This is a genomic window from Cupriavidus cauae, from assembly GCF_026210475.1.
Classification (GTDB): Bacteria; Pseudomonadota; Gammaproteobacteria; order Burkholderiales; family Burkholderiaceae; genus Cupriavidus; species Cupriavidus cauae.
The window spans coordinates 1643678-1701054 of record NZ_CP080293.1 but is presented as its reverse complement, the minus strand read 5'-3'; the positions used below and the strand labels follow the sequence as shown (position 1 = coordinate 1701054).

The 57377-nt window shown below is 68.5% G+C and carries 46 protein-coding genes, 1 tRNA gene and 1 pseudogene (2 of these 48 running past the window's edge); 28 read left to right on the top strand and 20 right to left on the bottom strand.

Annotated features, from left to right (window positions below):
• Positions 1 to 346, top strand: partial view of a cyanophycin synthetase gene (cphA, locus tag KZ686_RS07605; protein WP_265633364.1) — the 3' portion only. 2228 nt of this gene lie to the left of the window's left edge; only the last 346 of its 2574 coding nucleotides appear in the window; the start codon falls outside the window, past its left edge; it ends in the stop codon at positions 344 to 346.
• A 73-nt stretch (positions 347 to 419) separates the two neighbouring features.
• On the opposite strand, the gene KZ686_RS07600 is transcribed toward cphA, so the two are convergent.
• Both KZ686_RS07600 and KZ686_RS07595 read right to left on the bottom strand, forming a co-directional pair.
• The gene (locus tag KZ686_RS07600; protein ID WP_149317858.1) at positions 420 to 1079 is read right to left on the bottom strand and encodes an amino acid ABC transporter permease; all 660 of its coding nucleotides are present in this window, start codon (positions 1077 to 1079) and stop codon (positions 420 to 422) included.
• 129 nt (positions 1080 to 1208) lie between these two features.
• A complete protein-coding gene (locus tag KZ686_RS07595; RefSeq protein WP_223819806.1) occupies positions 1209 to 1952 on the bottom strand; it encodes a transporter substrate-binding domain-containing protein in 744 nt (247 codons plus the stop codon).
• A gap of 320 nt (positions 1953 to 2272) precedes the next feature.
• Here KZ686_RS07595 and KZ686_RS07590 point away from each other — a divergent pair, with 320 nt between their 5' ends.
• The gene (locus KZ686_RS07590) at positions 2273 to 3778 is read left to right on the top strand and encodes a hemolysin family protein (protein ID WP_265633363.1); all 1506 of its coding nucleotides are present in this window, start codon (positions 2273 to 2275) and stop codon (positions 3776 to 3778) included.
• A gap of 148 nt (positions 3779 to 3926) precedes the next feature.
• Here the strand turns inward: KZ686_RS07590 and KZ686_RS07585 are convergent.
• A pseudogene (locus KZ686_RS07585) lies at positions 3927 to 4349 on the bottom strand (phosphatase PAP2 family protein); the annotation flags it as partial.
• A 432-nt stretch (positions 4350 to 4781) separates the two neighbouring features.
• On the opposite strand from KZ686_RS07585, the gene KZ686_RS07580 reads away from it, so the two are divergent.
• The 3 genes from KZ686_RS07580 (at position 4782) to KZ686_RS07570 (ending at position 8649) form a co-directional block, all read left to right on the top strand.
• Complete coding sequence (locus KZ686_RS07580; protein WP_190286413.1) at positions 4782 to 4928, top strand: hypothetical protein; 147 nt, start codon at positions 4782 to 4784, stop codon at positions 4926 to 4928.
• Between the two features lie 182 nt (positions 4929 to 5110).
• Complete coding sequence (locus tag KZ686_RS07575; protein ID WP_190286414.1) at positions 5111 to 7285, top strand: S8 family peptidase; 2175 nt, start codon at positions 5111 to 5113, stop codon at positions 7283 to 7285.
• A complete protein-coding gene (locus tag KZ686_RS07570; protein WP_265633362.1) occupies positions 7282 to 8649 on the top strand; it encodes an MBL fold metallo-hydrolase in 1368 nt (455 codons plus the stop codon). The genes KZ686_RS07575 and KZ686_RS07570 overlap by 4 nt, the downstream gene beginning before the upstream one ends.
• Positions 8650 to 8691: 42 nt before the next feature.
• On the opposite strand, the gene KZ686_RS07565 is transcribed toward KZ686_RS07570, so the two are convergent.
• Positions 8692 to 9645 carry a LysR family transcriptional regulator gene (locus tag KZ686_RS07565; protein WP_149317853.1) on the bottom strand — a complete coding sequence of 318 codons (954 nt, stop codon included), beginning with the start codon at positions 9643 to 9645 and terminating at the stop codon, positions 8692 to 8694.
• 125 nt (positions 9646 to 9770) lie between these two features.
• Between KZ686_RS07565 and KZ686_RS07560 the strand changes: the two genes are divergently transcribed.
• The 3 genes from KZ686_RS07560 to KZ686_RS07550 all read left to right on the top strand — a co-directional run bounded on the left by KZ686_RS07560 (position 9771) and on the right by KZ686_RS07550 (position 12726).
• Positions 9771 to 11033 (top strand): D-amino acid dehydrogenase, encoded by a 1263-nt coding sequence (locus KZ686_RS07560; RefSeq protein ID WP_265633361.1) that lies wholly within the window; start codon positions 9771 to 9773, stop codon positions 11031 to 11033.
• Between the two features lie 127 nt (positions 11034 to 11160).
• Positions 11161 to 12114, top strand: a complete 954-nt coding sequence (locus KZ686_RS07555; RefSeq protein WP_150084201.1) for a glutamate/aspartate ABC transporter substrate-binding protein — start codon at positions 11161 to 11163, stop codon at positions 12112 to 12114.
• A 303-nt stretch (positions 12115 to 12417) separates the two neighbouring features.
• On the top strand, positions 12418 to 12726 hold the full coding sequence (locus KZ686_RS07550; protein WP_265633360.1) for an RpnC/YadD family protein: 309 nt from the start codon (positions 12418 to 12420) through the stop codon (positions 12724 to 12726).
• 115 nt (positions 12727 to 12841) lie between these two features.
• Here the strand turns inward: KZ686_RS07550 and KZ686_RS07545 are convergent.
• The 4 genes from KZ686_RS07545 to KZ686_RS07530 all read right to left on the bottom strand — a co-directional run bounded on the left by KZ686_RS07545 (position 12842) and on the right by KZ686_RS07530 (position 17308).
• Positions 12842 to 12931, bottom strand: a tRNA-Ser gene (locus tag KZ686_RS07545).
• Between the two features lie 109 nt (positions 12932 to 13040).
• A complete protein-coding gene (gene serS / locus KZ686_RS07540; RefSeq protein WP_149317849.1) occupies positions 13041 to 14354 on the bottom strand; it encodes a serine--tRNA ligase in 1314 nt (437 codons plus the stop codon).
• Positions 14355 to 14489: 135 nt separating this feature from the next.
• On the bottom strand, positions 14490 to 15854 hold the full coding sequence (locus KZ686_RS07535) for a replication-associated recombination protein A (RefSeq protein WP_149318018.1): 1365 nt from the start codon (positions 15852 to 15854) through the stop codon (positions 14490 to 14492).
• A 221-nt stretch (positions 15855 to 16075) separates the two neighbouring features.
• Positions 16076 to 17308 carry an ABC transporter ATP-binding protein gene (locus KZ686_RS07530; RefSeq protein WP_265633359.1) on the bottom strand — a complete coding sequence of 411 codons (1233 nt, stop codon included), beginning with the start codon at positions 17306 to 17308 and terminating at the stop codon, positions 16076 to 16078.
• A gap of 95 nt (positions 17309 to 17403) precedes the next feature.
• Between KZ686_RS07530 and KZ686_RS07525 the strand changes: the two genes are divergently transcribed.
• Entirely contained in the window at positions 17404 to 19092 is a 1689-nt protein-coding gene (locus tag KZ686_RS07525; protein ID WP_265633358.1) for an ABC transporter permease, read from the top strand.
• A gap of 180 nt (positions 19093 to 19272) precedes the next feature.
• Complete coding sequence (locus KZ686_RS07520; RefSeq protein WP_226108299.1) at positions 19273 to 20019, top strand: hypothetical protein; 747 nt, start codon at positions 19273 to 19275, stop codon at positions 20017 to 20019.
• A gap of 33 nt (positions 20020 to 20052) precedes the next feature.
• On the opposite strand, the gene KZ686_RS07515 is transcribed toward KZ686_RS07520, so the two are convergent.
• From KZ686_RS07515 to KZ686_RS07500, 4 genes are all read right to left on the bottom strand, one after another.
• Entirely contained in the window at positions 20053 to 21108 is a 1056-nt protein-coding gene (locus tag KZ686_RS07515; protein ID WP_149317846.1) for a Fe(3+) ABC transporter substrate-binding protein, read from the bottom strand.
• A 179-nt stretch (positions 21109 to 21287) separates the two neighbouring features.
• Entirely contained in the window at positions 21288 to 21695 is a 408-nt protein-coding gene (locus tag KZ686_RS07510) for a hypothetical protein (RefSeq protein ID WP_150084205.1), read from the bottom strand.
• A complete protein-coding gene (gene lolA / locus KZ686_RS07505; protein ID WP_150084206.1) occupies positions 21692 to 22348 on the bottom strand; it encodes an outer membrane lipoprotein chaperone LolA in 657 nt (218 codons plus the stop codon). The genes KZ686_RS07510 and lolA overlap by 4 nt, the downstream gene beginning before the upstream one ends.
• 225 nt (positions 22349 to 22573) lie before the next feature.
• Entirely contained in the window at positions 22574 to 24901 is a 2328-nt protein-coding gene (locus KZ686_RS07500; protein WP_149317843.1) for a DNA translocase FtsK, read from the bottom strand.
• Positions 24902 to 25085: 184 nt separating this feature from the next.
• On the opposite strand from KZ686_RS07500, the gene trxB reads away from it, so the two are divergent.
• Both trxB and KZ686_RS07490 read left to right on the top strand, forming a co-directional pair.
• Complete coding sequence (gene trxB, locus KZ686_RS07495) at positions 25086 to 26033, top strand: thioredoxin-disulfide reductase (protein WP_149317842.1); 948 nt, start codon at positions 25086 to 25088, stop codon at positions 26031 to 26033.
• A 108-nt stretch (positions 26034 to 26141) separates the two neighbouring features.
• Positions 26142 to 26840 carry a Smr/MutS family protein gene (locus KZ686_RS07490; RefSeq protein WP_407648522.1) on the top strand — a complete coding sequence of 233 codons (699 nt, stop codon included), beginning with the start codon at positions 26142 to 26144 and terminating at the stop codon, positions 26838 to 26840.
• Positions 26841 to 26995: 155 nt separating this feature from the next.
• On the opposite strand, the gene glnK is transcribed toward KZ686_RS07490, so the two are convergent.
• Entirely contained in the window at positions 26996 to 27334 is a 339-nt protein-coding gene (gene glnK / locus KZ686_RS07485; RefSeq protein ID WP_006578394.1) for a P-II family nitrogen regulator, read from the bottom strand.
• An 81-nt stretch (positions 27335 to 27415) separates the two neighbouring features.
• Positions 27416 to 29566 (bottom strand): NAD(+) synthase, encoded by a 2151-nt coding sequence (locus KZ686_RS07480; RefSeq protein ID WP_265633356.1) that lies wholly within the window; start codon positions 29564 to 29566, stop codon positions 27416 to 27418.
• Positions 29567 to 29752: 186 nt separating this feature from the next.
• Between KZ686_RS07480 and KZ686_RS07475 the strand changes: the two genes are divergently transcribed.
• On the top strand, positions 29753 to 30988 hold the full coding sequence (locus KZ686_RS07475; protein ID WP_265633355.1) for a GNAT family N-acetyltransferase: 1236 nt from the start codon (positions 29753 to 29755) through the stop codon (positions 30986 to 30988).
• A 186-nt stretch (positions 30989 to 31174) separates the two neighbouring features.
• On the opposite strand, the gene alaS is transcribed toward KZ686_RS07475, so the two are convergent.
• A complete protein-coding gene (gene alaS / locus KZ686_RS07470; protein ID WP_265633354.1) occupies positions 31175 to 33799 on the bottom strand; it encodes an alanine--tRNA ligase in 2625 nt (874 codons plus the stop codon).
• A gap of 422 nt (positions 33800 to 34221) precedes the next feature.
• Between alaS and KZ686_RS07465 the strand changes: the two genes are divergently transcribed.
• The 4 genes from KZ686_RS07465 (at position 34222) to KZ686_RS07450 (ending at position 40403) form a co-directional block, all read left to right on the top strand.
• Positions 34222 to 35442, top strand: a complete 1221-nt coding sequence (locus KZ686_RS07465) for a CaiB/BaiF CoA transferase family protein (RefSeq protein ID WP_149317839.1) — start codon at positions 34222 to 34224, stop codon at positions 35440 to 35442.
• A 217-nt stretch (positions 35443 to 35659) separates the two neighbouring features.
• Complete coding sequence (locus KZ686_RS07460) at positions 35660 to 36118, top strand: DUF2214 family protein (RefSeq protein ID WP_149317838.1); 459 nt, start codon at positions 35660 to 35662, stop codon at positions 36116 to 36118.
• 136 nt (positions 36119 to 36254) lie between these two features.
• Positions 36255 to 37283, top strand: a complete 1029-nt coding sequence (locus KZ686_RS07455; RefSeq protein ID WP_149317837.1) for a Bug family tripartite tricarboxylate transporter substrate binding protein — start codon at positions 36255 to 36257, stop codon at positions 37281 to 37283.
• A gap of 225 nt (positions 37284 to 37508) precedes the next feature.
• Positions 37509 to 40403, top strand: a complete 2895-nt coding sequence (locus KZ686_RS07450; protein WP_265633352.1) for a hypothetical protein — start codon at positions 37509 to 37511, stop codon at positions 40401 to 40403.
• A gap of 8 nt (positions 40404 to 40411) precedes the next feature.
• Here KZ686_RS07450 and KZ686_RS07445 read toward each other — a convergent pair whose 3' ends face one another.
• The gene (locus KZ686_RS07445) at positions 40412 to 42142 is read right to left on the bottom strand and encodes a potassium/proton antiporter (RefSeq protein WP_265633351.1); all 1731 of its coding nucleotides are present in this window, start codon (positions 42140 to 42142) and stop codon (positions 40412 to 40414) included.
• A 529-nt stretch (positions 42143 to 42671) separates the two neighbouring features.
• Between KZ686_RS07445 and KZ686_RS07440 the strand changes: the two genes are divergently transcribed.
• Positions 42672 to 43133 carry a tripartite tricarboxylate transporter TctB family protein gene (locus KZ686_RS07440; protein ID WP_006578403.1) on the top strand — a complete coding sequence of 154 codons (462 nt, stop codon included), beginning with the start codon at positions 42672 to 42674 and terminating at the stop codon, positions 43131 to 43133.
• A gap of 10 nt (positions 43134 to 43143) precedes the next feature.
• Entirely contained in the window at positions 43144 to 44646 is a 1503-nt protein-coding gene (locus KZ686_RS07435) for a tripartite tricarboxylate transporter permease (RefSeq protein ID WP_149317834.1), read from the top strand.
• A gap of 75 nt (positions 44647 to 44721) precedes the next feature.
• On the opposite strand, the gene KZ686_RS07430 is transcribed toward KZ686_RS07435, so the two are convergent.
• A complete protein-coding gene (locus tag KZ686_RS07430) occupies positions 44722 to 45612 on the bottom strand; it encodes a LysR substrate-binding domain-containing protein (RefSeq protein ID WP_149317833.1) in 891 nt (296 codons plus the stop codon).
• A gap of 189 nt (positions 45613 to 45801) precedes the next feature.
• Here KZ686_RS07430 and KZ686_RS07425 point away from each other — a divergent pair, with 189 nt between their 5' ends.
• From KZ686_RS07425 to KZ686_RS07385, 9 genes are all read left to right on the top strand, one after another.
• Positions 45802 to 46779: a Bug family tripartite tricarboxylate transporter substrate binding protein gene (locus tag KZ686_RS07425; protein ID WP_149317832.1), complete on the top strand. Its 978-nt coding sequence runs from the start codon at positions 45802 to 45804 to the stop codon at positions 46777 to 46779.
• A gap of 39 nt (positions 46780 to 46818) precedes the next feature.
• Positions 46819 to 48444: a gamma-glutamyltransferase gene (gene ggt / locus KZ686_RS07420; protein WP_265633350.1), complete on the top strand. Its 1626-nt coding sequence runs from the start codon at positions 46819 to 46821 to the stop codon at positions 48442 to 48444.
• Positions 48445 to 48606: 162 nt separating this feature from the next.
• Positions 48607 to 48861 (top strand): AbrB/MazE/SpoVT family DNA-binding domain-containing protein, encoded by a 255-nt coding sequence (locus KZ686_RS07415; protein ID WP_150084211.1) that lies wholly within the window; start codon positions 48607 to 48609, stop codon positions 48859 to 48861.
• 2 nt (positions 48862 to 48863) lie between these two features.
• Positions 48864 to 49226 (top strand): type II toxin-antitoxin system PemK/MazF family toxin, encoded by a 363-nt coding sequence (locus KZ686_RS07410; RefSeq protein WP_150084212.1) that lies wholly within the window; start codon positions 48864 to 48866, stop codon positions 49224 to 49226.
• A 103-nt stretch (positions 49227 to 49329) separates the two neighbouring features.
• On the top strand, positions 49330 to 50199 hold the full coding sequence (locus KZ686_RS07405; protein ID WP_150084213.1) for a PhzF family phenazine biosynthesis protein: 870 nt from the start codon (positions 49330 to 49332) through the stop codon (positions 50197 to 50199).
• Between the two features lie 125 nt (positions 50200 to 50324).
• Positions 50325 to 50942 carry a pyridoxamine 5'-phosphate oxidase family protein gene (locus KZ686_RS07400; protein WP_149317827.1) on the top strand — a complete coding sequence of 206 codons (618 nt, stop codon included), beginning with the start codon at positions 50325 to 50327 and terminating at the stop codon, positions 50940 to 50942.
• Positions 50943 to 51271: 329 nt separating this feature from the next.
• Positions 51272 to 53017, top strand: coding sequence for an AMP-binding protein (locus tag KZ686_RS07395; protein WP_265633349.1), 1746 nt, complete (start codon positions 51272 to 51274; stop codon positions 53015 to 53017).
• Positions 53014 to 53982: a Bug family tripartite tricarboxylate transporter substrate binding protein gene (locus tag KZ686_RS07390; RefSeq protein WP_150084215.1), complete on the top strand. Its 969-nt coding sequence runs from the start codon at positions 53014 to 53016 to the stop codon at positions 53980 to 53982. Before KZ686_RS07395 ends, KZ686_RS07390 begins: the two co-directional genes overlap by 4 nt.
• Positions 53983 to 53989: 7 nt before the next feature.
• Complete coding sequence (locus KZ686_RS07385) at positions 53990 to 54592, top strand: 2-hydroxychromene-2-carboxylate isomerase (RefSeq protein ID WP_226108318.1); 603 nt, start codon at positions 53990 to 53992, stop codon at positions 54590 to 54592.
• A gap of 118 nt (positions 54593 to 54710) precedes the next feature.
• On the opposite strand, the gene KZ686_RS07380 is transcribed toward KZ686_RS07385, so the two are convergent.
• The 3 genes in view from KZ686_RS07380 to KZ686_RS07370 are tightly spaced (each overlapping or abutting the next) and all read right to left on the bottom strand, a layout consistent with a single transcriptional unit that may run on beyond the window.
• Positions 54711 to 55367, bottom strand: a complete 657-nt coding sequence (locus tag KZ686_RS07380; RefSeq protein ID WP_265633348.1) for a TetR/AcrR family transcriptional regulator — start codon at positions 55365 to 55367, stop codon at positions 54711 to 54713.
• Positions 55364 to 56770, bottom strand: coding sequence for a flavin-containing monooxygenase (locus tag KZ686_RS07375; RefSeq protein WP_265633347.1), 1407 nt, complete (start codon positions 56768 to 56770; stop codon positions 55364 to 55366). The genes KZ686_RS07380 and KZ686_RS07375 overlap by 4 nt, the downstream gene beginning before the upstream one ends.
• Positions 56767 to 57377 carry the 3' portion of an NAD-dependent epimerase/dehydratase family protein gene (locus KZ686_RS07370; RefSeq protein ID WP_226108321.1) on the bottom strand. 445 nt of this gene lie beyond the right edge of the window, so the window shows 611 of its 1056 coding nt (coding positions 446–1056); its start codon lies beyond the right edge, outside the window; it ends in the stop codon at positions 56767 to 56769. The genes KZ686_RS07375 and KZ686_RS07370 overlap by 4 nt, the downstream gene beginning before the upstream one ends.

Sequence of the window (57377 nt, the reverse complement as noted above, 5' to 3'; positions counted from 1 at the left end):
GACGATGCCGGCGCGCCGCCGCATGGTGGTGATCAGCGGCGCCGGCGACCGCCGCGACGAGGACATCCGCCGCCAGACGCAGATCCTCGGCGGCGTATTCGACGACGTGGTGCTGTACCAGGACCAGTGCCAGCGCGGACGCGCCGACGGCGAGGTGCTGGCGCTGCTGCGCGAGGGGCTGGAAGGCGCCACGCGCGCCAGCGCGGTCGAAGAGATCCGCGGCGAATTCCTCGCCATCGACACCGCGCTGGGCCGCCTGCAGCCGGGCGACCTGTGCCTGATCCTGGTCGATCAGGTCGAGGAAGCGCTGGACCACATCGCGAAGCGGATCGCGGAAGCCGCTTGAGGGGTTGACGCTCTCCCCCAAGCGGGAGAGGGCTGGGGAGAGGGCAATTGCGCCCCGTCTCCCCTACCCCGCCTCAATGCCGCCCCGGCAACGACAACCTGCGCTCCAGCAGCCGCTGCACGAACGACAGCAGCGTGCTCAAGACCCAGTAGATCGCCGCCGCGGCCAGGTAGAGCGGCAGCGGCTGGTAGGTCGCGGCAATCAATTCCTGCGTGGTGCGCAGCAGTTCGGTGACCGTGATCACCGACACCAGCGAGGTGTCCTTGATCAGGCTGATCAGGCTGTTCGACAGGCTCGGCACCGCGATGCGCAGCGCCTGCGGACCGACCACGTAGCGCAGCGTCTGCGCCGGCGTCAGCCCGAGGCTATAGGCCGCCAGCCATTGCCCGCGCGAGATGCCCAGGATCGCGCCGCGCATGCTCTCCGACAGATAGGCGCCGACGTTCAGGCTCAGCGTCAGCACCCCCGCCGGGGTCGGTTCGAGCGCGATGCCGATGCCCGGCAGGCCGTAATACACCACGAAGATCTGCACCAGCAGCGGCGTGCCACGCATCACGCTGACATAGACGCGCGCGATCGCCCGCAGCACGCGGTTGTGGCCGATCCCCATCAGCGCGACCACCAGCCCGATCACCAGCCCGAAGGCCATCGACGACAGCGCGAACTTGATGGTCAGCACCATGCCTTGCAGCAGCACGGGCAGCGAATCGATTACCAGTTGGAGGGATGGCATGGCAGGCGGGATCAGGGGCGCAAGTGGCCGCGCAAGAGAGCGCGCAAAGTCGGAATCATAAAGTGGTGCCCCAAAAAACAAAACGGCAGTGCGATTGCACTGCCGTCTGCCTTTCGGCGATCCGTCGGCTTACTTGACCGGCTTGGTCACGTCCGCGCCGAACCACTTGACCGACAGCCTGGTCAGCGTGCCGTCCTTGCGCAGATCGTCGAGCGCGCGGTCGATGGCCTGCGCGAACTTGGGGTTGTCCTTGCGGTACGGGATCGCGACCTCGGTATCGCCGCCCTGCACCACCGCGCCGGCGCGCAGCGGCAGATTCGACGTCTTGATCAGGTAGTTGACCATCAGCCGGTCGTTCAGCGCGGCATCGACACGCTGCGCGGCCAGGTCGCGCAGATATTCGGGCGCGCCGGGATACGTCTTGACGTCGATGCCCGCCACCGACTTGGCCAGCTCGTTGTAGTTGCTGCCGAGGCTGACGCCCAGCCGCTTGCCCTTCAGATCCTCCAGCGACTTGAATTCGCGCTTGTCGTCCTTGCGCTGGATCAGCTGCGCGGCCGAGTAGACGTAGGGCTTGGAGAAATCCAGCACCTGCTTGCGCTGCGGCGTCACGTTGACCTGATTGACGATCACGTCGAACTTGCCCGCCTGCAGGCCGGCGATGATGCCGCTCCATTCGGTGGTGACGAACTCCGGCTTGACGCCCAGCTTGCCGGCCACCGCGCGCGCGACGTCGACGTCGAAGCCCTCGAGCTGGTTGTTGGCGCCGCGATAGCCGAACGGGGGATAGGTGCCCTCCAGGCCGATCTTCAGGACGCCGGCCTGCTTGACGTTGTCGAGCAGATCGGCGGCATGGGCGCCGGCCATCGCCATGGCGAGCAGCGGCGCCGCGATCAGTGGGCGAATCCAGCCAGCGGGAAACCAGGTCATCGAGTTCTCCAAACGAAGTTGATGGACGGCATGATAGTGCATGCGCCTGACGGCGCTTCGGCAGCGTTTCGGTAGCGCTTCGGCACGCCATGCGTACCGGCACAGAGTAAGTCAACCGCTATCGAATCAAAAATAACAATTTATTATGGCTATATAACGACCGATCCAGGCGGCGTTCCGTTCTCATTGACAGCCCGCATCGGCCTGCACCATCATCGAAGCGCCCCTCCGGCCTCAAGCCACCGGCCCCCGCCGCCATCGCCATGTTCGTCCTGATCCTGCTGCTGCTGATCCTGATCAGCGCCTTCTTCTCGATCTCCGAGATCGCCCTGACCGCCGCGCGCCGCACCAAGCTGCAGACGCTGTCCGAGCGTGGCGACCGGCGCGCGACCAAGGTGATGCTGCTCAAGGAGGAGCCGGGCAACTTCTTCACCATCGTCCAGATCGGCGTCAATACCGTCGCCATCCTGGCCGGCGTACTGGGCGAGAAGCATCTGTCGGACTTCGCCTTCGCGCTGCTGTCGCCCTATTTCACCGACACGGTCGCGCAGCGCATGGCCAATATCGGCTCCTTCCTGCTGGTCACGCTGCTGTTCATCCAGTTCGCCGACCTGATTCCGAAGCGGATCGCGATGAGCTTCCCCGAAACGTGCGCGCTGGCGGTGATCGGTCCGATGCTGTGGCTGCTGAAGGTGCTCAAGCCGCTGGTCTGGCTGTTCAACGCCGCCGCCGACGCCGCGCTGAAGCTGCTCGGCCTGCCGACCAAGGCCGTGGAGCAGATCACGTCCGAAGACATCGCGGCGATGGTCGATGCCGGCGCCGAGGCCGGCGTGCTGCTCAAGCACGAGATCCATCTGATCGAGAACGTGTTCGAGCTCGACTCCAAGAGCGTGACGGCGATCATGACGCCGCGGGACGAGGTGGTGTACCTCGCGCTGGACGAAAGCCCCGACAGCCTGCGGCGCAAGCTGGTCAAGTATCCGCACGCGCAATATCCGGTCTGCGACCACGACCTGGACGACGTGCAGGGCTTCGTCGAATCGCAGGACATCCTGCGCTCGATGCTGGCCGACGAGGCCGATTCCGCGATCGCCAACCTGGCGCGGCACTACGACAAGAACGTGCTGGTGATTCCCGACACGCTGACGCTGTCCGAGGCGATGACGCGCTTTCGCGAGATGCACCAGAGCTTCGCGGTGGTGATGAACGAATACGGGCTGGTGGTCGGCATCGTCACGCTCGACGATATCGTCGGCGCGCTGATGGGCGACATCCTCTATTCGTCGGAGGACGAGCAGATCGTGCGGCGCGACGAGGACTCGTGGCTCGTCGATGGCGTGACGCCGCTGGTCGACCTGAAGAAGGCGCTCGATCTCGACACGCTGCCGGCAGAGGACTATGTCGACACCGCGGCCGGACTGGTGATCTACACGCTGAAGCGCATCCCGAAGAAGTCGGAGTTCATCGAGACCGCGGGCTACCGCTTCGAGGTGCTCGACATCGACCACCACAAGATCGACCAGCTGCTGGTGTCGCGGCTGCCGGCGGGGCGCGGCGGTGGCACTGGCACTGGCACTGGCACTGGCACTGGCACTGGCACTGGTACTGGCACCAGCAGCGCCGCTGGTCCTAAGCCGGCGCAGGCATCGCCGCAGCCCGTGGCGCCGGCGGTCGCGCCGCCGGCCGGTCCGGCGGCCGATCCAGCCGCGCCGGACTCCGCTCCATCTCCGGCCTCGGCCCCGGCGCCGGCACAACGGGCACGGCCTTAGCGGCGTCTCGATAGCGCTCCACGTTGTGGGGCAGATGATAGACCGCGACCCAGGCGCCCGCTGCCAGCGCGGCCGCCGCGGCGACGCCGGCCAGCGGCGCCGGCGACAGCCTGGCCGGCACATGCAGCGTCAGATAGGCGGTCGCCAGCATCACGATCCACGCCATGCCGAGCGCGTAACCGGCCACCACGTCCGACAGCCAATGCATGCCCAGATAGAGCCGCGACAGGCCGATGGCGACCACCACGGTCGCCGTCACCGCCAGCACCGGAATGCGCACGCGCCAGGGCTGCCGCACGCAGAGCAGGAAGGCCAGGAAGCCGTAGGTGACCATGCTGCTGGTCGCGTGGCCGCTCGGAAATGAAAACGACTCGACGCCGCCGTAGATGCTGGCCGGCCGGCCGCGCGCCAGGGCGTACTTGAGCACCAGCACGCAGGCACGCGCGCCGATCAGCGCGATCGTCCAATAGATCGCGGCGGCCCACGCGCGGCGCCACGCCAGCCAGCCGAACACCGCGATGCCGATCGCCACCGCGATGCGCGCGCCGCCGAATTCCGTGATGGCGGTCATCGCGACGTCGAGCCAGTCCTGCCGGCCCTGCTGCAGCCACGCGAACACCGCCTGGTCGACCCGCACCAGCGGCGTTTCCGCGGCCACCGCCACCGCAAGCCAGATCAGCAGGCCGCCGCTGCCAAGCAGCACCGCGGCCGCGAGCACGACCAGCAGGATCTCGGCGACCTCGCGCTCCAGCAGCTTCAGCACCCGCGGCCAGCGCTCGCCCGCACGCGCGTGCAGCGCATCGCGCGCGACGTGCCGCAGCGAATCGAGCAGCCGTACCACCGGATGGATCAGCACCAGCGCGATGCGGACCAGGCAGAGCCCCAGCACGGCCAGCACGACGAACAGCAGCAGGCCGCCGATCAGCAGGCCGGGCGTGGGCTGCTCGAAGCGCAGCCAGGCAGGCCAGGCCGCGATCAGCTCGTCCATCGTGGCCTCTGGCTCGTGCTCGATCTCGTGCTCGATCTGGTGCTCAATCTCGTCATCCGTTTCGTCGCCATTGGTGGCATGGGCAGGTTCCGTGTTTTCGTAATTCTCGCGGCAATGACCGTGTCATCCGGGCCGGGTACAACACCGCGTCAATCCGCATGATAGAACGCGCGCCGTGCGGATCGCGCCCGCGCCGCCGGGTCGCGCCCACGCCGCCGGGTCGCTCGCGCCCGCGCCGCCATCAGGCAGCGATCGCACTGAACTCACGCTTGAAAAATTTGCAGTGGCCGCGCCGGCACGAAGCCGTTAGGCTATGCAGCGAGCGCGACGAGGAGACAACCCCGATGCCCCGCGACGATACCCCACCCCTGCAGCATCTGCATCCCAAGCTGCGCCAGGTCAGCAACGGCAGCGAGCCGGTCAACCAGCTGCGCGCGCAATATTCGCAATGCGTGGTGACCCGCAAGTCCGCGCTGCCCGAACCGGCCGAGCGACGGCTGGCGATCGAGCAGCAGGAACGCGACCGCTTTGCCGCCGGCCTCAGCGACTACAGTTGCCTGACCGTGCATCGCGGCCGCGTGACGCGTCCCAAGCAGCAGGCCATGCCGGTGGCCGACGACGTCTTCATCAACGTGATCGTCGAGACCGAGCCGCGCGAGCCCGGCGCGCCCGACGATACCGAGCACGTGCTGCGCGCGATCGACCGCATGCTGGCGGAGGCCGGCCATCGTCGCCGGCCCGGGCAGCAGCCCGCCACGCCGCTGCTGCATCGGCGCAATTTCATCGCGGCCACCGTGCCGATCTCCACGTTGCGCGGTCTGGCCGCGCTCGAGGGCGTGCGCTACGTGCACCGCAGCGAAACGCTGTCGCTGCGGCTGCCGCGCCCTGATCGCGGCCCGGCCGCAGCGGCGGCGATCGCACCGACGCCGCGGCGCGTCGCGGTCGATGGCCAGGCGCAGAGCGGCGCCGGCGTGCTGATCGGCATCATCGATGTGGGCGGCTTCGATTTCTCGCATCCGGATTTTCTCGATGCCGACGGCAATACGCGCTTCCTGTCTATCTGGGATCAGGGCGGCGATTTCCGCCCGCCGCCGCAGGCCTTCGGCTATGGCGCCGAGCTGACGCGCGAGCGCCTGAACGCGGCGCTGCAGGCGGCGCGCAAGGGCGGACCGCCCGCCACCGAGCTGGAGCGCCAGTCGCAGCAGGAGCCCGGCTCGCATGCGACCCATGTGGCCAGCATCGCGGCGGGCAACCAGGGCCTGTGTCCCGGTGCGCTGATCGCCGGCGTGCTGATCAGCGTCGAGCCGCCCGGCGACGACTATGCCGCGCGGCGCTGGACCTTCAGCGATGCCTCGCGCATCGTCCATGCGGTCGAATATCTGCTGGCCGTTGCGGAGCGCGAGGGCCTGCCGCTGTCGATCAATATCAGCCTGGGGACCAACGGCGGCTCGCACGACGGCGCCAATGGCACCTGCCGCTGGCTCGACGCGTTCCTCGCCACGCCGGGCCGCGCGATCTCGATCGCGGCCGGCAATGCGGGACAGGAGCGTCCCACCGACGAGGACCGCTTCGGCTGGATCATGGGCCGCATCCATACCAGCGGCAAGATCGCGGCCAAGGGCCTGACGGTCGAACTCGAATGGATCGTGGTCGGCGACGGCATCGCGGACCTGTCCGAGAACGAGCTGGAGATCTGGTACGGCGCGCAGGACCGCTTCACGGTCTCGGTGCAGCCGCCGGGCTCCACCGAGTGGTACGAGGTCGCGCCGCGGCAGTACATCGAGAATCGCAGGCTGCCTGATGGCACCGTGCTGTCGGTCTACAACGAGCTCTACCATCCGTCCAACGGCGACAACTACATCGGCGTCTATCTGTCGCCCTTCCTCGATGCGCGCGCCTATACGCCGATCACGGCCGGCGTGTGGAAGGTGCGGCTGCACGGCGACGAGATCCGCGACGGCAGCTTTCACGCATGGATCGAACGCGACGATCCGATGGAGCTGCAGCGCCGGCGCGAGCTGGCGGCCTACCGCTTTCCGTCGTTCTTCGCCGAGGCGACCAACGTCGATTCGCATTCGATCAATTCGCTCGCCTGCGCGCATTGGGTGATCGGCGTGGCGAACGCCGACGCGGAGCAGGCACGGGTCCATATCTCCAGCAGCCAGGGGCCGACGCGCGACGGGCGCAACAAGCCCGATGTCTGCGCGCCGGGCACCGGCATCGTTGCCGCCAACGGCTTCGTCGAGGGCGGCGGCTGGGTCGCGATGACCGGCACCAGCATGGCCAGTCCCTATGTGTGCGGCGTCATCGGGCTGATGCTGGCCGCCAAGCCGACGCTGACGGCGGCGCAGTGCCAGGGGATTCTGCGGCGCACCGCGCGGCCGTTGCCCTCGCACGACTACGCCTGGCGCAACGACGCGGGCTACGGCCTGATCGACCCGGTCGCCGCGATCGAGGAGGCGCGCGCCTTCGACGAGCGCCGCGAGCGGCGTGACCCACCAGCGCGGAGGCGCGCATGAAGATCCGCCTGTTCCAGTCCTATCAGGGCGACTGCCTGCTCATCGAGGCGGCGTCGGGCCATCGGATGCTGTGCGATGGCGGCACCGGCGCGGCGATGCGCGATTTCGTCGCGCCGTCGCTGGAGCGGCTCGCGCGCGACGACGCCATGCTCGATCTGGTCTACGTCTCCCATATCGACGACGACCACCTGGGCGGCATTCTCGCGATGCTCGAGGCCGCGCTCGAATGGAAGGTCTACGACTACCACGCCGAGCGCGGCGATCCGCCGGCCAAGCCGGCGTCGCGCCGCGTGCCGCGCATCGGCGCGCTGTGGCACAACGCCTTCCACGACCAGATCGGCGCCAACGCGGGACCGATCCACTCGCTGCTCGCGGGCAGCGCGCGGGCGTTGCGGGCCAGCCACGTCGAGCCGCTCGAGGTGCTCGGGCGCGAGTACGCCCGCATTGCCAACTCGGTGCCGCAGGCGCTGCGGGTGTCCCGGCTGGTCAAGGCCGACCTGCTCGATATTCCGTTGAATCCGCCATTGGGCGAGGTGGTAACGCCGGCGTCGGCGTCGGCGTCAGCGTCAGCGTCAGCGTCGGCGTCGGCGTCGGCCGGCAAGCTGATCATCGCGCGGCCGGATGCCGCCGCGCAGTCGCTCGGTTCGCTGCGCATCCGCGTGCTCGGCCCCACCGCCGCGGAACTGAAGCGGCTGCGCGAAGGCTGGAACCACTGGCTGCGCGATCCCGCCAATCGGCTGCGTGCCCAGGCCATCCGCGACCGCTATGCCAGCGGGCTGCTGGCGATGGCTGGCGGCCGGGCCGACGATCCGTTCGACCTGCGCGAGTGGGAGGGCACGCCGTCATACCAGGGCGTCACCACGCCGAATATCGCGTCGCTGATCCTGCTGGTCGAAGAGGAAGACCGTCGCGTGCTGCTGACCGGCGACGCGCATCCCGACATGATCCTGGCCGGGCTGAAGCAGGCCGAACTGCTGCGCGATGGCGCGCTGCACGTCGACGTGCTGAAGGTCCAGCATCACGGCTCCGAGCACAATATGTCGCCGGCGTTCTGCCGCACGGTGTCGGCCGACCATTACCTGTTCTGCGGCAACGGCGCGCATACCAACCCGGAGCTGACCGTGCTCGACGCCCTGCTGGCCGCGCGCGTCGGCTCCGCCGAGCAGCGGGCACGCGCGCCGGAGGCCGAATCGCGGCCCTTCACGTTCTGGTTCAATACCACCGCCGCCGCGCAGACCCAGCAAAGCCATATCGCCCACATGGAGCGGGTCCAGCGTTGGGCCGACGCCGCGCTGCGCAAGCACGGTCCGCGGCTGCGGGTGCGCTTCGTCGAAGGCGCCTACGCCAGCCTGACGCTGCGCTGAGCGGCAGCATCGGCGCGGCCATGTCGGTGCGCGATCCGGCGGCTATTTGAGAGCGTGCTCGAAGGCGACCGCCGGCGCGGACAGGCGCCGGTCCAGTTGCCCCGCCAGTTCCAGCGCGGCCTCGGCAAAACGCTCGCGCAGCTGCTCGGCCAGGCTGGGAATGCCGCGATGGCTGGCGCGCAGCATCTGGATCTCGAAGGCCATCGCCGGCTGGATCTCGTGCAGCGAGACCGCCTGCGGATCGCTGCCGAGGGCGGTGTACTGGTCCAGCAGCGCCACGCCCAGCCCGCTCTCGACCAACTTGCGCGCCAGCGAATAGGTCTGGACTTCCAGCGTCGAGCGCGGCTCCAGCGCATTGCGCGCCAGCAGCTGGCGCACCATCAGGCCAAGCGAGCTGTGATCGTCGTAGCCGATGAAGGCGCGGTCCATCAGCCTGGCCATCGGCAACGGCGTGCGCCGCGTCGCCCCGGACAGCGGCTGGCCGCGCGGCACCGCCAGCAGCATGCGGCCTTCGGCGACGGTCTGCGCGGCGATCGCCTCGTGCGGCGGCGGCGCGAAGGCGAAGCCGATATCGATCTGGTTGCGCAGCAGGCCCTGCACGATCTCGTCGGTATGGTGGGTCAGCACCTGCACCTGGGTGTCGGGATGACGGGCGCAGAAGCGCTGCAGCGCCGGCACCAGCAGCGGATCGGCCAGGCTGGGCGTCGCCGCCACGCGCAGCCGGCCGGCGCCCTTGTGGCGCAGGCTCTCGGAGACCCGCCGCACGCGGTCGATCTCGCCATATAGCCGCTCGACATCGCCGTACAGCGCGGTGGCCTCGGGCGTCGGCCGCAGCCGGCCCTTGGCGCGGTCGAACAGGCGGAAGCCGAGCGAGGCCTCCGCATGCTGCAGCACGCGCGTGACCACCGGCTGCGAGACATGCAGCAGCCGCGCCGCCTCGCTGACGGTGCCGGTCAGCATCACGGCGCGGAAGATCTCGATCTGTCGCAGGCGCATGGGAATTCCGGGGGGCCGGGCAGGGTATAGCCGAAAGACATATTCTGGCACGTCTTCGCATTGGGCAGCCGGGCCGGCCTGCTCTACCCTTGCGGGATCGCAAACCGGTAGGGACGGATACGGCAATGAAGGTGGTGATCACCGGCGCCGGCGTGGTCGGCATGGCCACCGCCTGGCAACTGGCCAACGACGGCCATGAGGTCACGGTGCTGGAGCGGCGCGACGGCCCGGGGCTGGAGACCAGCTTCGCCAACGGCGGCCAGCTCAGCTACAGCTATGTCGCGCCGCTGGCCGGTCCGGGCGTGCTGTCCAAGGTGCCCGGCTGGCTGCTGCGCCGCGACGCGCCGCTGCGCTGGCGGCCGCGGCTGGACCTCGCCCAATGGCGCTGGCTGGCGGCCTTCGTCGGCGCCTGCAATGCCTCGCGCAGCGATGCCACCACGCGCAAGCTGCTGCGGCTGGCCTTCCATTCGCGCGACCGCATGCGGGCCTTGCTGGACGAGCACCAGATCGACTTCGATTTTGCGCGGCGCGGCAAGCTGATCGTCCATCGCGACGCCGCCAGCTTCGATGCCGCGCGCCGGCTGCTGGACTTCCAGGCCGGTCTCGGCAGCGAGCAGCACGCGCTGGACCGCGACGCCTGCGTCGCGCTGGAGCCGGCGCTGGCCGGCATCCGCGACCAGATCGCCGGCGCCATCCATACGCCCAGCGAGGAGGTGGCCGATTGCCACCGCTTCTGCGTCGGGCTGGCCAATCTGCTGCGCCAGCATCCCAATGTGTCGCTGCGCTTCGGCACCGCGGTGCGCGCGATCGAACGCCAGGGCGACGCGGCCCGCGGCGTACATACCGACAACGGCTTCGAGGCCGCCGACGCAGTGGTTCTGGCGGGCGGCATCGGCAGCGCGACGCTGCTGCGGCCGCTCGGACTGCGCGCGCCGCTGTGGCCGCTGAAGGGGTACAGCATCACGGTCCCCGTCGGCACCGGCGCGCAGGCGCCGCATATCAGCGTCACCGACTTCGCGCGCAAGATCGTCTATGCCCGCATCGGCAATACGCTGCGCGTGGCCGGCATGGCCGACCTGACGCGGCCCGATACACGGATCGACGAACGCCGCGCCGCGACGCTGCTGGACGAGACCCGCTCGGTGTTCGGCGGCATCGCCGGCGACCGGTGCCTGTCCGACCTGCAGCCATGGGCCGGGCTGCGCCCTGCCACGCCGAGCGGCCTGCCGCTGATCGGACAGTCGCGGCTGCGCAACCTGTGGCTCAATATCGGCCACGGCGGATTGGGGTTTACGCTGGCGATGGGCAGCGCGGGCCTGCTGGCGGATACGATGGCGGGGCGGCCGCCCAAGGTCGATCCCGCGGACTACAGCGCAACGCTGGCGTAGCGCCCGGCTGCGGCGCGTACGAACACAAGAGCGGAACGAGGAGCCGCCGCTTGCACGGCCCTTGCTAGCAGCACAATCGATGTCGCGTTTCAACAAGAGCCGTTCCACAACCAAGGAGAGCCTGACCATGAAACTGCCTACCGCCACCCGCATCGCGCCACGACCGGCGCGCCGTTCGCTGCGACCCGCGCTGGCCGCGCTGCTGACCGCCGCGCTCGCTTGCGGTGCGTTCGGCACCATCGGCGCCGCCCATGCCCAGCAGAACGACACGCTGGCCAAGATCAAGCAGAACGGCGTGATCACCCTGGGCCATCGCGAATCGTCGATCCCGTTCTCCTATACCAATGGCCGCGAGGTCATGGGGTATTCGCACGAGATCATGATGGCGATCGTCGACAAGGTGAAGACGCAGCTGAACATGCCGAACCTGCAGGTGCGGATGATCCCGATCACCTCGCAGAACCGCATCTCGCTGATGCAGAACGGCACCATCGATCTCGAATGCGGCTCGACCACCAACAACCTCGAGCGCCAGAAGCAGGTGGGCTTCACCAACAGCCTGTTCGTCTACGGCATCCGCATGCTGGTGCGCAAGGACGCCGGCGTGAAGGACTTCGACGACCTGAAGGGCCGCAACGTGGTGACCACCGCCGGCACCACCGGTGAACGCCTGCTGGTCAAGATGAACGGCGAGAAGGCGATGAACATGAACCTGACCGGCGCCAAGGACCACGGCCAGGCCTTCCTGATGCTCGAGTCCGGCCGCGCGGTCGCGTTCGTGATGGACGAGCCGCTGCTGTACGGCGAACTGACCAAGGCCAAGAATCCGGGCGAATGGACCGTCGCCGGCACGCCGCTGCAGACGGAAAACTACGCCTGCATGCTGCGCAAGGACGACCCGCAGTTCAAGGCGCTCGCCGACGGCGTGATCGCCGACCTGATGAAGTCGGGCAAGGCCGAGCAGCTGTACAAGAAGTGGTTCCAGTCGCCGATCCCGCCGCGCGGCATCAACATGAACTACCCGCTGTCGGCCGAGATGAAGGACCTGTTCGCGAACCCGAACGACAAGGCGTTCCAGTAAGCGTCTCGGTCCCTGGCTGAAAGAAGTCCGCATCGGCGCGCACTGTCGATGCGGACTTTTCTCATTGTGGGCACGCCGCCATCCGAGACGTAAAGTGCGTGCATTTTTCAGAAGCTTCGATGTGGCGCGATCGGCAAGCTACGCAGGTCTCAACCCCAGCATTGCCGATCATGGTTCCGACTTACGACTCTTGCTACAAGCTGCTGTTTTCCGCCCCTCAATTGGTGCGCGAACTGATTACGGGATTCATTCCGGTCGACTGGCTGCACAGCCTTGACTACGACACGCTGGAGCGAAGGTGTCTTGTTGCTGCCCGAATTGGTCAACCTGATGGAGGTCAATATGAGCCTGGTGCAATCGTTGCATAACTACCGGCAAGCCGGCGTGCTCGAAGGCAAGCTGGAGGGCAAGCAGGAAGGCAAGCAAGAAGGTGAAGCGCCCGTGCTGCGGAAAGTCCTGGTCCAGCGCTTCGGGCCGCTCCCGCCGGATATTGCGTCCCGAATCGCCGTCGCCAGCCCGGTGCAACTGGAAGCATGGGTCGACCGTCTCGGCGCCGCGCAGTGCCTCGATGACGTCTTTGAGGATCCGAACGGCGAATCGAGAGACGTCTGACGAGTGAGATGCCTCGTCAGGCGGCGTGGGCTCGGGCTGAGCGCTCGGGCAAAGCAAATCGCATCGCCCAAAAACAAAAACCCCCGAAGGCAGACCTTCGGGGGTTTTGCACTACTGGCGGAGAGGGTGGGATTCGAACCCACGGTACCGTTGCCGGTACGCCTGATTTCGAGTCAGGTACATTCGACCACTCTGCCACCTCTCCTGAACTGGTCGCGTTGCGGCGAAACCGAGATTATAGAGAAGTCAAAAACAGACTGCAAGAGGGTCGGCGCCTTTTTGCGCATGACTTCCTGCTCGCGGCTTCGCCGGCTTCAGGCCTCCGGTTCCAGCCGCGTCAGGCCGCCCAGATACGGCTGCAGCGCGGTCGGCACCGTGACCGAACCGTCCGCGTTCTGGTAGTTCTCCAGAATTGCCACCAGCGTGCGGCCGACGGCCAGGCCCGAGCCGTTCAGCGTGTGCACGAGCTCGGGCTTGCCCTGGCCGGCGCGGTAGCGTGCCTGCATGCGGCGCGCCTGGAAGTCGCCCATGTTCGAGCAGGAGCTGATCTCGCGATAGGTGTTCTGCGCGGGGATCCACACTTCCAGGTCGTAGGTCTTGGTGCTGCCGAAGCCCATGTCGCCGGTGCACAGCACGATGGTGCGGAACGGCAGGTCCAGCTTCTTCAGGATCGCCTCGGCATGGCCGGTCAGCTGCTCGAGCGCGTCGAACGAATCCTCCGGGCGCACGATATGGACCAGCTCGACCTTGTCGAACTGGTGCTGGCGGATCATGCCGCGCGTGTCCTTACCGTAGGAGCCCGCCTCCGAGCGGAAGCACGGCGTATGGGCGACGAAGCGCAGCGGCAGCTCGTCGGCCGACGCGATGGCGTCGCGCATCAGATTGGTCAGCGGCACCTCGGCGGTCGGAATCAGGTAGTAGTTCTCGATCCGCTCGCCGCCGTCCGCGCCCTCGCCGCCCACCTGGCGCGGCACCTTGAACAGGTCGTCCTCGAACTTGGGCAGCTGGCCGGTGCCGCGCATCGACGCCGCATTGACGATATACGGCACGTACATCTCGGTGTAGCCGTGCTCGAGCGTATGGGTGTCGATCATCAGCTGGACCAGCGCGCGATGCATGCGCGCGATGCCGCCGCGCAGTACCGCGAAGCGCGAGCCGGTGATCTTGGCCGCGCTCTCGAAATCGAGGCCGAGCCGCTCGCCCACGTCGACGTGGTCGCGCACCGCGAAGTCGAAGCTGCGCGGCGTGCCGACGCGGCGCACTTCGACGTTGTCGTTTTCGTCCTTGCCGACCGGCACGCTGTCGTGCGGCAGATTCGGCAGCGACAGCATCAGCTGCTGCAGCTGGGCCTGGATGTCGTCCAGGCGCGCCGCCGATTCCTTCAGCGTGTCGCCGATACCGCCGACCTCGGCCATCAGCGCCGATGCGTCCTCGCCCTTGCCCTTGGCCATGCCGATCTGCTTGGACAGCGTGTTGCGGCGGGCCTGCAGTTCCTCGGTGCGGGTCTGCAGTTGCTTGCGCTCGCTTTCGAGCGCCTGGAAGGCGCCCAGGTCGAGTTGGAATCCGCGCGTGGCGAGGCGTTGCGCCACGGCGTCGAGGTCTTTGCGGAGCAGCTGGATGTCGAGCATGTTTGCGGGAAAAGCGTGCGGTCGGAGCGATCGGGATGCGGCAGGCATGCCGCCGAACCGCACATTTTACTGCACCGCGACAGGAGCCGGCCGCAGTACCGGCCTGCGGCTCGCGGCCCGCGGGCCACGACCGCGCTAGCCGTCTGCCTCGTCCGCCTTGCCGCCCTTGCCCGCCACCTGGCTCTTCTGGCGCCGGTGCCAGGCGTCGTCGAGCTCGCGCAGATGGCGCAGCTTGTCCGAGATCTTGCCCTCCAGGCCGCGCGGCGTGGGCTGGTACCAGCCCTGCGCCTTCAGGTCGTCGGGGAAATAGTGCTCGCCGGCGGCATAGGCCTCTGGCTCGTCGTGCGCGTAGCGGTAGGCATGCCCGTAGCCCAGCTCCTTCATCAGCTTGGTCGGCGCATTGCGCAGATGGACCGGCACCGCGCGCGACTTGTCCTTGGCGACGAAGGCGCGCGCGGCGTTGTAGGCGTTGTAGCCGGCGTTCGACTTGGGCGCGACCGCCAGATAGATCAGCGCCTGCGCCAGCGCCAGTTCACCCTCGGGCGATCCCAGGCGCTCGTAGGTCTCGGCCGCGTCCAGCGTCATGCGTGCCGCGCGCGGATCGGCCAGGCCGATGTCCTCCCACGCCATCCGCACGATGCGGCGGGCCAGGTAGCGCGGATCGGCGCCGCCGTCGAGCATGCGGCAGAACCAGTACAGCGCGGCGTCGGGATCGGAGCCCCGCACCGACTTGTGCAGCGCGCTGATCTGGTCGTAGAACGCATCGCCGCCCTTGTCGAAGCGGCGCAGGTTCTCCGACAGCGCGCTGCCGAGCAGCGCCTTGTCGATCGTCTGTGCGCCGGCGGTACGCGCGGCCCGCGCGACGATCTCGATATTGTTCAGCAGCTTGCGGCCATCGCCGTCGGCGGACGACACGATCAGCTGCAGCGCCTCGTCGTCCCACGCCACGCCGCCCAGCGCCTCGCTGGCGCGCAGTGCGAGCTGGCGCAGCTCCGCGTCGTCCAGGCTCTTGAGCACATAGACCGCGGCCCGCGACAGCAACGCGCCATTGACCTCGAACGACGGGTTCTCCGTCGTCGCGCCGATGAAGGTGAACAGGCCGCTTTCCACATGCGGCAGGAAGGCATCCTGCTGGCTCTTGTTGAAGCGGTGGACCTCGTCGACGAACACCAGCGTGCGGCGCCCGTGCGCGCGGTATTGCTCGGCGCGCTCGACCGCCTCGCGGATGTCCTTGACGCCCGACAGCACCGCCGACAGCGCGATGAACTCGGCATCGAAGGCATCGGCCATCAGGCGGGCCAGCGTGGTCTTGCCGACCCCGGGCGGCCCCCACAGGATCATCGAATGCGGCTCGCCCGATTCGAAGGCCACGCGCAGCGGCTTGCCCGGGCCGAGCAGGTGCTGCTGGCCAATGACCTCGTCGATATTGCGCGGGCGCAGCCGTTCGGCCAGCGGTTGTCGGGAAGCGTCGGAGGGTTCGGAAAACAGCGAGTCCGGCACGGTGGTCAGGGCTTGGGTTTCAGTGCGGGCGGCGCGCGGGTTGCGGTACAGATGTCCGTGCAGGTCGGCGCAGGTGTCGGTGCAGGTGTCGGTGCTCGTCACCAAGGCACGTCACCAGGCACGTCTCCGGGCACGGCTCTGTGCGGGCCGCGCGGCCAGCCAAAGCGCCAGTGTAGTGCATCCGTACGCAACGCCGCCTGGCAGCGCCGAGGCCGGCGCCGCTAGCGCGGAAATGCCACCACGTCGTCGACCTCGACCCGGATGCCGATCCAGTCGCCGACGCCGTGGTCGTGGTGCGACGGCGCCAGCGACAGCACCCTGCCGCCGCTGGCCAGCCGCAGCGTGTAGAGGATCTCGGCGCCGCGGAAGGCCTTGTGCAGGATCTGCGCGCGCAGCGCGCTGGCATCGTCGTGCAGGATGTCGTCGGGGCGGATCAGCACATCGACCTCGGCCACGCCGGGCGCCACGGCGAGGCCATCGCGGCTATGCAGGGTCCCGAGTTCGCAATCGAGTTGCCCCGGCGCGGTCACGCGGGCGGGCATCAGCACGCCCTGCCCGATGAAATCGCCGACGAAGCGCGTGGCGGGCTTGTGATAGAGCTGGTGCGCCGTGCCCCACTGCTCGATCGCGCCGGCATGCATCACGCCGATCTCGTCGGCCATCGCGAACGCTTCGAGCTGGTCGTGCGTGACCAGGATCGCCGTCGCGCCCTGGGCCTTGAGGATCGCGCGCACCTCCAGGCTCAGGCGCTCGCGCAGGTCCACGTCCAGATTGGAGAACGGCTCGTCGAGCAGCAGCAGCTCCGGGCGCGGTGCCAGCGCGCGGGCCAGCGCCACGCGCTGCTGCTGGCCGCCGGACAGCTCGTGCGGAAAGCGCGCGCCGGCGCCGGCCAGGCCGACCAGCTCCAGCACTTCGGCGACGCGCTCTTTCCTGGCCTGCCGGCTCTCCCGATGCAATCCAAAGGCGATGTTGTCGGCGACGCTCAGATGCGGAAACAGCGCGTAGTCCTGGAACACCATGCCGACGCGCCGCCGTTCGGGCGGCACCGCCACGCCCGGCGCCGAGACCAGCTGTCCGTCCAGCACGATCCGTCCGGCACGCAGCGGCTCGAAGCCGGCGATGGCACGCAGCACGGTGGTCTTGCCGCAGCCGCTGGGGCCGAGCAGGCAGCCGATGCTGCCGCGCGCCAGCGAGAACGACAGGTCGTCGATGACGATCTGGCTGTCGAAGCCGTGGCGGATGTGCTCGACCTCCAGTACGAGATCGGCCGGCTGGCTGGCAGCGGCGGGCCCGGCAGGCGTGGCGGTCGCGGCGGGCGTGGCGGTCGCGGCGGGCGTGGCGGTCGCGGCAGGCGGGGCATCGGCCCCCGGCGAGGTAGCGGACGCTGGACTGGCCGGGGGAGTCGCTGCGGGCGTGACCGCGGCGGCGTCGGTATCGAGATCGAAGGCGGACATGCGAATCATTATAAGTATCAGCAACGCCGGACCGGCGGTTGATAGAATGCCCCAGCCGTGCCGCCTGCGGCACCCCTCCCCAGCCGATCGCCCGCATGTCCCTGCTCCATCCCGCCCGATTGCCCGATAGCGACCATGCCGGTGCGGCACGGCGCGGACGGCGGCTGACCGCGATCCATCCGCTGTCCTTCGCGGCGGGCCTGGTGGCCCTGCTGATCGCGGTGCCGATCCTGGTGGTGGCGGCCAGCCTGCTGACGCCCAGCACCGAGACCTGGCATCACCTGGCCGACACGGTGCTGGGCGAATACATCGCCAACACGCTGTGGCTGCTGGCCGGCGTCACCGTCGGCGTGCTGCTGCTGGGCGTGCCGACCGCGTGGCTCGTCTGCACGTACCGCTTTCCCGGCCGCGGCCTGATGGAATGGGCGCTGGTGCTGCCGCTGGCGATGCCGGCCTACGTGATCGCCTACGCCTATACCGACGCGCTGCAGTTCGCCGGGCCGGTGCAGAGCTGGCTGCGCGCGCTGACCGGCTGGGGCGCGCGCGACTACTGGTTTCCCGACGTGCGGACGCTGGGCGGCGCCATCGTGCTGTTCTCGCTGGTGCTCTATCCCTACGTCTACCTGACCGCGCGCGCCGCCTTCCTGCAGCAGACGCTGAACACGCTGGAGGCGGCCCGCCTGCTCGGCCATGGCCCCTGGCGCAGCGTGCTGCGCGTGATGCTGCCGCTGGCGCGCCCGGGCATCGCGGCCGGCACCGCGCTGGCGCTGATGGAGACGCTGGCGGACTTCGGCACCGTCGCCTATTTCGCGATCCCGACCTTCTCGACCGGGATCTACCGCGCCTGGTTCTCGCTCGGCGACAAGAGCGCCGCCGCGCAGCTGTCGGCGTGCATGCTGGCCTTCGTGATCGCCATCCTGGTGGCCGAGCGCATCTCGCGCGGGCGGGCCCGCGTGCATGGCGGCCAGCGCCGCCTGCCGGCGTATCGGCTGACCGGGTGGCGCGGCGCGGCCGCGCTCGGCACGTGCGCGCTGCCGGTGTTGCTGGGCTTCCTGGTGCCGGCGCTGATGCTGTTCGAGATGGCGTTCACCGACGGCGACGCGCAGTTCGGCCCGCGCTTTGTCGGACTGGTGCGCAACAGCTTCGTGCTGGCCAGCGTCACCGCGCTGGCCGCGGTGCTGATCGCGCTGGCGATCGGCTATGCCGGCCGGCTCGGCCGCGGCTGGCCGATGCGGGCGCTGCTGCGGCTCTGCGGCATGGGCTATGCGCTGCCGGGCTCGGTGATCGCGGTGGGCGTGCTGGTGCCGGTGGCGCGGCTCGACAATGCGATCGCCGGCTGGGTCGAGCAGTTGACCGGCGTGTCGCCGGGACTGCTGCTGACCGGGGGCATCGCCGCGCTGGTCTACGCCTATCTGGTGCGCTTTCTCGGCGTCGCGCTGCAGACCGTCAATGCCGGGCTGGCCAAGATCACGCCCAGCATGGACACCGCGGCCCGCAGCCTCGGCCACGGGCCGGCCGCGACGCTGCGCCGCGTGCATCTGCCGATGCTGCGCGGCAGCCTGCTGACGGCGGCGCTGATCGTCTTCGTCGACGTGATGAAGGAATTGCCGGCGACGTTCGTGATGCGCCCCTTCAATTTCGACACGCTGGCCGTGCAGGCCTACAACCTCGCCGCCGACGAGCGGCTGGCCGAGGCCGCGACGGCCTCGCTGGTGATCGTGCTGGTCGGGCTGATCCCGGTGATCGTGCTGTCGCGCCAGATCCGCCGCAGCGCGCAGGACTGAGCAACCGCGCGCAGTCCGTTGGGCGCAGTCCGTCGGTAGCGTACCTGCATCGGTGCAGGTGGGCTGACCTCCTCTCGATGCCGAATTAAAGACCGCCGCCATTTCCGCCGATATCCCGTGAATGCCAAGCTGGGCCGCGCAGGCGGCCCGCTTTCCTCGAACACGAAGGGCGGGAGTCGTATGCAAATTCGTTACCGGATGCTGGTCTTCAAGATGTCGCGCCTGGCCAGCCAGAACAAGCTGACCGCAGTGCAGGAGATCGGCTTCGCCACCGAGCTCGCCGAACTGGTGGTCAAGGAAGGCATCGCCGAGCGCGTGGTGCAGGAACTGTTCGACGATGAACATCCGCAACTGCGCCGCATCGCCATCAATGCGATCCGCCGCACCGGCCGCTTCGACGTGCCGGGATTGCAGTCGGCGCTGCTGCGCAGGTTGTCCGATGCCGAGCCGTGGCTGCGCCACGATGCGGTCTGGGTCATGCAGGAAGCAGCGATGGATGGCGGCCTGGTGCGCGCAGGGCTGCGCCGGTTGGCCGGCACCGTGCAATTGCCGCAGGACGCGGTGCGTGCCAAGTCGAACCCCGGGGATGCGCTGTTGCAGGCCCAGGTGCGCGCCCGGCAGGCGCTCGATGCCTTGCTGAAGAAGGATGCGCAGGCCGCGCTGGCGGCGTTGCGGGCCACGCTGGCGACGTTCGCCGCGCTGAATCAGGAGCCGTATGGCAGCGGCACGGTGGGCCAGATGAACCTGGCGCGGCGGGAACTGCAGCGCCGCATGGCCAGGCGGGCGCTGTCGAGCAGCACGCGGCTGACGTTCCGCCGCGTCGAGGGGCCGGACGGCAAGACGGGCTTCGCGGAGAGCGCCAGCACCGCCGGCTCCGTTAAAGGCGGCGGCGCGAACGACGACGCGGCCGGCGGCGATCCGTCGTGAGGACCGGCACCGGCCGCGCCCTTGCGCCGGCGCTTACTTGAAGCCGGCCTTGTCCGCCAGCTTCTGCGCAACCGGCTGATACTTGCCGAGCTCGGCCACGTTGATGCGGTCCGCCTTGAAGCTGCCCAGCGCTTCCAGCGCCGGGTTGGCGACCTTGACGCTCGGCACCACCGGCCATTCGTTGTTGCCGTTGGCGAAGTAGGCCTGAGCCTCGTCGCTGGCCAGGTACTCCAGGAACTTGACCGCCGACTCCTTGTTCGGCGCGTGCTTGAGCATGCCGCCGCCCGAGATGTTCATGTGCACGCCCTGGCTGTCCTGGTTCGGCCAGACCACGCCGAGCTTGTCCGCGACCGCCTTGTCCTCGGGCTTGGTCGACTTCAGCAGGCGCGCGATGTAGTAGGTGTTCGAGATCGCCAGATCGCATTCGCCGGCGGCCACGGCCTTGAGCTGGTCGGTGTCGCCGCCCTTGGGCGTGCGCGCCAGATTGGCCACCACGCCCTGCGCCCAGCGCTCGGTCTTCGCTTCGCCGTCATGCGCGATCAGGCTGGAGATCAGCGACAGGTTGTAGACGTGGCCGCTGGAGCGCGTGCACAGCTTGCCCTTCCACTTCGGGTCGGCCAGGTCCTCGTAGGTCTTGATGTCGCCCGGCTTGACGGTGTCCTTGTTGTAGGCGATCACGCGGGCGCGCGCCGAGAAGCCGAACCATTCGCCGTTGGGATCGCGGAAGTTGGCGGGGATGCGCGACTCGAGCACCTTCGACTTGACCGGCGCGAACACGCCGGCCTGCTGGGCACGCCACAGGCGGCCGATATCGACGGTGATGAAGACGTCGGCGGGGCTGTTGGCGCCCTCGCTCTTGATCCGCTCGAGCAGCGGGTCTTCCTGCCCCTCGATGCGATTGATCTTGATGCCGGTCTGTTTGGTGAAGTTGCTGTACAGCGCCTCGTCGGTCTGGTAGTGCCGGGCCGTATAGAGGTTCAGCACCTTTTCCTGAGAGCCCTGGGCCATCGCGGCCAGGGGAATCGACGCGGCGCTGGCCGCCATGGTGAGAGCTGCCGCCGCGGGCAGCAGACGACGAAACACGTACATGGACTCCTCCGGGCTTTGCGGTTGCGCCGCTGGCCGAATGCCGGCGGGCGAGCGCAAACAATAATGATTCCCGTTTTCGGCGTCAATGTCGGTTTCCCCGCGTGGAACGGCCGCGACAGGGGCGTCCACGGGCGGGAATATCACCAGGCCGGAATGGCCCGCCCCGGCATGCTCACGGCTCAGCCGCTGGCGCGAGATACCAACGCGCCGACCGCATCGGCCGGCAGCGGACCGTGGCAGCCACGTTCCCCGCCGCGCCGCTGGGTCACCAGCCAGACCCGGCCCGGCTGGCCGGTCGGCCGCAGCAGCCAGGCGTCGCCGCGCGCCGCGCCCGGCAACTCCTCCAGCACGCCGCTGCGCTCGGACTGCAGCATGGTCGCGCAGTCGCGCGCGGAGGCGGCCGTGGCGGCGAGGAAATCGGGGTTGGTCAGCACCTCGGCCAGCGTGGTGTCGGGGGCGCGCAGAAAGGCGTCGATATCGAACTGCCGGCTGGCGCCCGCGGTCTTGCCGCCGGCGCAGGCGCCCAGCGTCAGCAGCGCGGCCAGCGCCGGCACCAGGGCCGCGCGACGCAAGGTGGCGGGCCTCATTGGCGGATCACGTCGGCGCCCTTGGGGACGCTGAAGCGGAAGGTGTCGGCAGGCAGCGACGGGTTCTTCTGCATCGCCGAGAAGGTCAGCAGCGTGGTGTTGCCGAAGGCGTCGCGCAATTCCATCGCTTCGAGATTGCCGGCCTTGAAGCCGATGCCGATCCGCTCGAACTGCGTGTCCTTGGCCTTGGGCGTCAGCTCCAGCCATTCGATGCCGTCGCGGGTGGGGCCGTCCTTGACGACGAAGCTCTTCTCCAGGTCGTTGCTGCCGAACAGGATCGCCGCCGGGCTCGAGCCCAGCGCGGCGTCGAGCTTGCGCTCGGTGACCTGGTTCAGGTCCTTGTCGTAGATGTAGAGCGTCTGGCCGTCGGCCTGCAGCAGTTGCTCGTAGGGCTTGGTATAGCGCCAGGCGAACTTGCCGGGGCGGGAGAAGACGAAGGTGCCGCTCGAGGTGCCGGTGACGCGCATCGCCTCGCCGGTGCCCTTGACCTGGCGCTGCGTGAATTCGCCGCGGGCGCTCTTGACGGTGGTGACGAAGGTCTTCAACTGATCGGTGGCGGCGGCTTGCGCGGTGGCCGGGGCCAGCGTGGCCCATGCCAGGGTGGCGGCGGTGCCGATGGTGGCAAGGGCGGACGCCAGTACGCGATTTGGCATGCAATCGATCCTTGTGTTGGTGAATCGCGACGATTCGCTTTGATTCGCGTTGATGCGGGACGACTTGCGACTTCCGACCTACGGTTCACGGGCGCGGAAGCGTCGCGTGCGCCGTGGCCTGTCCGCATGATGTGTCGGTTAGAGCGAGGGACCGGCGGTGGATTCCGTCCGCGGCCGTCAGCAAGCGTGACAGGCGTAACGGCATATTACCCGCCGGCCGGCGCGCTACTCCTCGCGCGCGGCGGCGCCGCCGCCGGGTGCCAGGATGTCGCGGTTGCCGTTGCCGGACATCGCCGACACCAGGCCGGCCTTCTCCATGTCCTCGAGCAGGCGCGCGGCCCGGTTGTAGCCGATGCGCAGATGGCGCTGCACCAGCGAAATCGACGCACGGCGATTCTTCAGCACGACCTCGACCGCCTGGTCGTACAGCGGGTCGGCCTCGCCGCCACCGCCGATGCCGGCACCGCCGCCCAGCCCGTCGACACCGATCTCGCCGTCGACCAGGCCGCCCTCGAGAATGCCCTCGATATAGTTCGGCTCGCCGGCTTCCTTCAGCTTGTCGACCACGCGGTGCACCTCGTCGTCCGAGACGAAGGCGCCGTGCACGCGCACCGGCAGGCCGGTGCCCGGCGCGAGGTACAGCATGTCGCCCATGCCGAGCAGTGCCTCGGCGCCCTGCTGGTCCAGGATCGTGCGCGAGTCGATCTTGCTGCTGACCTGGAACGAGATCCGGGTCGGCACGTTGGCCTTGATCAGGCCGGTGATCACGTCGACCGAGGGACGCTGCGTCGCCAGCACCAGATGGATGCCGGCCGCGCGCGCCTTCTGCGCGATCCGCGCGATCAGCTCCTCGACCTTCTTGCCGACCACCATCATCAGGTCGGCCAGCTCGTCGATCACGATCACGATCATCGGCAGCTTGTCCAGCGGTTCCGGCGCATCCGGCGTCAGGCTGAACGGGTTCGGGATCTTTTCCTCGCGCGCCGCGGCCTCGTCGATCTTCTTGTTGTAGCCGGCCAGATTGCGCACGCCCATCTTGCTCATCAGCTTGTAGCGGCGCTCCATTTCGCCGACCGCCCAGTTCAGCGCATTGCCGGCCTGGCGCATGTCGGTGACCACCGGACACAGCAGATGGGGGATGCCCTCGTAGATGCTCATTTCCAGCATCTTCGGGTCGATCAGGATCAGCCGCACGCTGTCGGCCTTGGCCTTGTACAGCAGCGACAGGATCATCGCGTTGATGCCGACCGACTTGCCCGAGCCCGTGGTACCGGCGACCAGACAGTGCGGCATGCGGGCCAGGTCGGCGACCACCGGCTTGCCGGCGATGTCCTTGCCAAGCGCCAGCGTCAGCTGCGAAGCACTCTCGTTGTAGACCTGCGAGCCCAGGATCTCGCCCAGGCGCACCGCCTGGCGCTTCGGATTCGGCAGTTCCAGGCCCATGTAGTTCTTGCCCGGGATGGTCTCGACCACGCGAATCGACACCAGCGACAGCGAGCGCGCCAGGTCCTTGGCGAGGTTGACGATCTGGCTGCCCTTGACGCCGGTGGCCGGCTCGATCTCGTAGCGGGTGATCACCGGGCCCGGATAGGCGGCCACGACCTTGACCTCGACGCCGAAGTCCTTGAGCTTCTTCTCGATCAGGCGCGAGGTGAATTCCAGCGTCTCGGCGCTGACGGTCTCCTGCGACACCGGCACCGGGTCCAGCAGCGACAGCGGCGGCAGGTCGGCATCCTGCAGGTCGGCGAACAGCGGCTGCTGCTTCTCGCGCTCGACGCGCTCGTGCTTGGGCACCGCCTGCGGGCGCACGATCTGCACCGGCGCCGCCTCCTCGATGCGCACGCGCTGGACCTCGACGGTCTCGGTGCGCTCAACCTTGGCGGCCTCGCCGATGATGCGGTCCTGCTTGCTTTCGCGGCGCGCCTTGAAGCCGAGGAAGGCGGTCTCGACGAAGCCGCCGACCTTCTCGCAGACCGACAGCCACGAGAAATGGAAGAACAGCGACAGGCCGATCGCGAGCATCAACAGCAACAGCAGCGTGGCGCCGGTAAAGCCCAGCGCGGTCTGCAGCCAGCCGCCCAGCAGATCGCCCAGCACGCCGCCGGGGGCGCGGGGCAGGGCCTCGCGCAGCGGATACATGCGCACCGCCTCCAGACCCATGCTGGCGGCCAGCGTCAGGCCGAAGCCGATCCAGCTGACCACCACGCCCTGGCGTGCCTCGCCGACCTGGTCGGGGAACTCGGCGGTCAGCACGCGCCAGCCGCGCCAGCAGCGGCGCACCAGCAGCACGCCGAGCCAGTAGGCCGAGAAGCCGAAGATGAAGAACAGCACGTCGGCCATCCAGGCGCCGACGCGGCCGCCCAGGTTATGGATCTGCGCCACCTGATTGGCGTGCGACCAGCCCGGATCGGCCTTGCTGTAGCTGGCCAGGATGCACAGGAAGGCCAGCGTCGCGGCCAGCAGCAGGAACCAGCGCACTTCTCCCAACAGCTTGCCGATGCGGGAAGGCAGGACGGAGGGATCGGTGCGGGTGGTCGTGGTGGTTCTGGCCATGCGTGGGTACGGATCGCGGCGCGGCACGGCGCCGTACGGAATTGCGGTGGCGGCATTTTACCTCCCCCGCAGGCTATCGCCGCCATTGGAATTTGCAACAATGCGCCCACGCCGGTCCACTTATAATGCGGGTTTTCGATTACCCATGCCGGCGCGCCGCGCACGCCGGCCACAGGAACGCATCATGGCCAAACACGCGAAAGTGCTGATTCTCGGTTCCGGTCCCGCCGGCTACACCGCCGCCGTCTACGCGGCGCGCGCCAACCTGGAGCCGGTGCTGATCACCGGCCTGGCCCAGGGCGGCCAGCTGATGACGACCACCGACGTGGAGAACTGGCCCGCCGATCCGAACGGCGTGCAGGGCCCCGAGCTGATGCAGCGCTTTCTGGAGCATGCCGAGCGCTTCAACACGGAAATCGTGTTCGACCACATCCATACGGCCAAGCTGACCGAGCGTCCGATCCGCCTGATCGGCGACGCCGGCGAGTACACCTGCGACGCGCTGATCATCGCCACCGGCGCCTCGGCGCAGTACCTCGGCCTGCCGTCCGAAGAGAATTTCATGGGCCGCGGCGTGTCGGCCTGCGCGACCTGCGACGGCTTCTTCTACAAGAACCAGGAAGTGGCGGTGATCGGCGGCGGCAATACCGCGGTCGAAGAGGCCCTGTACCTGTCGCATATCGCCAGCAAGGTCACCGTGATCCATCGCCGCGACAAGTTCCGCGCCGAGCCGATCCTGGTCGACCGCCTGCTGGCGCGCGAGAAGGAAGGCCGCGTCGAGATCGTGTGGAACACCGTGCTGGACGAGGTGCTGGGCGACGAATCGGGCGTGACCGGCGTGCGCATCCGCAATGTGCAGAGCGGCGCCACCGAGGACCGCAAGCTCGCGGGCGTGTTCGTCGCGATCGGCCACAAGCCGAACACCGACCTGTTCGTCGGCCAGCTCGAGATGAACAACGGCTATATCGTGACCAAGAGCGGCCTGTCGGGCGACGCCACGGCCACCAACATCCCGGGCGTGTTCGCCGCCGGCGACGTCCAGGACCACGTCTATCGCCAGGCCATCACCAGCGCCGGCACCGGCTGCATGGCCGCGCTCGACGCGCAGCGCTACGTCGAAGCGCTGAAGTAAGGTCGTTCCGGCTCGCCGCGAGGCGGGCCACCCGCGGCGCCGGATCGTGTTACCTTGCCGGTTCCACGGTCTTGCCCGCTGCTCCGCGGCGGTGCCGCTTTTCCCATCATGAAGCACGGTGCCAGCAAATCCGGCCGCCTTGCCGGTTCTTCTCCCACTCCCGCCCGTACCCGCCTTGGCCTCGACGATCTGGCACGCCTGCGCGACCAGATGAAGGCCGATGCCGAGCGCCGCGAGGCCGAGCGCCTCGCCGCCGAGGAAGCCGCGCGCCAGGCGGCCGCCGAAGCCAATGTGTTCCGCAACAGCATCGGCAATGTCCAGACATTGCGCGATCGCAACCGCGTGACGCCGCCGGCCAGGCGGCCCGAGCCGGTACCGGTGCAAAGCCAGCTCGACGACCAGGCGGTGCTGGCGGCCTCGCTGTCGGATCAGTTCGATGTGGAAAACCTGCTGGAGACCGACGACACGCTGTCGTTCCGCCGTCCCGGCATCGGCAACGACGTGATTCGCAAGCTGCGGCGCGGCGAATGGGTGCCGCAGGACCGGATCGATCTGCACGGACTGCGCCGCGACGAGGCGCGCGAGGCGCTGGCCGAATTCCTGCGGCGGTGCGTGCGGCGCGGCGTGCGTTGCGTGCGCGTGATCCACGGCAAGGGCAACGGCTCGCCCGACAAGCAACCGGTGCTCAAGGGCAAGGTGCGCAGCTGGCTGGTGCAGAAGGAGGAAGTGCTGGCCTTCGTGGAGGCGCGTGGCGCCGAGGGCGGCTCGGGGGCCTTGATGGTGCTGCTGCGCCAGCCGTATGCGTGATGGCCGACTGGCGCGCCTGATCGAACGCTGACCTCGCTGCCCTGTCCCGGACCTCTCTTCCGGACCCCTCTGCCGGGTCTCTCTTCCGGCCCTCTTCCCGCCCCTCCCGCCAGCGGGAGAGGGAGAAGCCCATCGAGGCAGCCAGTCTTCCCGCCTTACACCGCCGCTTCGTCCTGCTCGCCGGTCCGGATCCGGATCACGCGTTCGATCTCGGTGACGAAGATCTTGCCGTCGCCGATCTTGCCGGTGTGGGCCGCCTTGACGATCGCGTCCAGCACGGTATCGAGCTGGCTCTCGGCCACGACCACCTCGATCTTGATCTTCGGCAGGAAGTCGACCACATACTCGGCGCCGCGATACAGCTCGGTGTGGCCCTTCTGCCGGCCGAAACCCTTGACTTCGGTGACCGTCAGGCCGGTCACGCCCACGTCGGCCAGCGCCTCACGCACTTCGTCCAGCTTGAACGGTTTGATGATGGCGGTAATTTGCTTCATGTCGGCCCCCTTTCTGTCGTGATTGATTGATGCAAGATTCTAGCCCGCGCGGCGCGATGGCGCGCCAAAGCGGGCTGGGGATCACCCCTTGTCGTGTCGATTGCCGGCCTTCGCGGCCGCCTTGCCGTTGCGGTTGCCGTTGCTGCCGTTGCTGCTGCTGTTGCCGACGCCGTTGCGCGCAGGCGCGGTGTCCGGAATGCGGTCCAGTTCGGCCAGCCACGCGGTCGACTCGCTGTCGCTGGGCGCGCGCCAGTCGCCGCGCGGCGACAGCGAACCGCCCGAGCCCACCTTCGGCGCGTTCGGAACGCACGAGCGCTTGAACTGGCTGGTGCGGAAGAAGCGATCCAGGAAGATGCGCAGGTTGCGCTTGATGTCGGCCAGTTCGTACTGGTTGCGCGCGACATGGGCCTCCTCGGGCCACTGCCCTGCCTCGCGGTCGCCCCAGGCGTGCAGCGCCAGGTAGGCCACCTTCGACGGCGTGAAGCCGAAGCGCAGCGTGTAGTACAGGTTGAAATCCTGCAGCTCGTAGGGCCCGATCACGCTCTCGGTCTTCTGGCCCGGCTTGTCGTTCGAATCGCCCGGCACCAGTTCGGGGCTGATATCGGTGCCCAGCACGTCGAGCAGCACCTCGGTGCCGCCCGCACCGATCTGGCCCGTTTCGGCGACCCAGCGCACCAGATGCGAGATCAGCGTCTTCGGCACGCTGGCATTGACGTTGTAATGCGACATGTGGTCGCCGACGCCATAGGTGCACCAGCCCAGCGCCAGCTCGCTGAGGTCGCCGGTGCCGATCACGATGCCGTTGTGGTGGTTGGCCAGCCGGAACAGGTGGTTGGTGCGCTCGCCGGCCTGCACGTTCTCGAAGGTCACGTCGTAGACCGGCTTGCCGTCGGCGAACGGGTGGCCGAGGTCCTTGAGCATCGCCAGGCAGCTCGGCCGGATGTCGATCTCGCGCGCGGTGCAGCCGACCACTTCCATCAGCCGCCTGGCCTGCTGCAGCGTGCGGTCGCTGGTGGCAAAGCCAGGCATCGTGAAGCCGAGGATATTGGCGCGCGGCAGGCCCAGCCGGTCCATCGCCTTGGCGCAGACCAGCAGCGCATGCGTCGAATCGAGACCGCCGGACACGCCGATCACCACCTTGGAGATGCCGGTGGCCGACAGCCGCTGCACCAGCGCCTGCACCTGGATCTGGTAGACCTCGTTGCAGCGTTCGTCGCGCCGCCTGCGGTCGGCCGGCACATAGGGGAAGCGCTCGACGCGGCGTTGCAGCGGCAGATTGCGGTCCTCGTCGACGCCGAGAACGAAGCCGACCGTGCGGAACTTCGCCACCTCGCCGGCATGGCGGCGCACCGAGTCGCCGAACGTGGTCATGTGCATGCGCTCGCGCGAGAGCCGCTCCAGATCGACGTCGGCGAAGATCATGTGCGAGTCGTCGGCGAAGCGCTCCGATTCGGCCAGCAGTTCGCCGTTCTCGTAGACCAGCGCCTGGCCGTCCCAGGCCAGGTCGGTGGTCGATTCGCCCTTGCCGGCCGAGCTGTACAGATAGGCCGCCAGGCAACGGGCCGATTGCTGCGACACCAACTGATGGCGGTAGCCGGACTTGCCGATCACGATATTCGATGCCGACAGATTGACCAGCACCGTGGCGCCGGCCAGCGAGGCGAACGACGACGGGGGGATCGGTACCCAGACGTCCTCGCAGATCTCGACATGGAAACGAAACAGCGGGATGTTCTCGATCTCGAACAGCAGCCCGGCGCCGAACGGCACGCTCTGCCCGAGCAGGTCGATCTGCTCGACCGTGGCGCAGTCGGCCGCGCTGAACTGGCGCGCCTCGTAGAACTCCCAGTAGTTCGGCAGAAAGCTCTTGGGCACCACGCCGCGCAGCTGGCCGCCGGCGACCACGACCGCGCAGTTGAACAGCAGATGCTGGACGCGCAGCGGCATGCCGACCACCAGCGCGCACGGCAGCGTGCGCGAGGCCTCGACGATCTCGCCGAGGGCGCGCCCGCAGGCGTCGAGCAGGGTCTTCTGGTGGAACAGGTCGTCGCAACTGTAGGCCGACAAACCCAGCTCCGGGAAGGCCACCAGCGCGGCCCCGGCGTCGGCCGCCTCGCGGGCCAGCGCGATCGTCTGCTGTGCGTTGAAGTCGGGATCGGCGACCTTGCAGCGCGGCACGCCGACCGCCACGCGCACGAAGCCATGGGAATACAGATTGAAGAATCGGCTCATCTCGAACACCCTTGTTGTGCGCAGGGCCGGCATGGCGCCGGACAGGCCGGACAGGCCGGACAGATGCAATTCGCGGCCACGGGCGATAATGCGACGTCGGCATCCGCCCCGCATCCACCCGCATCTACTTTCCAGCCGCCGGTCCCGCGGACCTCGGCAAGGCACACCGTGAAAGCAAGCAAGTCCATGCCATCCCACGCAGGCAGCGCCGCCATGCAGGCGGAGCGACCCGAGAATTATCGCACGCGTATCGTCGAGAACCTGGCCGACATCGCGCCGGCCGAATGGGACGGCCTGCTGGCGCGGCAGCCCGGCCGCACGCCTTTCCTGCGCCATGCCTTCCTGCATGCGCTGCATGCGAGCGGCAGCGCCAGCGACGACACCGGCTGGAGCCCGCGCTATCTGACCTTGTGGAAGGACGGCGGGGACGTCGCCCATGGCGAGCGCCTGGCCGCCGCGATGCCGCTCTACGTCAAGGCGCACTCGTACGGCGAGTATGTGTTCGACTGGGCCTGGGCCGATGCCTATGCGCAGAACGGCCTGGAGTACTACCCCAAGTGGCTGTCGGCGATTCCGTTCACGCCGGTGCAGGGCACGCGCCTGCTGGCCGAGAACGCGGTGTCGCGCGAGCTGTTGCTGCAGGTCGCGCTGACGCTGGCCGAGCAGAGCCAGCTGTCCTCACTGCATGTGCTGTTCCCCGACGAGGCGGAGGCCGCGCTGATGCAGCAAGCCGGCATGATGATGCGCCACGGCGTGCAGTTCCACTGGACCAATCCCGGCTATCCGGACTTCGACGCGTTTCTCGCCACGCTTTCGCAGAAGAAGCGCAAGAACATCCGCGCCGAACGGCGCCGCGTCGCCGAGGCCGGCATCGCGTTCCGCCATCTGCGCGGCACGGAGATCGGCCCCGACGACTGGCGGCTGTTCCATCGCTGCTATCGGCAGACCTATCGCGAGCATCGATCGACGCCATATCTGAACCTGGATTTCTTCGAGCGCATCGGCGCGGCGATGCCCGAGCATCTGCTGCTGGTGATCGCGCGGCGCGACGGGCGCGACATCGCCGCCTCGCTGCTCGTCTATGACGACGATCCCGCGGTCAGCACGCTGTACGGCCGCTATTGGGGCGCGCTCGAACACCATCCCTGCCTGCATTTCGAGACCGCGTACTACCAGCCGCTGGCCTTCTGCATCGAACACGGGATCCGCACCTTCGAGGGCGGCGCGCAGGGCGAACACAAGATGGCGCGCGGCTTCCTGCCGGTCGCCACGCGCTCGGCCCACTGGCTCGCGCACCCGGCCTTCGCCGATGCGGTCGAACGCTTTCTCGCACGCGAGCGCGCGGGCATCGATGCGTATCTGGATGAATTGAACGACAGGACGCCGTATGCAAAGACGGCGGAAGGTGGCGGGGCTGGCTAGCCAGGTGTTCCCCTTCCCCCGTGTGCGGGACAGGATCGGGGGAGAGGGAAAGGCAAGCTGTTCTGCCCAACGCCGTCAGCGCTTGCCGACGCCCTATACCTATACCCTCTCCCCCAGCCCCTCTCCCTGAGGTGGGAGAGGGGAGCCAGCCATCGCGGTGTGCGTGCTGGCGCGGCAAGCGAACCCTCAAACCTTCGCCGCCACCCACTCGCCCACGCCCGCCAGCGCCGCCGGCAGCTTCGCCGGTTCGGTGCCGCCGGCCTGGGCCATGTCCGGGCGGCCGCCGCCCTTGCCGCCGACCTGCTGGGCGACGAAGTTGACCAGCTCGCCGGCCTTGACCTTGCCGGTCGCGTCGGCGGTGACGCCGGCGATCAGGCTGACCTTGCCGTCCTGCACCGCGCCGAGCACGATCGCCGCGCTCTTGAGCTTGTCCTTGAGCTTGTCCATCGTCTCGCGCAGCGTCTTGACGTCGGCGCCTTCGAGCTGGGCCGCCAGCACCTTCAGACCCTTGATCTCGATCGCCTGGCTGGCCAGCTCGTCGCCCTGCGACGCGGCCAGCTTGCTCTTCAGGCGCTCCAGCTCCTTCTCCAGCGCGCGCACCTGGTCCTGCATCTGGCCGATGCGCGGCACCAGCTCGCTCGGCTGCGCCTTCAGCGCGGCCGCGGCCTCGTTCAGGCGCGAATCGAGCGACTGCAGATAGTGCAGCGCGTTGTCGCCGGTGATCGCCTCGACCCGGCGGATGCCGGCCGCGACGCCGCCTTCGACCACGATCTTGAACAGGCCGATATCGCCGGTGCGGGCCACGTGGGTGCCGCCGCACAGCTCCTTCGAGCTGCCGATCGACAGCACGCGCACCTCGTCGGCGTACTTCTCGCCGAACAGCGCCATCGCGCCGCTCTTGACGGCATCGTCGAACGGCATCAGCTCGGCGCCGGTGGCCTCGTTGCGCAGGATCTCGGCGTTGACGATCTCCTCGACCTCGCGGATCTGCGCCGCGGTCAGCGGTGCGTTGTGCGAGAAGTCGAAGCGGGTCTTGTCGGCGTCGACCAGCGAGCCCTTCTGCTGCACGTGGCTGCCCAGCACTTCGCGCAGCGCCTTGTGCATCAGGTGGGTGGCCGAGTGGTTGCGCATCGTGCGCGCGCGGCGCAGGGCGTCCACCTCGGCCGTCACGGTGTCGCCGACCTTCAGCGCGGCGCCGCCGAGCGTGCCCTGATGGCCGAACACATCGGCCTGGACCTTGGTCGTATCGGCCACCGCGAACACCGCGGCGCCGGCCTTCAGTTCGCCCTGGTCGCCCGCCTGGCCACCCGACTCGGCGTAGAACGGCGTGTGGTCGAGCACCACCACGCCGGTCTGGCCCGGTTGCATGACATCGACCGAGGCGCCGTCGACATACAGCGCGACCACCTTGGCGTCGTTGAGCGCCAGCTTCTCGTAGCCGTGGAAGGTCGTCTTGGCGCCGGTGTATTCGAGGCCGGCGGCCATCTTGAACTTGCCGGCGGCGCGGGCCTGCTCGCGCTGGCGCGTCATCGCGGCGTCGAAGGCGGCCTCGTCGACCGAGACCTGCTGCTCGCGGCAGACGTCCTGCGTCAGGTCCAGCGGGAAGCCGTAGGTGTCGTGCAGCTTGAACGCGAGCTCGCCGTCCAGCATGTTGCCGCCCTTGGCCTTCAGGTCGGCCAGCGCCGCATCGAGAATGCTCATGCCGTTCTCGATGGTTTCGAAGAACCGCTCTTCCTCGGCCTTGAGCACCTCGACCACGCGCGGCTCGGCCTCGGCCAGCTCCGGATAGGCCTCGCCCATCTGCGCGACCAGGTCGGCCACCATCTTGTGGAAAAACGGCGTCTTGCGACCCAGCTTGTAGCCGTGGCGGATCGCCCGGCGCACGATCCGGCGCAGCACGTAGCCGCGACCCTCGTTGCCCGGAATCACGCCGTCGACGATCAGGAAGGAGCAGGCACGGATATGGTCGGCGATGACCTTCAGCGAGTTGTTGGCCAGATTGTCGGTGCCGGTCTCGCGCGCGGCGGCGCGGATCAGCGCCTGGAACAGGTCGATCTCGTAGTTGCTGTGCACGTGCTGCAGCACCGCGGCGATGCGCTCCAGGCCCATGCCGGTGTCGACGCAGGGCTTGGGCAGCGGCGTCATGTTGCCCTGCTCGTCCCGGTTGAACTGCATGAACACCAGGTTCCAGATCTCGATGTAGCGGTCGCCGTCCTCTTCGGCCGATCCCGGCGGGCCGCCCCACACGTCCGGACCGTGGTCGTAGAAGATTTCCGAGCACGGGCCGCAGGGGCCGGTGTCGGCCATCTGCCAGAAGTTGTCGGACGCATAGCGCGCGCCCTTGTTGTCGCCGATCCGCACGATGCGCTCGACCGGCACGCCGACTTCCCTGGCCCAGATGTCATAGGCCTCGTCGTCCTCGGCATAGACCGTGACCCACAGCTTCTCGGCCGGCAGGTTGTAGACCTTGGTCAGCAGCTCCCACGCGTACTGGATCGCCTCGCGCTTGAAGTAGTCGCCGAACGAGAAGTTGCCCAGCATCTCGAAGAAGGTATGGTGGCGCGCGGTATAGCCGACGTTTTCCAGATCGTTGTGCTTGCCGCCGGCGCGCACCGAACGCTGCGACGAGGTCGCGCGCGAGTAGGGCCGCTTGTCGGTGCCGAGGAAGACGTCCTTGAACTGCACCATGCCGGAGTTGGTGAACAACAGCGTCGGATCGTTGGCCGGCACGAGGCTCGACGAGCGGACCACGGTATGGCCCTTCGATTCGAAGAACTGCAGGAACTTGCTGCGGATGTCGGAGACTTTCATGTTTGGGGGCAAGGCGTCCCCGCATGGACATCGCAGGGCGCAGTCGGATTGGATTTGCAAACCGTTGATTATACGGGGAACGCGGCCGCAACGGCAGGCTGGACCGGCGGTTGCGGCCGCGCCCCGGCGGCCTGCGCGGCATGCAAGCGACACCGCTGCCGCGGTCCCTGGATGTGCCTCCGGCGACCCGCCGGTGGTACAGTGCTGGCTGTCCGGGCCGGCGGCGGCCCGCCCGCCTGCGCGCCGGTGACCTCTGGTTTTGCCGGACCCGTCTCGCCGGCTCGCTTCACCGGCCCGCTTCAAGGGCCCGTGCTGCCGGCCCGGTTCCGCGGGCCCGTCCGGCGGGACCGTTCCGCCGGCCAATGTCGCCGCCCTGCCCGATTCGCCGTCCAGCCGCCTCACCGATACCGCCTGATATTCCCATGGGAGCTTTAAGCCACCTCCGCGTTCTCGACCTGACCCGCGTGCTCGCCGGGCCCTGGTGCGCCCAGAACCTTGCCGACTTCGGCGCCGACGTGATCAAGATCGAACGGCCCGGCGCCGGCGACGACACCCGCACCTGGGGCCCGCCGTGGCTGCAGGACGAGTCCGGCCGCGACACCGCCGAGGCGGCCTACTACCTCGCCGCCAACCGCAACAAGCGCTCGGTGACCTGCGACATCAGCACGCCCGAGGGGCAGCAGCTGGTCCGCGAACTGGCGGCGCAGAGCGACGTGGTGCTGGAGAACTACAAGGTCGGCCAGCTGAAGAAGTACGGGCTCGACTATGAATCGCTGAAGGCGGTCAAGCCTGACCTGATCTACTGCTCCGTGACCGGCTTCGGCCAGACCGGCCCCTACGCCGCCCGCCCCGGCTACGACTTCATCATCCAGGGCATGGGCGGCTTCATGAGCCTGACCGGCGAGCGCGACGACCTGCCCGGCGGCGGCCCCCAGAAGGCCGGCGTGGCGATCTCCGACCTGATGACCGGCCAGTACGCGACCATCGCGGTGCTGGCCGCGCTGGCGCACCGCGACCGCACCGGCGAGGGCCAGTACATCGACATGGCGCTGCTCGACGTGCAGGTCGCCATGCTGGCCAACATGAACACCAATTACCTGGCCAGCGGCGTCGCGCCGAAGCGCTGGGGCAACGCGCACCCGAACATCGTGCCGTACCAGACCTTCCAGGCGGCCGACGGCTGGATCATCGTCGCAGTCGGCAACGACGGGCAGTTCCGCAAGTTCGTCGAGGCCGGCGGCCGGCCCGAGCTGTCGGCCGATCCGCGCTTCGCCACCAATCCGCAGCGCGTGGCCAACCGCGACACGCTGGTGCCGATCCTGGCCGAGATGGTCAAGCCGCGCACGCGCGCGCAGTGGATCGCCGATCTGGAGGCGGCCGGCGTGCCGTGCGGCCCGATCAATACGCTGGACGATGTGTTCGAGGACGCCCAGGTCAAGGCGCGCGGCCTGCGCGTGGACCTGCCGCACCCGAGCGCGGGCGAGGTCAAGCTGGTCGGCAGCCCGATCAAGATGAGCGCCACGCCGCCGCAGGCGGTCCGCCACCCGCCGCTGCTGGGCGAGCACACCGATGCGGTGCTGGGCGAGATGCTCGGCTATACGCCGGAGCGCATCGCCGAGCTGCGGGCCAAGGGCGTGCTGTGACGGGCCGATGTCGCCTGGAATGACGCCTGGAATGACGCCTGGAATGACGCTTGGAATGACGCTTGGAATGACGAGTAGAACGACGGATCGATCGGCGAGTTGATCGACAAGTCGATCGACGTATTGCGATGAATGACGAGGCGGCGGCCAAGGGGCCGGCCGTCGCCCGCACCGATTCCCCAACCCCTTCCCCACCCTGAACCGAGCCGGAGTACCCATGCAGATCGATGCCTTGCTCGCTTTTCTCCACTTCCTGTCCATCTTCGCGCTGATCACCTTCCTGGTCGCCGAGGCCGTGGTGCTGCGGCCCGGCATCACGCCGGCGGCGGTGCGCCGGGTCGGCATCTACGATCTGCTGTACTTCGGCTCCGCGATGGCGGCGCTGGCCACCGGCCTGCTGCGGCTGTTCTATGGCGCCAAAGGCGTCGAGTTCTACCTGCCCAACCCGTGGTTCCACGCCAAGATGACGGTGTTCGTGCTGATCGCGCTGTGCTCGCTGCCGCCGACCTTCCGCTTCCGCCGCTGGCGCGCGCAGGCCGCCGGCCAGGCCGGCTTCGTGCCGTCCGACGCCGAACTGAAGGCGGCGCGCCGCTGGGTCATGGTCGAAGCGCATCTGCTGATCCTGCTGCCCCTGTGCGCCGTGATGATGGCGCGCGGGCTGGGTATCCGCGGCTGAGTTCCGGCGCTCGCCCTGCCGAGCACGGGACCACGAAGACAACCAGGGTCACGAAGACCATCAACACCACCAAGACCATACGAGGCGCCGGCGGACCCGCCGCGCCCACCGATTCCCAACCTGCTGACTGGCTACCATGTTCAAGACCTTCGCCGCCAACGCGCTGAGCGCGGCCGCCCTTGTGGCGTCCGTCGGCGCCGCCCTGTTTGCCGCCCCGGCGGCCGCGCAACCGCCTGCCGCCGCCTGGCCGAGCAAGCCGATCCGCTTCGTCGTGCCCTATCCGGCCGGTGGCCCGCTCGACACCGTCGCGCGCGCGATCGGCGACAAGCTCAAGGACTCGCTCGGGCAGCCCGTCGTCATCGAGAACCGGCCCGGCGCCGGCGGCAACCTCGGCGCCGACTACGTGGCGCGCCAACCGGCCGACGGCTACACCATCGTGATGGGCGCGGTGGCAACGCACGCGATCAACCCGACCCTGTTCGCGAAGATGCCGTACGACCCGATCAAGGACTTCACGCCGATCACGCTGGTCGCGGACGTGCCCAACGTGCTGGTGATGCATCCGGGCAAGGCGGCCGAGCTGCATATCGAATCGGTGCGCGACCTGGTCGAATATGCGCGCAAGAACCCCGGCAAGCTCGACTACGCGTCCGGCGGCAATGGCAGCGCCGGTCATCTGTCGGGCGAGCTGTTCAAGAGCCTGGCGAAAGTCAGCATGGTCCATATCCCCTACAACGGCGCCGCGCCGGCCCAGCTGTCGGTGCTGTCCGGACAGACCGACCTGATCTTCGACAACCTGGCCTCGGCCAGCGCCAATATCAAGGCGGGCAAGCTCAAGGCCTTCGCCGTGACCACGCCGGCGCGCGCCAGCGCCGTGCCGGAGCTGCCGACCATCGCCGAAGCGGGCAAGGGCCTGGGCCTGGAGAGCTTCGACATCTCGACCTGGTTCGGCGTGTTCGCGCCGGCCAACGTGCCGCGCGACATCGTGGACCGCCTCAATCGCGAGATCGTCGCGATCCTGAAGACCGACGAGATGAAGGCGCGCATGGCGCGCATCGGCGCCCAGCCCGCGCCGACCACGCCCGAGCAGTTCGGCGCGCTGGTGCAGCGCGAGCTGAAGAAGTACGCGCAGATCGTCAAGGCGTCGGGCGCGAAGGTGGACTGACGTGGGCTGACCTGGACTGACGCGTCCGCGTCGATTCACCCGGCTGGCGCAATCGCGGCCCGCTGCCTGTCATGGGCAGCGGGCCGTTTCCTTTTTTGACAGGTGGGCTTCCGCGCGGACCGGTTTAACAATGTTTGCGCAAGCTGCGACGCGGTCTCTCCCATACCTTGATGCCACGCCACCGCGGACGCGCGCCTGCATCGAGACAACCACCAGGGAGACATCGTGAACGCCGGCCACATCGACTTCGACATGCCGCTGCCCCCTGCCGCCTGGCACTGTACCTATCAGGTGCGGTGCGGCGCCGATGGGACGCTGGAGCTCGGCAGCAGCTTCGGGATGGCGCTGCGCGCCGGGTTCCACCGCCTGTTCCGTATCGGCAAGACCAGTGCCGACGCGGCACGCAACCAGGCGTCATGGCGCGCGCTGATCGCGGCCATCGAGCGGCGCGGCGGCGCCGCGGTGCGCGAACGCCTGTGCCGCGCCAGCCTGGCACTGCCTGGCGACCGCGTGCCCGGGCTGACGATCGCCGACCGGATCGAGCGCGGCACCTATCTGTCGCACGCGGCGCTGCAGCAGGTGTTCGTGCTGTTCCGGCGCGCCGTGTCCGTGGACCGGGCCAATCAACGGCTCTATGCCGAGCTGATGACACCGGCCGCCACCTCGTCCTCGGCGACACCGCTGTACGCGATGCTCGATGGCATCAGCCTGGGGTTGAGCGAGACCGCCGGCGCCGGTGCGCCTTGTCCGTTTCCGGCGACGCGCGCCTACGTCGCCGAACAGCTGAAGCTGGGGCTGCAGGCGCAGACCGCGCGTGCGCGCCGCCGCGATCCGGCCTTGCTCAAGTCCGCGCTGGCCAGCTGCGCCCCTGAACTGGCGGGCCCGAACAACGTCGCTGGCCGCGACCGATGGTTGCGCGAATACGATCGCCGCCTGCGCTCCGGACCGATCCAGCATGCGGCGATGAATTCCGGCGAACGCAGGACCTGCGACCGGGAAGCCGCGGTAGCGGGACTGCTGGCCGAGCTGCGGTACGGGGAACTGATGCGCGACCTGAAGCAGAACGAAGCCCGCCTCGCCCAGGAGCGGTCGCGGCTGGCGAGCGCTGCCGGCAACGCCGAGGGGGAAGCAGTCCGGCACGGCACCGCGGCGCCGGATGCGTGCAACACCGTCGACGCTGGCGACGACACGCTGTCAGGGCTGCTGGCCGCGCGCACCAGGCTGCTCGCCGAACTGAAGGAGCGCGAGCTGTACGACGTGCTGCGCCGCTGCGATGGCGAGCTGGCATGGAACCCGCTCAACCAGGACGTGCCGCACATGCGCGCGCTGATGCAACGCCGTGCCCAGGCGCGCGCGCAGCTGGACGGCGACCTCGCGGTGCTGAAGCAGCGCGACCTGATCCGGGCCGATCTCGTCAAGGGCCTGTGCCAGGCCGTACGCCAGGAAGTCGATCGCCATACCGCGCGCGGCGAGCGCATGGACGAGTCGGGACTGTTGCGCATCGTCGATGCGAAATTGTCGGCGCCGGCCTATTTGCGGCAATTTCTCGTGGCCCGCAACCTGCAATATCTGCATGACCTCGGCCACGGCCATGATCGTGCCGCAGCCATCGCCGTGCTGGTGCGCGCCAGCGATCGGCACCCCTTTGACGAGGCCACACGGGGCGAACTCGACAGCAGCGACTTCCAATGGCTGTCCGCCGCGCTCGATGCAGGCGAAACCAATGCCGTGCCGCTCGACTACCGGCCCATGCTGACCGGCGCCCGCAAGCTGTTCGCACGCTTTTTCTACCAGCGCTGGCCGATCGCGGACATCTGCAACAGCGTCGCGGCCCTGCTGGACGACTTTGCGGAAGACCACATGCACGCGCTGCGCCAGAGCGCCAGCCATCCAGCGATCCCCCTGGAGACACGCTGGCAGGCCGGCGTGCATGCGCTGCGCGACTGCATCCGCAGCGGCGAGCTCGGGCCGCCCGATGTGATCGGGGCCATCTTTCCCGCGATCAAGCCGTTCCTGCGCGAACGGCACAGGGTGATGGACCATGTGCGCCGCGAAATCCTGCTGGCCGAAGCCAGGCTGGAGGAGTTGCGCGGCCTGTATCCCGCGCTGGCGGACTGGACCGCCAGCGTGCCGGCCGGTGCGGTGGCCGCGACGCTGCTCGACCTGGCCAGCATCCAGGTTACCGGCCGGCTGATGAACGCGCACAACCGGCGCCTGGAGGCCAGGCGTCAGCAAGACACCGGACAGCAAGAGGAGCGGCTCGCGGTCGAGATAGCCCGCAGGCTGAACGCCTCTCTGCAGGAATGGTCCAGCCTGCGCGACGTGTATCGCGCCCGGATGGCCGATCACGGCATGGACGACCCCGAAGCGGACAGCCAGGTAGCGCCCCCTTCCGAGGCGCTCGAACACGGCTTCCTGCAGCAATGGGACCAGGCCGACCGGCATGCCTCGAGGACATTCGGCGAAACCGCCAATGCGCTGGAAAACCGCCTGGACGCCAACATCGCGCAGCTGCGCCAGCGATCGGTGGCGAAGATGGTGGATGCCAAGCGGGATATCGAGCGGGCGCTGCGCGACGCGCTCGAGGGCAGCAGGTCCAGGGCCGGCATGCTGGAAACGGTCTGCGATGTGCTCGAGCGCGCCGGCACGCTGTTGCCGCGCTGGCTGGCAGCGATGAACCCCCACGGCGAGATCGAGGCGAACAACGCCACGCGCCGCAAAGCGCTGGCGTTGCGCGAGGCGGCGGCGCGCGCTGTACCGCTGATTGACAGGATACGGCGCGAATATGTCGAGCCGCTCGTCGATACCGGCGATCTGCCGGACGCCGTTGCCGCGCCATACCGGGAGGACATCCAGGCGGTGCACCGGTCCCTCGATGCCCTCGCCCATTCGCTGCAATGGGTGGTCTCGGCGATACGCATCGCCGGCATGGAGGCGCCGGCCCCGCATCGCGAGGCACGCGAAGCCCGCGATGCCGGCAAGGTGGACCCCTCCAGGCTCCAACTGCAAGGCAGCAAGCTCCCCGTCAGCAAGATCGTGCTCAACCTCTATCGCGGCAAGTTGCCCCCCGTGCTCGGCTGGACGGTGCAGCAGTTGGTCAACATAGGGGCCCTGCGCTGACCCACTGGCTATTGCACTGCGCTGGCCTGCCGCGGCAACCTCAACCCCACCTGCACGATCCGGCCATCCTCCATGCGCACCGCGGTCAAGGTCAGGCCCGCAATCTCCACCGTGTCGCCCTCCACCGGCGGCGTGGCGAAGGCGTTCAGCATCGCGGCCTCCAGCGTCGACGGATACTCGCCCGGCGTCAGATCCCGCGTGCCATACAACCCGGCCACATCGCGCAGCAGCGCGTCGCCCGACAGCACGAAGTCATGCGGCACCTGCTGCCATGCCGGTGCGCGCTCCGGCGTGCGGAACAGCCGGGCCAGCGTCGGCACGCTGCTCGCCGGCGCCAGCACCGAGACCGTATCGCCGGCCTGCAGAACGGCCTGCTCGAGCGGCACCAGCGCCTCGCCGCGGGCCACCGTCATCAGTCGACAACGCGGCGGCAATTCGACGCGGTCCGCGCGCACGCCGGTTACCGCGGACTCGGGCTCGACCTCGAACTGCATCAGGTCCATCGCCGGTGCGCGCGTGCCGTGCAGGCGTTCGCGCGCCAGCGGCTCGGGATACGCGGGCCGCAGCACCCGGCCGAGCCGCGCGGCCAGCGGCACCGTGGTTCCCTGCAGCAGCAGGCTGGCCAGCACCACGGCAAAGGCGATGCGGAACAACAGGCCGGCGTCGGGCATGCCTTGCAGCAGCGGAAACAGCGCCAGCACGATCGGCACCGCGCCGCGCAGTCCCATCCAGGCAATGAAGCCCTTCTCGCGCGCGTTGAAGCGGAACGGCAGCAGCGAGATCCAGACCGCGAGCGGGCGGGCCACCAGCATCAGGAACAGCGCCACGGCCATCGCTGGCACCGCCACGTCCCAGATCCGGTGCGGCGTCACCAGCAGGCCCAGCAGCAGGAACATCGCCGACTGGGCCAGCCACGCCATGCCATCCATCGCCCGCATCGCGTCCGGGCTCACGGCGCGGTCGCGGTTGCCGATCAGCATGCCGGTCAGATACACGGCCAGAAATCCGCTGCCGCCTGCGGTCTGCACGATCGCAAACACCATGGCGCCGCCCGAACACAGCAGGATCGCCTGCAGGCCCTCGGCCACCCGAATGCGCTCCAGCACATTGGCCAGGCAATAGCCCAGCGCCAGCCCCATCGCGCCGCCGACGCCGAACTGCACCAGCAGCCGCCACAGCAGCGCGCCACCGCTCAGCCCTTCCGGCGCATGGATCCACTCGATCAGCGTCAGCGTCAGGAAGATCGCCATCGGATCGTTGATGCCCGATTCGATCTCGAGCACGCTGGCGACCCGCTCCTTGAGCCGGACCCCGCTGCTGTTGAGCAGCGAGAAGACCGCGGCCGCGTCGGTCGAGCCGACGATGGCGCCCAGCAGCAGGCCGAGCTTCCAGTCGATCTCCAGCACCCAGGCCGCGAACAGGCCCACCAGCCCGGTGGTCAGCAGCACGCCGACCGTCGCCAGCGCCAGCGACGGGCGCAACGCGACGCGAAAGGTCGCGTACTGCGTACGCAGCCCGCCGTCGAGCAGGATCACGGCCAGCGCCAGATTGCCGACCAGAAAGCTGAGCCAGGTATTGGAGAAGCGGATGCCGCCCGGGCCGTCGACACCGGCCAGCATGCCGACCAGCAGGAATACCAGCAGAAACGGCACGCCGATGCGCGAAGAGAAGGCGCCGACGACGATGCCGAGGGACATCACCACGGCGCCGATCAGGATCACGTGTTCAATGCTTTCCAAACTGGCCCTTGCAACGATTACGGTGGAGGAGGCGGAGACAACCACGCGGCGACGCACCGGCGCACTGACGCACGACGCACTGGCGCACTGGCGCACTGGCGCACTGGCGCACTGACGCACGACGCACTGACGCACTGGGCACTGGTGCAGCGGCGCTGCGGGCGCAGAGGCGCACAGGCGCACAGGCGTGACAGCGCAGCATGACGGCCGCCGCGCCGCCGATGATAGCCGACGGCCATGTCGGCCCCCCTTGGCCCGGCGCATCCCCGTCCCGCGCGATGCGCGGGACCGCCTCTGCGCGGACCTAGGGAGATACCCTCACATTGACCAAGTTTGCAGACATCTGAAAGGTCGCTGAAAGGTCGCCGCCTTACCTTCCCCCTGCCTGCGGACGGGGAGGGTGCCGCGCGTGGTTTCGTTGCACCGCACAAACGCTGCAACGGCCCGTCGCGACGCCATGAGACCAGCGCATCGACGCGCGGCTCACAGCACCGCAAGCGCCAGTTTTGTCAAATCGAGGAGAATCATTTTGCGCATACGTAGCCAAAAGGACTTTGCCTCCGGCCTGATGTTCATCCTGGTCGGATTCGGCTTTTCCTGGGTCGCTCGCGGCTATTCGATGGGAACCGCCGCGAAGATGGGTCCGGGGTATTTCCCGTTCTGGCTCGGCGTCGTGCTTGCCCTGCTGGGCGTGCTGGTGCTGATCGGATCGATGTCCAGCAAGGGCGAGGGCGATGAACTGGCCCGCTGGGATATCAAGCTGTTGCTGTGGATCCTCGGTTCGGTAGTGCTGTTCGGCCTGCTGCTCAAGCCGCTGGGCATGGTCCTGTCGGTGATCGTGCTGGTGCTGGTGTCTTCGATGGCCAGCCACGAGTTCACCTGGCGCGGCGCGATCCTGAACACCATCGTGCTGGTGCTGATCAGCATGGGCGCCTTCGTCTACGGCATCAATCTGCAGATGCCGGTGTGGCCGGCCTTCATTACCGGCTAAGGAGCGCCAGATGGAACTGCTAACCAACCTGGGCATCGGCTTCTCGACCGCCCTGACCTTCCAGAACCTGGCCTACGCCTTCCTCGGCTGCCTGCTCGGCACGCTGATCGGCGTGCTGCCCGGCCTGGGACCGCTCGCGACCATCGCGATGCTGCTGCCGATCACCTACACGCTGCCGCCGGTGGCCGCGCTGATCATGCTGGCGGGCATCTACTACGGCGCCCAGTACGGCGGCTCGACCACCGCGATCCTGGTCAATCTGCCCGGCGAATCGTCCTCGGTGGTGACAACCATCGATGGCTATCAGATGGCGCGGCGTGGCCGCGCCGGGGTGGCACTGGCGACCGCGGGCATGGGTTCGTTCTTCGCCGGCTGCGTGGCCACGCTGATCCTGGCCGGCTTTGCCGCGCCGCTGTCGGAACTGGCCTTCAAGTTCGGCCCCGCCGAGTACTTCTCGCTGATGGTGCTGGGCCTGATCGGCGCCGTGGTGCTGGCCTCCGGCTCGCTGGTCAAGGCGATCGCGATGATCGTGCTGGGCCTGCTGCTGGGCCTGGTAGGTACCGACGTGAACTCGGGCGCCGCGCGCTTCTCGTTCGACGTGCCGGAACTGACCGACGGCCTGAACTTCGTGGCCGTGGCGATGGGTATCTTCGGCTTCGCGGAAATCATCGCGAACCTGGAGCAGCGCGAAAAGCGCGAGACCTTCACCGACAGCATCACCAACCTGTTCCCGACCAAGGAAGACTTCAGGCGCATGATCCCGGCGGTGCTGCGCGGCACCGTGCTCGGTTCCGCGCTGGGCATCCTGCCGGGCGGCGGCGCCTCGCTGGCTTCGTTCGCGGCCTACACGCTGGAGAAGAAGTCGTCGAAGTATCCGCACGAGTTCGGCAAGGGCGCTATCGAAGGCGTGGCGGGTCCCGAGTCGGCCAACAACGCCGCTTCGCAGACCTCCTTCATCCCGCTGCTGACGCTGGGCATTCCGCCCAACGCGGTGATGGCGCTGATGGTCGGTGCGATGACGATCCACAACATCCAGCCGGGTCCGCAGGTGATGACCAGCAACCCGCAGCTGTTCTGGGGCCTGATCGCCTCGATGTGGATCGGCAACCTGATGCTGATCATCCTGAACCTGCCGCTGATCGGCATCTGGGTCAAGCTGCTGAAGGTGCCCTACCGCTTCCTGTACCCGGCCATCCTGACGTTCTGCTGTATCGGCGTCTACTCGGTCCAGAACACCACCTTCGACGTGTTCCAGACCGCGGCCTTCGGCGTGGTGGGCTATCTGTTCCTGAAGCTCAAGTGCGAACCGGCGCCGCTGCTGCTCGGCTTCGTGCTCGGACCGATGATGGAAGAGAACTTCCGCCGCACGCTGCTGCTCTCGCGTGGCGAGTTCACGGTGTTCTTCACCCGTCCGCTGTCGCTGAGCCTGCTGATCGCCGCCGCGATCCTGGTGCTGATCGTGGCCCTGCCGTCGATCAAGGCCAAGCGCGAGGAAGCGTTCCAGGAAGAGTAAGAAGCAACACGCAACACGTGAAACGGGGTGCCAGCCGGCACCCCGTTTTTTTTGGGGGGCTGGGTCGAACGCCCCCTAGCGCGGCTCGCAGAACAGCGCCGCGCAGGCGGCCCGGATCGCCTCGGTGATGTGCCGGCGCGAATGATCGCGCCGCTCCAGCATGCCGATGGTGCGCCATACCGGCTCGCCGCCCGCCTCCAGTGGCAGCACCCGCAGCGCCTCGTCGTCGCGCCAGCGCGCCCGCTGCAGCAGCGGCACGACCGTCACGCCGACCTGCTGCCGCACCAGTTCGACCAGCGCCTCGATCGAATTGAGTTCGAGGAATTCATTGACACGCAGGTGCGCGCGCCGCAGGGCCCGCTCGACCAGCATGCCGGTCAGCTGGGTCCGGTCGAAGCGCAGGAAGGCCTGGCCAGCCAGCGCCTGGCGCGCGTCCGTGGCGGCGCTGCCAGCGGCGGCGATCGCCACCAGCGGCTCGCGATACAGCGGCGTCCAGCGCAGCGCCCCCGCCAGCCGGCCCGGCCCCTCCACCACGATCGCCGCATCGAGCTCGCCTGCCTCGACCAGCGTGGCCAGCTCGATCGACTTGGCGCCGACCAGCCGCACGTCCAGCGCCGGATGCTCGGTCTTCATGCTGGCCACCACATGCGACAGGCCGCCCATCACCGACACCACGGCGCCGACGGCGACCGCGCCGGCCATCGCCTCGGGCGTCTCCGGCGCGGCGCGCATCTCGTCGTACAGTGCCAACAGCTGTCGTGCGCGCGGCAGCAGTTCGCGCCCGCCCGCGTTGAGCACCACCACGCGGCCGGTCCGGTCGAACAGGTCGCGCCGCAGTTCGCCCTCGAGCGCGCGCATCTGCAGGCTCACCGCCGCCTGGGTCAGCGCCACATGGCCGGCGGCGGCGGCGAAGGAGCCGTGCTCGGCGACGGCGACGAAAGTACGAAGGAACCGGATGGTGCTCATAAAGTAAGAGGGAAGCAGGTCAACGCGGGGCCGGCAGGCCGGATGCAGCCCGGGTCTGGCGCAACGGCCTTAAGCAAAACTTGAGAAGCAAGCAAGAAATATTAGCTTTCATTATGTAAAGCTGCACGGAATAATGCGCCATCGGCCGGTCCGCCGGCATCGAACCGACAACGTTCACGGAGATTGAAGATGACATCCTGGCTGCGCCTGCTGGGCACCAGCCTGGCGGCGACGCTGGCCTTTGCCGCCGCGCCCGCCCTGGCCGAGAGCTATCCCGCCAAGCCGATCCGCCTGATCGTGCCCTTCCCCGCCAGCGGCGCGACCGACCTGCTGGCGCGCGCCATTGCGCAGAAGGTCGGCGCCAACCTCGGCCAGCAGGTGGTGGTCGACAACCGGCCTGGCGCCGGCGGCGCGATCGGCTCCGACATGGCCGCCAAGGCCCCGGCGGACGGCTACACGCTGCTGATGGCCACCAGCAGCACGCATTCGATCGGACCGCATATCCATCCGCGCCTGCCGTACAACGTGCAGACCGATTTCACGCCGATCGGCCAGGTCGCCAGCGCCACCAATCTGCTGGTGGTGTCGAACCATCTGCCGGTGAACAGCGTCAAGGAACTGATCGCCTATGCGAAGGCGCATCCCGGCGAACTGAACTACGCGTCCAGCGGCAACGGCACCGTGGTCCACCTGATGGCCGAAGCCTTCAGCGCGCAGGCCGGTGTCCAGCTGACGCACATTCCGTACAAGGGCACCGCGCTGTCGATCGCCGACCTGATCTCGGGCAAGGTGCATATCCTGTTCGACAGCATCGTCACCGGCCTGCCGCACGTGCGCGACGGCAAGCTCAAGGCGCTGGCGGTGACCAGCCCGAAGCGCTCGTCGCTGGTGCCCGACGTGCCGACCGTCGGCGAATCGGGCCTGCCCGGCTTCGTCAGCGAAACCTGGTTCGGCATCTATGGCCCGAAGAACCTGCCGGCCGACCTCGTAACCCGCCTGAACGCGGAGTTCAACAAGGCGATCCAGGCGCCGGAGGTCAAGGAACGGCTGGCCAAGCTCGGCGCCGAGCCGGTCGGCGGCACGCCCGCGCAGTTCGCGTCGGTCGTCAGCAAGGAAAGCGCCCGCTGGGGCAAACTGATCAAGGACCGCAACATCACCGCGGAATAACGCCAAGACCGAATAACGCCAAGAGACAAGAGACACGCCATGCAGACCTTCGACTGGACCAATCCCTACCCCTCCGTGCGCATTCCGCTGTTCGCGCGCAACGTGGTATCGACCTCGCACCCGCTGGCCGCGCAGGCCGGCCTGCGCATGCTGCTCAAGGGCGGCAATGCGATCGACGCGGCAATCGCCGCCGCGGCCGCGATCACCATCGTCGAGCCGGTCTCCTGCGGCCTGGGCAGCGATGCCTTCGCGATCCTGTGGGACGGCAAGCAGCTGCACGGCCTGAACTCGTCGGGGGTGGCGCCGGCCGCATGGAATCCCGAGTACTTCCGCAACAAGTACGGCGAGGAAGGCAATGGCATCGCCAAGCGGCCGATCCGCGGCTGGGACAGCGTCACGGTGCCGGGCGTGGTGGCCGGCTGGGCCGCGCTGCACGAGCGCTTCGGCAAGCTGCCGTTCGCCGACCTGATGGAGCCGGCCATCGAGATCGCCGAGCGCGGCTATGCCGTGCCGCCGATCGTCGCGCACAAGTGGGCCGCCGCGGTGCCGGACCTGAAGGACCAGCCGGGCTACGCCGACACCTTCATGCCGAACGGCCGCGCGCCGCATACCGGCGAGAAGTTCGTGATGAAGGCCGCCGCCGAAACGTTGCGCCGCATCGGCGCCAGCGGCGGCCGGGACTACTACGAAGGCCAGATCGCCGAGCGCATCGCCGCCTTCAGCAAGGAGTGCGGCGGCGCGATGACGCTGGCCGACCTGCGCGACTACCGTCCGGACTGGGTGGAGCCGATCCGCAAGTCCTATCGCGGCTACGAGATCCACGAGATTCCGCCCAACGGCCAGGGCATCGCCGCGCTGATGGCGCTCGGCATCCTGGACAACTTCGACGTCGGCAACCTGCCGGTCGATTCGATCGACTCGCAGCATCTGCAGATCGAGGCGATGAAACTGGCGTTTGCCGACCTGTACCGCTACGTGTCCGACCCGCGCAGCATGGAAGTCACGCCGGAGCAGATGCTCGACGACGCCTACCTGAAGTCGCGCGCCAGGCTGATCGACATGAAGCGCGCCACGCATTTCGACTTCGGCATGCCCAAGGTCGGGGGCACCATCTACCTGACCGCGGCCGACGAGAACGGCATGATGATCTCGTTCATCCAGTCGAACTACATGGGCTTCGGCTCCGGCGTGGTCGTGCCCGGCACCGGCATCAGCCTGCAGAACCGCGGCGTCGGCTTCTCGATGGATCCGAAGTCGCCCAATGTGGTGGCCGGCGGCAAGCGCCCGTTCCACACCATCATCCCGGCCTTCATGACGCGCAACGGCCAGCCGGTGATGAGCTTCGGCGTGATGGGTGGCGACATGCAGCCGCAGGGCCATCTGCAGACGGTGGTGCGCATGCTCGACTACAAGCAGCAGCCGCAGGCGGCCTGCTGCGCGCCGCGCTGGAAGGTCAACCGCGACTTCACGCTGGACGTCGAGGCCACCATGAACGCTGCCACCGTCGCCGGCTTGAAGGACCGCGGCCACCAGCTCAAGTCGGTGGCCGACCCGTACATGGACTTCGGCTCGGGCCAGTTCATCTGGCGCCTGTCGGAAGACCCCGAGCACGGCTATGTCGCCGCCAGCGACAGCCGCCGGGACGGGCAGGCGGTGGGCTTCTGACGGTCCCCCGCTCTCGCTGTCCCCTGGACACTCATTGCGCCGGCTCCATGCCGGCGTTTTTTTTGCTTCCCGACAATGCCTTGTGTATTCAAATCTCTCCATGTATAAACGATGTTGAAACATTCCCACCACGACCCGATACTTGCGCCACAGGAGGCTCAAATGGCCAAAGCAGCCAGACTGACCATCCAGAAATGGGGAAATAGCCTTGCCGTCAGGATCCCCTCCGCGGTAGCGAGGTCGGCGCGCTTTGTAGAAGGACAGGAGGTCGAGGTGCAGGTGGAAGAGGTGGGAGTGACCGTCAAGCCTGTGGGAAAGCGGGCCATGACGCTTGACGAGAAGCTGGCCTTGTTTGACCCGGCCGTCCACGGCGGAGAAGTCATGGTGGCGCCACCGGTCGGTGCGGAGGCGATGTAGCGATGCCGAAGAGCGCGTGGGTACCCGATCGCCGCGATATTGTGTGGATCGAATGCAGCCCGCAGATCGGGCGGGAAATGAAAGACCGACACCCGTTGCTCGTCTTGTCGCCACGGGCGTTCAATGAAAAAACCGGCCTCGTCATCGGCTTGCCGATGACGACGGCCGCCTACAACGAGACCAACCCGTTTGCCATCAAGCTCGAAGGTGTCGGCAAGCTGTCGGCCTACATCCTCGCGCATCAGCCAAAAACCTTCGACTGGCGCGGCCGGCACGCCAAGCCCCATCCCTGGAAGCAGGCACCGCCGGATGCCTTCGCGGCGGCGTGCGAGCAATTGAATCAGATCGTCTGTCTGTGCGGCTGATGCGAGGATGGGAACTGGCCTGATGCCGGGCTAGCGAACTGTATATGGCTCGGGCGCGCCATCGTCCTACACTGGCACCCTGTCCCTACCCGATGCCACCGCCATGTCCAGCTACGCCTTCCGCCTGCTCAATGTCTTTGCCGAATCGACCTTCGGCGGCAATCCCCTGTGCGTGTTCGAGGACGGGCGCGGGCTGGACGACGCGACCATGCAGGCGCTGGCGCTGCAGTTCAATCTGTCCGAGACGACCTTCATCCTGCCCTCGGAGCGGGCCGACGCGATGGTGCGGATCTTCACGCCCGGCTACGAGATGCGCTTCGCCGGCCATCCGACGCTGGGCACCGCGCATGCGGTACGGGCGCTGCGCGGCACCGGCGATGCGCTGACGCTCGAGTTCAAGGCCGGCCTGGTACCGGTGCGCGCGCACGGCGATGTCTGGACCTTCACGGCGCCGCATCGCGGCCAGCCAAGGACCGCGCCGGCGCAACTGCCGGATGCGGAAGTGGCCGCGCTGCTCGGGCTGCGAGCCGATGATCTGGCCGGCTCGCCGATCTGGGTCGATACCGGCGCCGACCAGCTGCTGGTGCCGCTGAACAGCCCGGACGCCGTGCGCCGCGCGGCGCCCGACGGCAGCCGCCTGGACGCCTGGCCAGCCAGCAGCCTCGGCCGCAAGACCGCCTATCTGTTCGCCTTCGACCCGCAGCAGCCGGGGCGCGTGGTAGCGCGCTACTTCTTCACCAAGCAGGGCGGCGGCGTGGCCGAGGACCCGGGCACCGGCTCGGCCTGCGCCAACCTGGGGGGCTGGCTGCTGGCCACCGGCCATGCCTTGCCGGCCCGCTACGAGATCGCGCAGGGCGACCTGGTCGAGCGGCCCTGCCGGCTGCGGCTGGAGGTCGATGCCGACGATGGCGAGGGCGCGATCCGCGTCGGCGGCCGCGTGATCGAGATCGGCCGCGGCACCGTCACGCTGTAGACTTGCCGTTGCCGCGCACGGCGTCCAACGCGCACGATCCACCCGATCCGCCGCACTGCGCCCAACGCGCACGGTCCACCCCGTTCCGCCCTGCTCTTCCACCTCGCTCCGACCGCCAATCCGCCATGACCGACCACACCATCACCACGCTGGCAGACCTGGAAACGCACTACGGCAAACCCGCGCCGGCCTCGCTGGCCAAGGAAGTCGATTACCTGCACCCGCACTACCGCGCCTTCGTCGAGGCCTCGCCGTTCTGCCTGCTGTCGACGGTGGCCGACGGCATGGCCGAATGCTCGCCGCGCGGCGACGCGCCGGGCTTCGTCAAGGTGCTGGACGACCGCACGCTGCTGCTGCCGGACCGCCGCGGCAATAACCGCATCGACAGCCTGCGCAACATCCTGGCCGACCCGCGCGTCGGCCTGCTGTTCCTCGTGCCGGGCGTCGACGAGACGCTGCGCGTGGCGGGCACGGCGACGATTTCGACCGATCCCGAGCTGATCGCCCAATGCACGGTCGACGGCAAGGCGCCCTCCACCGTGCTGCTGATCGCGATCCGCTCGGTGTTCTTCCAGTGCGCCCGCGCGCTGGTGCGTTCGCGCCTGTGGTCGCCGGAGGCGCAGATTCCGCGCAGCGCGCTGCCGAGCACCGGCACCATCCTGGCGACACTGAGCCGCGATGCGATCGACGGCCGCGCGTACGACGCCGAACTGCCGCAGCGGATCCGCCAGACGCTGTACTGAGGGCCGTGGGGGCTCGAAGCCCCGAAGTCTCGGGGTCTCGGGGTTGCGGGGTCTCAGGTTCTCGGGGTCTCGGGTTCTCGGGGTCTCGGGGTCTCGGGGTCTCGGGGTCGCGGGGTCTCGGGGTCTCGGGGTTGCGGGTTCTCGGCGGCGTGGCGGCGCGCGTCTCGGGGGCGCGGGACCGCGCGAGCGAGGGGCGCAAGACCACACCTGCCCCATAACCCCGTGTTAAGCCGGTGCGATAAAACGGCATACGACATGGGGAGTGGCGCTCCTTACACTGGGCCTTGCCCGTGCGCTCCACCGTTCGAGCGGCACGCGGCGGGAGGCCCATGAACGATATCGTCGACCTGCTCGAGACCCGGGCGCGCGAACAACCGGATCGGCTGCTGCTGGCCTGGGAGCCATTCGAAGGCCCCGCGCGCGAATGGACGCGCGGCGCATTCCTCGATGACGTCCGCCGCGTCGCCGGCGGACTGGCCCGGCGCGGCGTGCGGCCCGGCGATCGCGTGCTGCTGCATGCCAACAACTGTCCCGAATTCCTGCTGACCTGGTTCGCCTGCGCCTGGCGGGGCGCGGTGTGCGTGGTGCTCAATCCCAAGTCGGCAAGCGACGAGCTGGCCTTCTTCGCCGACCACACCGGCGCGGTCGGCATCGTGACGCAGCGCGGCTTGCCCGGTACGCCTCCTTCCCTCCATTCCGGCGCTCACCACCTGCGCTGGCAGATCGTCATCGATGCGGACGATGCCCACCATGCCGACGATGCGGCCCATGCAATCGGCTTCGAGTCGTTGCACGATGCCCCGATCGAACGCGCGCGATTGGACTCGCTTGCGCCCGGCAGCATGATGTTCACCTCCGGCACCTCGTCGCGCCCGAAGGCCGTGGTCTGGTCGCGCGCGAACGCGCTATGGGCGGCGCAATTGTGTGCCGCCGGCATCGGCCTGCTGTCCTCCGATATCGTCCTGATCCCGCTGCCGCTCTATCACGTCGTGGGCCTGGCCTGGAGCGTGCTGCCGGCCCTGCAGGCAGGCGCGGCCATCGTGCTGCAGCCGCGCTTCTCGGCGAGCCGCTTCTGGCCGGTGGCGCTGGCGCGGCGCTGCACCTTTGCCCCGCACGTCCAGTTCACCAGTGCGGCGCTGTTCCGCCAGCCGGTCCCGCCGGCCCACCATTTCCGGCTGTGGTGCAACTCGGTCTGGCTGCCGGACCACGAGCGGCATTTCCGCGTGCCGATCCTCGGCTGGTGGGGCATGACCGAACTGGTCGCGCCCGGCATCCTGGGACGCGCGAACCGGCCGGTCGCCCCGGGCGCCATTGGCCTGGTCGCACCGGGCTATGCGGCCCGGATGGCAGACAGCCACAGCATGTCGCTGGCGCCGGGCGAGGTCGGCGAGCTCGAGATCCTCGGCGAGCGCGGGCGGACATTGTTTGCCGGCTACTTCAACGACGAGGATGCCAACGCGGCCGCCTTCACCGCAGACGGCTGGTTCCGCACCGGCGATCGCATGAAGGTTCACGCCGACGGCTCGATCCAGTTTCTGGAGCGGGCGCGCGATGTGATCAAGTGCGGCGGCGAAGGCGTGTCGCCGGCGGAAGTCGAACGCGTGGTCCGCGCGGTGCCGGGCGTGGCCGACGTCTCGGTCGTGGGCCGCGCGGATGGCGCGATGGGCGAGGTCGCGGTGGCCTTCGTGGTGCCGGCCGATCCGAACGCTGCCACTGAAGCGTTGTCCCGCGAGATCGACGCGGCGTGCCGCGCGCAGCTCGCCGGCTTCAAGGTGCCGCGCGAGATCCGGTTTCTGGCCAGCCTGCCGCTGGTCGGCATCAACAAGGTCGCCAAGGGCCAACTGCGCCGCCTTGCCGCTCGGACCGACACCGACACCGACACCGACACCAGCAGCACCGGCACCGGCTCCGACACCGACACCAGCACCGGCACCAGCAGCACCGGCACCGGCTCCGGCACCGACACCAGCACCGGCACCAGCAGCACCGGTACCGGCTCCGGCTGCGGCACCAAGACCGTGACCGACGACCGCGACCGCGATTTGCCAGCCCGAGCCAAAGGAGGCCCAGCATGAAAGCCATCGTCACGCTCCTGTCCATGATGCTGGCCTGCGGCGGCTCGGCGCTGGCCGAGGAGTTTCCAACGCGCACCGTCACGCTGGTGGTGCCGGCCGCGCCCGGCGGACCGAGCGACGCGCTGGCGCGCACGCTGGCCGAGAAACTGAAGACCACGCTCGGCCAGAGCGTCGTCACCGAGAACCGCGGCGGCGCCAACGGCACCATCGGGGTCAACTCGGTGGTGCGCAGCAAGGCCGATGGCCATACGGTGCTGTTCTCGGTCGACGGGCCGCTGACCACCATTCCGGCGCTGATGCCGGACACGCCCTACGATGCGTCGCGCGACCTGATGCCGGTGGCGATCGTCGGCGATGGCGGCGACGTGGTGCTGGCGGTGCCGGCGGATTCGCCCGCGAAGACGGCGCAGGAACTGGCGGCGCTGCTGCGCCAGCGGCCGGACAAGGCCAACTATGTATCGTCCGGCGCCGGCTTTCCCAGCCATGTCGTCGGCGAACTGTACAAGCGCGAGGCCAAGGCATCGGCCCAGCATGTGCCGATGAAGGGTGCCGGCGCGGCGATGGTGGAACTGCTGTCCGGCCGCTACAGCTTCTCGTTCCCGCCCGCGAGCCTGGCGATCTTGCAGCAGAAGGCCGGCAAGATCCGCGTGCTGGCCGTGGCGGGCGAGCGCCGCAACACGCTGTTCCCGGACGTGCCCACGCTGGCCGAAGCGGGTTACCCCGATATCGCCGCCCCCGGCTACTGGATCGCGACCTATGTGCCGGCCGCCACGCCGCGCGCGACGGTGGAACGGCTCGCGGCCGCCATCCGCGGCGTCACCCACGCGCCGGACTTCGCGCCGCTGCTGCAGGCGCAGGGCATGGTCGCCTCGGACCTGTCGCCCGAGCAGATCCGCGCGCGCGTGCAGCGCGAATCCGCGTACTGGCGGCGGACCATCGAGCAACTGAACATCAGGATGGAATGAGGCGGCGATGGCCAGTCCCATCGATTTCTATTTCGACTTCATCTCGCCCTACGGTTACTTCGGCTCGACGCAGATCGATGCGCTCGCGGCCCGTCATGGCCGCACCGTGCTGTGGCGCCCTTTCCTGCTTGGCGTCACGGTGGTCAAGATCATGGGTCTGAAGCCGCTGATGGAGACGCCGCTGAAGTCGGACTATCTGCGGCTCGACAAGCCCCGCATGGCGCGGATACTGGGCGTGCCCTTCGTCCAGCGCGATATGCGCGGCGTCAGCTCGGTCAAGGCCTCACGGGCCTTTCTGGCACTGGACGAACGCGATCCGGCGCAGGCGAAGCGTTTCGCGCAGCGGGTCTTCGCCAGGCTGTGGGCGCGCGGGGAGGACATCACGGATCTCGACGCGGTGCTGGAGGAAGCCGCCGCGGTCGGCGCCGATACCGGCTGGCTGGCGGCCGAGATCGCCTCGCCCGAGGGCAAGCGACGGCTCGAAGCGGCGGTGGACCATGCCGTTGCGCAAGGCGTCTTCGGCGCGCCCTTCTTTATCGTCGACGGCGAGCCGGTGTGGGGCGTCGATCGGCTGTGGCTGGTGGAGCGGCTGCTGAGCGAGTCGGTCTGAGAACCGATGCTGGAAGTGCGGGGGCTCAAACGAGGCTTCAAGCGTCCTCAACGAAATCTCGAGCGAGACCCCAAGCGGGGCCTCAGGCGAGACCTCAAACGAGCCCTCAGGCGAGGCCTCAGCCCGCCGCGCTGCGCGCCTTGCCCTTGGCGGCGGCCGGGGCCCGCTCGGGCCGCGCCCGGATGCCCTCGACCAGCGTACGCACCATCGCATCGGCCAGGCGCTCGCGCGCGTGCTCGTCGGCATCGGCCTCGGGGCGATACCAGATCAGCGACCACTGGATGCCGCCCAGCAAGGTCTTCACCGCGATCGACAGATCGGCATCGGCGGCCAGCGAGCCATCGCGCCTCGCCGCCGCGGCCTGGTCCTTGAACAGACGCTCGAAGCGGTCGCGGCTCGCGATCAGTTCGTCCAGCGTCTGCCGTTGCGACGGCGTGGTCGCGCCGAAGCGATGCATCTGCACGCCCTGCGCCACCACGCTCTCGAAGGTATGGTGTTCAAGCACGGCAACCGCATGCGCGCGCAGCATCGCCGCCAGCACGGTGACGCCATCGCCCTCGACCTTGCGGGCAGGCTCCACCGCTTCGAACAACAGCCGCATGCCTTCGCGATGCACCTCGAAGAACAGGTCGATCTTCGACGCGTAATGATGGTAGATGCGTCCCTTGGTCGCGCCGAGCCGCCGCGCGACGTCGTCGATGCTGGTGGCATGGAACCCTTGTTCCATGAAGCATTCGGCGGCCTGGATCAGGATTTCCTGCTTGCTTGGGGTCATGCCGCCCCTCCCCGGGCGATATCGCGAAACAGTTCTCTGGCGTAGCGGCGGAAGTCCACCTCCAGCGTATAGCGCGCCGAGCCGACGAAGCGGCGCGACACGTAGCGCCGATGGGCATCGATCTCCGCCATCATGCCGTGCGGGCCCGGCAGCCGCACCTCGTTGGCGAGCACCGCGGCCAGCCATTTGCCCTGGATCTCGACCAGCGGAATGGTCGGGCCGATCGGCTGCACCAGCCCGAGCAGGAACAGCCCGTGCCGCCCCGGCGGCATCATGCGGCGATAGAGTTCCGCCTTGCCGTCCGCGACCTCGAACACCTGCCGATCGAGAAACGGAAAGCTGGCCCGATAGCCGGTGGCGTGGATGATCGCATCGACGGCCTCGCGCGTGCCGTCCTCGAACTCGACATGGTGGCCATCGAGCCTGCGGATGTTCGGCTTGATGCGGATCCAGCCATGACCGCAGTACGGGATCAGCTCCTGGCTCAGCGTCGCATGCTCGCGCCAGATCTCGTGGCGCGGCCGCGGAATGCCGACGCGCGCCTGGTCGCCGGTAGCCAGATACGCGAGCCAGCGCACCAGCATGCGGGTGACGCGCGTCGGCAGATGCAGGCGCCGCGCGAAGAAGGCCGACCAGCGATCGGTCGGATGGCCCATGATGTATTTCGGCATGATCCACGCGCTGCGCCGCGTGGAGATCCACGTCTGCTTCGCCGACTTGCAGACGTCGACGGCGATGTCGACCGCGGAATTGCCGATGCCGACGATCAGCACGTTCCTGTCGCGGAACGGCTCGGCGGTGCGGTAGTGATGCGAATGGATCTGCTCGCCGGAAAACGCGCCGTCGAAGCTGGGCCAGCGCGGGTCCCACAGATGGCCGTTGGCGACGATCACCGCGCGATAGCGCCGGCTGCTGCCATCCCCGAGCGTGACGCGCCAGCTGCCGTCGCCGGCCGGCTCCACGCGCTCGACCCGCGTGTTGAAGCGGATATGCGGCGGGATGCCGAAGCGCTCGGCATAGGCTTCCAGATATTCGATGACCTCGTAGTGCGACAGGAAATCCGGATAGTGGTCGGGGATCGGGAAATCGGAATAGCCGAGGTTGGTGCGGCTGGTATCGATATGCAGGCTGCGATAGGCCGACGACATGCCGTTGTCGTTTTCGTAGCGCCACATGCCGCCGATCTTCGAGCCCAGTTCGAAGCAATCGAACGCGATGCCCTTCTCCTTCAGCGCCTTGGCGGCGGTCACCCCGGACGAGCCCGCGCCGACGATGCAGACCGGCAGCGCGGCAACCTCGGGCGACAGCCGGTCGTCGAAGCGCATCGGGGTGTCGGCCTGCCGCTCCTGTTCACTGGTGGAGAGCGGGCCGCTGCGGCGGAATCCGATCGCGGGGTTCCTCATGCCGTCCCCTTGCCGCGCAGGGACGCGCCGAGGTTGGCGCCGAGGTTGGCCCCGAGGTCGGCCCCGAGGTAGGCCCCGAGGTAGGCCCCGAGGTAGGCCCCGAGGTAGGCGCCGAGAATCGCGTCGAAATCGGCATCGGCATGCAGGCCCAGCGCGCTGGCCCTGTCCGACGTGAAGGCCCGCGGCCACCCGTCGACCACCCGCTGGAGCGCGGGGTCGGGCTCGTAGCGGACCCGCGCCGCGGCTTCATCGCCGGCCACGCGACGCAGCGCGGCGACCATCTCCGCGACGGTGATCGACAGCGACGGCAGGTTGAGCGCCCGGTCGTGCGGCAGTCGTTCCGCCGGAAGATCGTGCATGGCGATCAGGGCGCGGGCCACGGCCTGCGCCGACGCCACCGGCATCCGCGTGTCCGGATGCAGGCCGCAGACGACATCGCGGCCGGCCAGCGGCTCGCGCACGATCGCGGCGATGCGGTCGGACACCGCCGGCGATGGCGCGCCGTCGCGGATCAGCACGATCGGCAGGCGCAGCGCGCGTGCGTCGACGCGGCCGCGGCGGCTGTAGTCGGCCAGCAGCAGTTCGGCGATGGCCTTGTGCGTGCCAT

Bases quoted from the DNA above. Each gene is read 5' to 3' on its own strand.
- KZ686_RS07480 (WP_265633356.1), bottom strand. From the start codon at position 29,566: ATGAGCCGATTCTTCAATCTGTATTCCCATGGCTTCGTGCGCGTGGCG.
- KZ686_RS07405 (WP_150084213.1), top strand. From the start codon at position 49,330: ATGTCCAGCTACGCCTTCCGCCTGCTCAATGTCTTTGCCGAATCGACC.
- KZ686_RS07565 (WP_149317853.1), bottom strand. From the start codon at position 9,645: ATGCGCCTGCGACAGATCGAGATCTTCCGCGCCGTGATGCTGACCGGC.
- KZ686_RS07455 (WP_149317837.1), top strand. From the start codon at position 36,255: ATGTTCAAGACCTTCGCCGCCAACGCGCTGAGCGCGGCCGCCCTTGTG.
- KZ686_RS07430 (WP_149317833.1), bottom strand. From the start codon at position 45,612: ATGAGCACCATCCGGTTCCTTCGTACTTTCGTCGCCGTCGCCGAGCAC.
- KZ686_RS07600 (WP_149317858.1), bottom strand. From the start codon at position 1,079: ATGCCATCCCTCCAACTGGTAATCGATTCGCTGCCCGTGCTGCTGCAA.
- KZ686_RS07555 (WP_150084201.1), top strand. From the start codon at position 11,161: ATGAAACTGCCTACCGCCACCCGCATCGCGCCACGACCGGCGCGCCGT.
- KZ686_RS07460 (WP_149317838.1), top strand. From the start codon at position 35,660: ATGCAGATCGATGCCTTGCTCGCTTTTCTCCACTTCCTGTCCATCTTC.
- KZ686_RS07385 (WP_226108318.1), top strand. From the start codon at position 53,990: ATGGCCAGTCCCATCGATTTCTATTTCGACTTCATCTCGCCCTACGGT.
- KZ686_RS07575 (WP_190286414.1), top strand. From the start codon at position 5,111: ATGCCCCGCGACGATACCCCACCCCTGCAGCATCTGCATCCCAAGCTG.
- KZ686_RS07465 (WP_149317839.1), top strand. From the start codon at position 34,222: ATGGGAGCTTTAAGCCACCTCCGCGTTCTCGACCTGACCCGCGTGCTC.
- KZ686_RS07395 (WP_265633349.1), top strand. From the start codon at position 51,272: ATGAACGATATCGTCGACCTGCTCGAGACCCGGGCGCGCGAACAACCG.
- KZ686_RS07400 (WP_149317827.1), top strand. From the start codon at position 50,325: ATGACCGACCACACCATCACCACGCTGGCAGACCTGGAAACGCACTAC.
- KZ686_RS07530 (WP_265633359.1), bottom strand. From the start codon at position 17,308: ATGTCCGCCTTCGATCTCGATACCGACGCCGCCGCGGTCACGCCCGCA.
- KZ686_RS07475 (WP_265633355.1), top strand. From the start codon at position 29,753: ATGCCATCCCACGCAGGCAGCGCCGCCATGCAGGCGGAGCGACCCGAG.
- KZ686_RS07500 (WP_149317843.1), bottom strand. From the start codon at position 24,901: ATGGCCAGAACCACCACGACCACCCGCACCGATCCCTCCGTCCTGCCT.
- serS (WP_149317849.1), bottom strand. From the start codon at position 14,354: ATGCTCGACATCCAGCTGCTCCGCAAAGACCTCGACGCCGTGGCGCAA.
- KZ686_RS07520 (WP_226108299.1), top strand. From the start codon at position 19,273: ATGCAAATTCGTTACCGGATGCTGGTCTTCAAGATGTCGCGCCTGGCC.
- KZ686_RS07595 (WP_223819806.1), bottom strand. From the start codon at position 1,952: ATGGCGATGGCCGGCGCCCATGCCGCCGATCTGCTCGACAACGTCAAG.
- KZ686_RS07380 (WP_265633348.1), bottom strand. From the start codon at position 55,367: ATGACCCCAAGCAAGCAGGAAATCCTGATCCAGGCCGCCGAATGCTTC.
- lolA (WP_150084206.1), bottom strand. From the start codon at position 22,348: ATGCCAAATCGCGTACTGGCGTCCGCCCTTGCCACCATCGGCACCGCC.
- KZ686_RS07515 (WP_149317846.1), bottom strand. From the start codon at position 21,108: ATGTACGTGTTTCGTCGTCTGCTGCCCGCGGCGGCAGCTCTCACCATG.
- KZ686_RS07510 (WP_150084205.1), bottom strand. From the start codon at position 21,695: ATGAGGCCCGCCACCTTGCGTCGCGCGGCCCTGGTGCCGGCGCTGGCC.
- glnK (WP_006578394.1), bottom strand. From the start codon at position 27,334: ATGAAGCAAATTACCGCCATCATCAAACCGTTCAAGCTGGACGAAGTG.
- KZ686_RS07570 (WP_265633362.1), top strand. From the start codon at position 7,282: ATGAAGATCCGCCTGTTCCAGTCCTATCAGGGCGACTGCCTGCTCATC.
- KZ686_RS07425 (WP_149317832.1), top strand. From the start codon at position 45,802: ATGACATCCTGGCTGCGCCTGCTGGGCACCAGCCTGGCGGCGACGCTG.
- KZ686_RS07415 (WP_150084211.1), top strand. From the start codon at position 48,607: ATGGCCAAAGCAGCCAGACTGACCATCCAGAAATGGGGAAATAGCCTT.
- trxB (WP_149317842.1), top strand. From the start codon at position 25,086: ATGGCCAAACACGCGAAAGTGCTGATTCTCGGTTCCGGTCCCGCCGGC.
- KZ686_RS07560 (WP_265633361.1), top strand. From the start codon at position 9,771: ATGAAGGTGGTGATCACCGGCGCCGGCGTGGTCGGCATGGCCACCGCC.
- ggt (WP_265633350.1), top strand. From the start codon at position 46,819: ATGCAGACCTTCGACTGGACCAATCCCTACCCCTCCGTGCGCATTCCG.
- KZ686_RS07390 (WP_150084215.1), top strand. From the start codon at position 53,014: ATGAAAGCCATCGTCACGCTCCTGTCCATGATGCTGGCCTGCGGCGGC.
- KZ686_RS07525 (WP_265633358.1), top strand. From the start codon at position 17,404: ATGTCCCTGCTCCATCCCGCCCGATTGCCCGATAGCGACCATGCCGGT.
- KZ686_RS07410 (WP_150084212.1), top strand. From the start codon at position 48,864: ATGCCGAAGAGCGCGTGGGTACCCGATCGCCGCGATATTGTGTGGATC.
- KZ686_RS07590 (WP_265633363.1), top strand. From the start codon at position 2,273: ATGTTCGTCCTGATCCTGCTGCTGCTGATCCTGATCAGCGCCTTCTTC.
- KZ686_RS07490 (WP_407648522.1), top strand. From the start codon at position 26,142: ATGAAGCACGGTGCCAGCAAATCCGGCCGCCTTGCCGGTTCTTCTCCC.
- alaS (WP_265633354.1), bottom strand. From the start codon at position 33,799: ATGAAAGTCTCCGACATCCGCAGCAAGTTCCTGCAGTTCTTCGAATCG.
- KZ686_RS07375 (WP_265633347.1), bottom strand. From the start codon at position 56,770: ATGAGGAACCCCGCGATCGGATTCCGCCGCAGCGGCCCGCTCTCCACC.
- KZ686_RS07435 (WP_149317834.1), top strand. From the start codon at position 43,144: ATGGAACTGCTAACCAACCTGGGCATCGGCTTCTCGACCGCCCTGACC.